The following is a 57,671-nucleotide window of genomic DNA, read 5'->3' on the forward strand; positions in this document are numbered from 1 at the left end:
TGGGATAGAGCAAAACGAGCGGTGCAACATACCGCCTCCGCTGAGGCGGTGTCAACGCGCACCCCCGGAGTTCACTGGAGCTTGGGGAAGAGGAGGGCGTAGAGGATGCGGATGGAATGGGAGGAGTGGGAGGAGCATCGAGGACTCGCCGTAGGCAAATCCACGCTAGCGGGCGCGCCATGGCTACCGGGGAGACGCGCTGCCCGCCAAACGCGCACGCTGGGTTCGCTATTTTCTGCCCACCGTCTCACCGTCTTCTGTCTCACCGTCCTCCGACCGTGTCCCACCTCCTCGCCCTGGACCAGGGCACGACCAGCTCCCGCGCTCTCGTCTTCGACGCCTCGGGCCGCGTCGTCGCCCGCGCCCAGCAGGAGTTTGCCCAGCACTTCCCCCGGCCGGGCTGGGTGGAGCACGACGCCGTCGACATCTGGGAGAGCCAACTCGCGACGGCGCAGCAGGCCCTCCGCGAAGCGGGCCTCGGGGCGGGCGACATCGCGGCCATCGGGATCACGAACCAGCGCGAGACGACCGTCCTGTGGGACCGGGCCACGGGCGAGCCGGTCCACCGCGCCATCGTGTGGCAGGACCGCCGGACGGTGGACTACTGCGAGCGCCTCCGCGCCGCCCACGGCGACCACCTCCGCCGCACGACCGGCCTCCGCGCCGACCCCTACTTCTCCGGCACCAAGCTCGCCTGGCTCCTCGACCACGTCGACGGGGCCCGCGCACGCGCCGAGCGCGGCGACCTCGCCTTCGGCACGGTCGACGCGTGGCTCGCCTGGAAGCTCACCGGCGGGCGCACCCACGCGACGGATGTCACGAACGCCTCACGCACGCTCCTCTTCGATATCCACCGGCTGAGTTGGGACGACACGCTTCTCGATGCGCTCGACATCCCTCGCGCTGTCTTGCCGGAAATCGTCCCGAGCAGCGGATTCATCGGCGAGACCGAGGGTGCCCTCTTCGGCGAGCCGGTCAAGATCGGCGGGGTCGCGGGGGACCAGCACGCGGCGCTCTTCGGCCAGGCGTGCCTGGAGCCGGGGACGGCGAAGAACACCTACGGCACCGGCTGCTTCATGCTGATGAACACGGGCTCCGAGCCGGTCCCCTCCGAGCACGGCCTGCTGACGACGGTTGCCTGGGACCTCGGCGACGGGCCAGGCGGCCACAATCCTGTCTACGCGCTCGAAGGGTCCGTCTTCGTCGCCGGGGCGGCCGTGCAGTGGCTCCGCGACGAGCTCGGCCTCGTCGAGACCGCCGCCGACTCGGAGGCGCTCGCGGCGAGCGTGCCGGACGCGGACGGGGTCGTGGTGGTCCCGGCGTTCACCGGGCTCGGGGCGCCGCACTGGGACCCGCACGCGCGCGGCGCCGTCTTCGGCCTCACGCGGGGGACGACGCGGGCGCACCTCGTCCGGGCTACGCTGGAGAGCCTCGCCTTCCAGACCCGCGACGTGCTCGCCGCGATGGAGGCCGACGCCGGGCAGGCGCTCGCTGCCCTCCGCGTCGACGGCGGCGCGGCGGCCAACGGCTTCCTCATGCAGTTCCAGGCCGACATGCTCGGCGTCGCGGTCGAGCGCCCGGCGAACGTCGAGACGACGGCGTGGGGCGCGGCCCGCCTCGCCGGCCTCGCCGCCGGGGTGTACGCGCCCGACGCGCCGTGGACGGCCGAGGCCCGGTTCGAGCCGCAGATGCCGGAGGCCGCGCGCGCGCCGCTCCTCCGCGCCTGGCAGCGTGCCGTCGAGCGGGCGCGCGGCTGGGCCGGGTGAGCGCCGCCGGGCCGTCCCCGCGGGCTACGACTCGACGGAGAACACGAGGGTCGGGAGGTTGAGGCGGGAGCGGCTGCCGGTGAGGTCGAGCAGCGTCCCGAAGTCGGACGGCGGCGCCTCAGACTGCCGCAGCGTGAGCGCGTAGTCGGCCTCCATCCGGCCGTCGCCGACCGTGTACCGGCTGGCGAGCGTGCCGAACTGGTTCTCCACGGCGACCTCGTCCAGTTCGGTGGCGAGGCTCCAGTGGGCCGGATAGCGAAGCTCGATGCGCTTGTTCTGGACCTCGTCGTAGTAGATGCGGATCGGGCTCTCGCGCTCCTCGGTGTCCACCTTGAGGCTGACGCTGGAGGCCGGCGAGAACAGCCCGCCGGTCTGGAAGAGCACCTCCTCCGGCGTCACCGTGACGAGGTTGTCGATGCCGTACGTCAGCCGGATCACGAGCGGCTGCTTCGGAGCCCCCTCGTTGTCGATGGTGTATTCCAGGTCCTGCACCTCGCCGTCGGTGTAGGTCAGCAGCTCCTCGACCACCTCGTCGCGCTCGTCGTCCTCCAGGTCGCGGAGCGCCGTGCGGAGCGCGTAGGCCGCCGACCCCCGGAAGACGCGCTCCTCCTCGACCTCCACGACGCCGTCCTCGTCGAGCGCGACGGTGAAGTTCTCCTCCGTGGCGTTGTCGGCCGCGTTCCCGGTCGGGACCACCATGAACCCCGCGAAGCCGTCGGCGTCGATCTGCATCGCCGCCTGGCCCTGGAAGTGCTCGGGGACGTGCGTGACCGGAAGTCCCTCCACCCAGGGAAACGCCACGCGGTCCCGGCCCTCGATCTCGACGGCCACGGCGGGGATGTAGAGCTGGCTCCCCGTGATGTAGCTCCGGTCGAAGTAGCCGTCGCGGGCGGAGTGGATCAGCACGTAGGTCGCCGGGACGCCGGCCTCTTCCAGCATCGCCTGGGCCAGGCCCGTGATGAGGTAGACGCTCCCGCGCTGCTCCTTGAGGACGGTGTTGAAATCGTCTTTGCTGCTGCTCCCCGGCTCGATCGTCGTCTGGACGTAGGTGACGATGAGGTCGAGCTTCTCCTCGTCGCTCAGCCCCTGGAGGTCGAGGTCATCGAGGGCCCGGCGGACGGGGTTCGAGAAGAAGCCGCCGCGCCGGAAGGCGTACTTCTTGAAGCCGTCGGCCATCTCCTCCCAGCTCGCCCGCGCGGTGTAGTCCAGCGAGCCGAGCTTCAACTCCGTGATCTGGAAGGCGAGGTACTCGGCCCGCTCCTTGAAGTACGGCGCGTAGACCTCGTCGGCGACCGCCGGCACGTCGAGCGCCTTGTGGACGAGGAAGGTCTTCTTCTGCTCCTCGTCGTACTCGGTGTCGAAGGCCGGGGTGCGCCCCGTCTCGACCTGCTTGAGCTTGAGCGCCCACCACGACGGGTAGCCGAAGCGGTAGGACAGGCGCTCGATCGGGATCGAGGACTGGAGCGGGATGTCGTACTCGAGCGGCGGCGTGAACTGCATCCCTGCCTTGTACCGGACGCGGACGTTCTCCTCGACGACCGTCCCGGCCTCGACGTTCGGGTAGGCCATCTTGTAGACGGTCTTGCCCGAGCTTTCCTCCTTGGCCAGGTTGCCCTCGGAGAACACGCTGACCGAGCCGTCCGGCGACGTGACCCGGATCGCCACGCCCTCGAACTGCCCGCCGGGCTCGACCTCGGTGCGGAACGTGGCCAGCCACTCCGCCTCCGGGTCGAGGATGACGTAGCGGATGCGGGTGTCCCGGTAGTAGTGCCAGTTCGGCACCGCGCTCATGCTGGTGGTCACGACGTGCTCTGCCGTCTGCTCCCAGTGCGTAAAGACGCCCTCGTGCCCTTCGTACTCGGCCTGGTACGCCTCGACGTCCACGGAGTCCGCGGGCGCGAAGGCGGCAACGTCGCGCTGGATGAAGGCCGAGCGGCCAGAGGTTACGCAGCCGGTCAGGAGCAGCAGGGCGGCGAGCGGGAAGAAAAGCAGACGGCGAGCAGGCATAGAGACCAAGTCAGGAAGCGTGAGCGGAGGGTGCGTTGAGCCGTGAACTAGGGGCGGCCCGAGTCCAGGTCGGCGTCTTCGGCGGGTGCGTCTTCGGCGGGTGCGTCTTCGAGCGGCCGGAGGATGAACATCCCGCGCCGGGCGTCGAGGTACTGGCCGGCCGCGGCGAGGTACTGCGCCTTGCTGTCACCGCTGAGCCTCTTGGCCCGGTGGTGGAAGGCGTACTCGATGCGCGTGCGGCCCGCCTCGGGCGCGGACAGCGCCGCCTCGAAGTGCAGCGGGCCGCTGCCGCCGACCTCGACGCGCTCCTCGGCCGCCGCGAAGTCCGGCGTCTCCAGGTCGAGCGTGAGGCGGAGGTGCGGGCGGCCCGAGAAGTAGAGCGCGTAGTCGTCCTCGGCCCGCTCCATCACGTCGGGATCGACGGTGCGGAAGGGCGTGTGCGGCACGTAGCGCCGCGTCGGCGACGCCACGACGAAGTCGGAGAGGTCGGCCACGGCGGAGAACGTCGCCGCGTCGGGGCCGACGTCGAGCGGGATGAAGTGGTCGAGCGACAGCTTGCGGAGCGGCTCCGTCGCCGCGACCGAGAGGAAGTTCTCCATCTCGAGGTCGGTCCCCTCGGCCTGGAGCCGGTGCAGCTCGGCCGCGAAGCCGCCCCGGACCGTGACCTCGGCCCGGGCCTCGGCCGGTGCCGCGAGGCTGCCGGTCACGGCGATCTCGACCAGGGCCCCGGACGGCGGCGCGGGCACCCGGCCTTTCCAGCTGCCGCTCGCCCCGATGGCGAGCGCTGAGGCGTCGACGTCGGACTCGGGGAGGGCACCGAACGGGACGTAGCGGTGGGTGGGATCGAAGAACACCGTGCCCTCCCCGTCCTCGAACCGGGAGATGACGTGGTCGTAGAGCCCGACGTGGGTGCCCTCGAACTCCGGCACCGGGCCGGTGGAGACGAGCACCACGTCCACGTCCAGGCCCAGCTCGCGGGCGAGGGCCGCGACGAGGAACGCGCGGTCCTTGCAGTCGCCGTAGCCGTTGGCGAGCACGGTGCCGGGCGGGCGCGGGACGATCGCGTTCTCGGCCCGCTCGTCGGCCACGTAGCGGATCGAGGAGCGGACGTGGTCGTGGATGGCGGCGACGGTCTGGCGCGGCGTCTCGCGCTCCAGCTCCGCCGCGACCGCCGCGAGGCCGTCGCCGCCCAGGTCACCGACCAGGTCGCGGTACCACGCGCCGAAGGCGTCGGTGGCGTTCGGCGTCACAGGCACCCCGCCCTGGGTGATCTGCACGAGGACGGCGGCCTGGAAGTGGTCGAACGGGAAGTACGGCAGCCCGTCGCTCCTGCCGAGCCCGTGGAACCGGAGCTCCGTGCGCTTCTTGTTCGACCGGTCGATGTCCGGCGCGAGGGTCTCGCGCGGGTAGAAGAACGAGAAGTCCACCTCCACGTCGTCCGGGTGCTCGATCGTGACGTGGTAGCTGCTGAGGTGGTCGGCGTTGGGGACCTTGAGGACCGGCAGGTAGGCCACGTCGTCGTACGACTCGCGGTACGAGTAGCGCGCCACGTCGCCGGGCTCCAGGTCGTCGGGGAACTCGAGGTAGTGCACGCGCCCGCTCGTCATGAACACGTCCTGGTACTCCGGCACCTGCACCCCGATGCGGTAGCCGGGCAGGCGCTCGCCGCCGAGCTCGCCGCGCAGCTTCGAGACCTCGGCGTAGAACGGTTCGGGGACGAAGAAAACGCGGTCCCGCGTCGACCGCTCCGAGTGAAAGGTGTAGGCCACCTCCACGTCGCACGTCAGCGAGAACCCGCCGTCGCGGGTCGGCTTCAGCCGGAACGTCCGGCTCTCCGCGTAGGACCCGTCTTCTCCCCCGCGAGGCTCAGCCTCAGCCAAGTCCCCTGCGCCGGCCCACAGGACGGCGACCACCAACAGATACCGCACACGCATACGTCCCCCTCTAGCTCTTTGATCACTCGAACGAGACCGGTTTTCCGCGAGCCCCCGGTCTCGACTAGAGCCGGGAATATATCCCAAACATGCCAACTCTGCCAGCGGCCGGTCCGGGTGGGCGTGGAAGGGTGGAAGGAAGAGCGGGAGAGCGCTCTCCTCCGGTCGGCCCTGCCCGTCTTCCCTGCCTCCGCTCTTCCGAACCTCCGCGCCTACCCCGTCACCTCGACGCCGCGCCAGAAGGCGACGTGGTCTTTGATCTCGGCGGCGGCGTCCTTCGGGTCGGGGTAGAACCACGCGGCGTTCTCGTTGGTCTCGCCGCCGGCCTCGACGGTGTAGTAGCTCGCGGTGCCCTTCCAGGGGCAGGTGGTGTGGTGGCTGGTCTCGCGGAAATGCTCGCGCTTCAGCGCGCTGGGCGGGAAGTAGTGGTTGCCTTCGATGACGACCGTGGCGTCGCTCTCGGCGAGGATGGTGCCGTTCCAGGTGGCTTTCATGGGTACACGGTTGGGAGTGAGAGGGTGAGTGTAGGGGGTACGCATGGTTTGCGCTCTCATCCTCGATTAGACCCGCACGCCGCGGACGCCGTCGGCGAGGTCGCCGGGAGCGGGGAGCACGCAGACGGTGTCGGCGCGGAACGGGTCGAGGACGATCGTGAGGTACTGGTACGTCTCGAAGCGGCCCGGCGTTCGGTTGAACTGCCGGGCGATGGCGTCGCAGAGCATCCCGTACGCGGCCGGCCCGACGAGGACCGTGCGCGGCTCCAGGCCCTCGTGCTGCAGGGCGCGGAGGCCCTCGTCGATGGAGGCGAGCACGGTGTCCGGCGTGGCGGTGGTTTCGGTGACGGTCATGGGAATGTCGAGCGGCGAGTGATGAATGTCGAGTGGTGGGTGGCGAAGAGCGAGTGGGCAGCGGGATATTAACCACTCGACCCTCGCCCTTCGACCCTCGCCAATCGCAAGATGCAGCACGACGCTGGCACGTTCCGCACGGACGACGGCCTCACCCTCGCCACGCGCCGCTGGGTGCCCCACGACCACCCGAAGGCGGCCGTCGTGATCGTCCACGGCATCGCCGACCACAGCGGGCGCTTCGCCCACGTCGCGGCGCACCTGATGCTGAGCGACTACGAGGTCTACGCCTTCGACCTGCGCGGGCACGGGCGCTCCGAGGGCGAGCCGCGCGCCTACGTCGAGTCGTTCGACGCCTACGTCGCCGACCTCGGGCTCTTTCTGGAGCACGTCCACGAGGCGGCCGCGAAGCCGGTCTTCCTGCTCGGCCACTCGCTCGGGGGCCTGATCGCGGCGCGCTACGTCGCCCTGTACGGCACCGGCGGCCTGGCTGGCCTCCTCCTGTCGTCGGCCGCGCTGCGCATCCCGGCCGACCTCTCCCCGGTCCTCCAGAAGCTGGCCGGCACCGTCAGCCGCTTCACGCCGACGCTGGCCACCACCAAGCTCAACACGGAGCACCTCTCGCGGGACCCTGGCGTCGTGCGCGGCTACGAGCAGGACCCGCTGACCTACACCGGCGGCGTGCGCGCCCGCACCGGGGCCGAGACCCTGCGCGTCACGAAGGAGATGCCGAGCCACATCGGGGCCTTCACGCTGCCGCTCTACCTCTTCCACGGGGCCGCCGACCGCATCACCGACCCCGCCGGCAGCCAGTGGCTCTACGAGCACGCCCCGTCCGAGGACAAGACCTTCAACCTCTACGACGACCTCTACCACGAGACGATGAACGAGCCCGAGCGACACGTCGTGCTCGGCGACCTCGTGGCCTGGCTCGACGCCCACACCGGGGACGCCGGCCCCTGACCGCACGGTTCGCCGGATCGCACGGTTCGCCGGATCGCACGGTTCGCCGGATCGCACGGTTCGCCGGATCGCACGAGCGCCCCGGTAGCCCATCGGCCGCCGGGGCGCTCGTGTGTCGAGCGGCCTGCGAGGCTGCTTACTTCACCACCACCACCTTGCGGCTGGCGGTGAACGACTCGCCGGTGAGGCGGACGACGTACGTCCCGCCCGCGAGCGCGGTGCCGTCCAGGCGAAGCGTGTGCGTGACGCCTGCCGGCACGGGCGCGTCGAGGAGCGTCTGGACGCGCCGCCCGAGGAGGTCGAGGACCTCGGCGCGGACGGTCTGCGCCTCGCGCACGGCGAAGCGGACCTCCGCCGAGCCGGAGAACGGGTTCGGATAGGCCGCGTCGAGGCGGTACGCGCCTGCCAGCGTTGCCTCGTCTTCGAGGTCCGTCGGGTTGTCGGTGAAGAAGAAGAGCGCCCACTGGTCGAGCGCGCCGGTGTCCTGCCCGGCCCCGTCGCAGACGCTGAGCGTCCACGTCCCCTGCGGGTCCTCGCCCGCGAAGTCCGAGAGGGGGTCCACGCCGTTCGTGCCGGGCTCGCCCTGCTCGGTCTGGCCTTCGATTTCGAAGAACGGAGCGCCAGGATCGTGAGAGCCACCCGACCCGAAGATGCCCGCCGCGCCCGTGTCGCTGAAGAGCGCGTCAAGGTTCGGTGCGTCCGACCCGAAACTGCCTGTCCCGGCCCGGTCGAGGAGGCTGACGACGGTCCCCTCGGGGCTTTCGAGCAGCAGCCGGAGGTCGCCCCGGTACGTGTGCTCGATCACCGCCCCGACTTTCAGCGAGCCCAGGGCGAAGCTGTCCGCCACGTCGATGCTGCTGGTCTGGAAGTTGGGGCAGCCGTCGTCGCTGATGGCGAGGCCCGTGTCGTTGGTGTAGAAGAAGTCCGGCGCGATGAAGATGTTGAGGGTCACGCTGGGGCGGAGCGTGAACGCCAGGCTCGGGTGCTCCACCTGAGCCTCGTTCTCGAGCGCACCGCCCGGAGCGTTTTCGTCCACCGTCACGTCGAACGAGAGCGTCTCCGAGCCGCCGTCGGCCACGTCGACCGTCCAGGTGACGGTGCCGCCTTCTTCGCCGGCCTCGCCGAGCGAGGCGCTCAGGTTGCCGGCGTAGGCCAGGCCCTCGGGAAGTACGTTCTCGAACATCACCGTTTCGCCGGTCTCGGTGCCGGCGTTGCGAAGCTGCACCGTGATGGTCGTCGTCTCGCCGGGCGCGACGGAGACGGGGTCGGCCGTCATCGAGGCGGCGAGTTGGATCGGCCCGGGCGGGTTGCCGGCCTCCATGCCGTCGATGAACAGGGCGCCGGTGTTGCCGGGATCGAGGAAGGCCTCGGCCCCGGTCGTCATGTTGCGCGCCATGCGGCCGTACCAGTCGGCGGTCTGGCTCGTGCACGACGCGAAGCCGCCCGAGAGCTGGCCGACGACGCGCTTCTCGGGGCTGAACAGCGGCGAGCCCGAGGAGCCACCCTCGGTCGTGCCGAGGTCCCAGTCGTCGACCTTGAGGTGGGTGCCGGCGGGGTTGCCCGAGCTGCCCAGGTAGGAGTCAATGGAGGTGGGCTGGTTCTCGAACGAGATGCGCTTCTCCTCGACGCCGGGGTGGTGGATGGCGATCGCGCTGGCCGTGGCCTGGTCGCGGCGGTCCCAGCCGTTGAGGTAGACGCTGTACTCCGGCGGGATCGGGTCATCGGTCTCGACAATCGTCCAGTCGGGGCCGCCGGAGGTGCCGCCGCCGGAGGTGTCCATGAACATCACGCCGGAGGAGAACTGGTCGCGCGGGCCGTCGCCGGGGCCGCCGCTGGCCGGGGAGCCGGGTGTGCGGCACGTCGAGTTCTCGTAGTTCCAGTAGATCACCGTGCTGGCGGCGTTCGAGGCGCGGACGCCGCAGTGGTCGGCGGTGAGGAAGAGCGGGCGGCCGTCCATGGCGGTGTTGTTCATCGCCGAGCCGCTGCAGAAGTCGATGCCGCCCACCGAGTAGGCCCCGACCGAGCGGATGATGTCGCGGAAGCCGTCGCCCTCGGGGCAGACCACGTCGACGTTGCACGAGCCGGAGCGGGCGAAGTCGGTCTCGTCCCACGTCGCCCGGCTGATGCCGACCGGCCGGTAGGCGTGGTTGACGCGGGCGATCTCAAGCTCGAAGTCGTCGGCAGCGTACGATTTGGTCCGAGGGAGGTTCAGCTCGACCACGATCTCGTCGCCCCGGATGATGGGCGACCACAGCTCGCCGTGCGCCTCGTTGTCGGCGGCGGTGAAGGCGCGGATGTGCGGGGCCTCGCCCGCCGGGTAGAGCCAGAGCGCGGCCCCGCCGGGCAGGCGGAACCGGCTGAAGCCGAGGTTGAGCGAGTAGGCCCCAGCCGAGGCGATGCGGAGCCGCCACAGGCGCGTGCCGTCGGCGAGCGTCTCCCACGTCCCGGTGCCGCGCGTCGAGGCCTCGACCTCGAACGGCTCGGCGAAACGGAGCGGGGCCGCCTTGCCGTCGGCGCGGGCCGCGTCGCGGGCGACGAGCGCGTCGTTGTTGACGGCAGGCATGGTGAGGACAGGGACGCTGCCGAGGGCCTGCGCCTCGGCGGCCTCGAACGAAGCGGGGCGGTCAGCGGCGTGCTGGGCCTGGACAGGGAGGGCGAGCGCGAACGTGCACGCTAGAGCGAACAAGAAGCGGTAACGGGGGGACATGCCGGTGCAGGGTTGGGTGAAGGAAAACGCCGGAATATCACGCATTTCCCCCCGATCTCCAAACCTGCCCTCTGCCGTCGCCCTACTCGAACCAGACGGCCACCTCGTCCAGCGTCTTGCGCCCGAAGTCGGGCACCGTCGCGTCCTCGGCCGGGTAGCCGACGGGGAAGAGGATGTAAGGCCGCTCGCGGCTCGGGCGGCCGAGGAGGTCGCTCAGGAAGCGCATCGGGCTGGGCGTGTGGGTGAGCGTGGCGAGGCCCATCCGGTGGAGCGCCGCGATGAACAGCCCGGCGGCGATGCCGCAGCTCTCCTGCACGTAGTAGTGCTTCTCCTTCTCGCCCGCCGCGTCGAGGCCGGTGCTCTGCGCGAAGAGGACGACGATCCACGGCACAGTCTCCAGAAACGGCTTCTCCCAGTCGGTCCCGATCGGTGCGAGGGCGTCGAGCCACTCGGGCGAGGCCCGCTCGGCGTAGAACGAGCGCTCCTCCTCCTCGGCGGCCTCGCGGATGCGGCGCTTCATCCCGGGGTCGCTCACGGCGACGAAGGTCCACGGCTGCTTGTGCGCCCCGCTCGGGGCGGTCCCCGCCGTCTGGATCGCCAGCTCGATGAGGCGGCGCGGGACGGGCCGGTCAGTGAAGTCGCGGACGGAGCGGCGGCGGTCCATCTCCTGGAAGAACGCCTCGGCGCGCGAGGCGGTCTCCTCGTCGGAGTAGGGCGAGAAGCCGAGCGGGGTGCGGGGAAACTCAGGCATCAGTATAGTTTGTCCTGGCTGACGGTGGCGAAGAGGTCGAACGCCGCCTGCGCTTCGTCGCGGAGCACGCCGCCCTCGACGGCGAGGGTAGCTCCGCCGAGCGACTTCATCTGCTCGTTCGAGATGCCGAGTTCGCGGAACCCCGCCCGGTCGGCGTCGCCGATGAAAGTGCCGAAGACGATGCGGTCGCAGTTCGCCCAGTGGATGGCCGAGAAGCACATCGGGCAGGGCTCGGTGGACGAGTAGATCGTGCAGCCCGAGAGGTCGATCGTAGCCAGCGCCTCGCAGGCGACGCGGAGGGCGTGGACCTCGGCGTGGGCCGTGATGTCGGTCGTCTCCCAGACGACGTTGTGAACGGCGCAGACGACGCGGCCGTCCTTGACGATGACCGCGCCGAACGGGCTCTGGCCCTTTCCGACGGCGAGTTTCGCCTGCTCGATGGCGAGGCGCATGAAGTCGAGGTCGGCGGTGTCAGGCATGGGAGTGTGATGCGTAAGACGTGATGCGCGAGGTTGGCTTCTTCGGTGGCGCGCGACCTCACGTACCACGCGTCACGAAGTCACTCTAGCTCGAAGGTAACGGTGACGGTGGCGCGAACGGTGATCTCGCCGGCCGCGAAGGCTCCAGGGTTGCCCTCGTCGGCGGTGTCCATCGCCATCTCGGCGCGGGCGAAGACGCCGGGGCGCGGCGTGGGCACGCTGACGTTGCCTTCGGCGATGCGAACGACGCGCCCGAGCCGGGCGCCGAGCACCTCGGCCATGTTTTGCGCCTTCTGGCGGGCGCGGGCGACCGCGTCGCGGAGCGCTTGGTCTTCTACGCTCTCCCGGTCCTGCAAGCCGTACTGAATCCCGTTCAGCTCGTTGGCCCCCCGCTGCACGACCTCGGCGACGACGCGCGGGACGAGGTCGAGGGCCTGCCCCGGACTCGATCCGGGGTCTCCGATCGTCACCTTCACGTCGCGGCGGGCGATAAAGCCTTTGCGGAAGCGCTGCCCGTTTCGGAACTCCACGTCCTCATCGAGCCGGAGGCTGAGGAGCTGCATGTTGCGGTCGGCGACGCCCATGCTGCGGACGGCGTCCATCGCGGCCTCGGCGGCCTCGGCGTTCTCGCGCCGGGCGTCCTCCGCCGTCTCGGCCCGCGTTACGACCGCGAACTGCACCGTCGCCTCGTCCGGCTCCACATCGATAGTCCCGACGCCGCTGACCGTGACGGTGCGCGGGTCGGGGGTGTCGGCAGACTGGGCGGTCACGGTGGAGATGGAGAGGAGAACGAGAAGAAGAGAGAGGAGAGAGCGATTCATGGCTTCGGCCTCGATGAGAAACGTGGGGGCGTAGCGGTGCTACGCCCTTCAACGGTCCGGCACCTCAGAAAATACGCCCCTTCAACCGCACGGCTCGTAGCGAATCGTCGCGCTGGATTCCTGGTCGATCCGAAACCGCCCGATGCCCCGACTGCGCATGCGCGTCCTCGTCTTCACAGGCAGCGGCACCCCGTTCACGTAGCCGAACAGCACCTCGTTCGAGATGTGCTCGACCATGAACCCGACGATGCCGGAGAAGGCCGGAGGATGCAGGATGGCCTGGACGAGCTGGGCTGGCTCGCGGGTGAACATCAGGTCAGCCCCCTCAATCTCTCCCCCGTCGTCCGGCACGCTCGCCCAGCTCGTAACCCGGATGCTCAGTTCGTTGGCGTGCGAGGCGGGGAGCTCCTCACGCTCGTACGACGAGCCGGCGATGAGAGGCAGCATGTCGTTCTGTATCTGCGCCTCGGGCGTGTCGATCCGCTCCTCGATTTGCTCTGGCCCCTCGTCAGGGAGCGTCCTGAACGTGCCGTGGTTGGTGTGTCGCACGGTGCTCGTGGCGCAGAGCCCCCGCACGGCCTCGTCGTAGCACGCTAGCTGTGCGGTCACCTCGCCGAGGACGCGGCGGGCTTCGCTGCTGAGCGAGGCGTCGGCACCGGGTTGCGTCATACTCATGTTCGCAGGCAGGTCCGCCCGCCGAGGCGCAGGCTGCAACGCGTAGGGCGGACGGGCGGCAACCGAGAGGGGACCCGTGCACCGAGGCGCTGGCTTCTCCTCCCGGCCGCTGCTTCCGCTGTCCTCATCAGCGCACGACGCTCAGGCGCTGCACTACCGCACCTGCTGCTGTTTCGGCCCGGACGATGTAGAGACCGGACGGCAACGTACGCGACGCAAAGGCGAAGCTGTGCTCACCGACCGCGAGCGGTCCGTCGTGGAGCACGGCCACGCGGCGGCCGAGGGCGTCGTGGACCGACACGGTCGCCTCGCCCGCCTCAGGCACCGAGACGAGGACGCGGGCCTCCGACGCCGTCGGGTTCGGGTAGAGCGCGAGCCCGGCCGCCCCCGCCGTCGGCGACGGGGCTACCGAGACCGGGTTGTCGCCGTAGCGCGCGACGAAGGCGTCCTCGAACCCGAGCGCCGACACGTCCGGCGTGCCGTCCTCGGTGAAGTCGGCGTCGGCGACGAAGCGGCCGGTGACGAAGGCGTTGCCCGCGGCGTCGACGGCGACGCTGTAGGCCCGGTCGTCCTCGGGGCCGCCGGCCTGGCTGACCTTCACGAGCGTGCCTGCGGCGTCGTACTCGGCCACGAAGATGTCGTTGACCCCGAGGCTCGTCACGTCGGCCGTGCCGTCCTCGTCGAAGTCGGCTCCGGCCTGGAAGCGGCCGACGAGGAAGATGTTGCCCGCGACATTGGCGTCGATGCCCTCGCCCCGGTCGCTGGCGGCGCTACCGGCGCGGCGGAGCCAAACGAGCTCGCCCGCGGCGTCGTAGTAGGCGAGGAAGATGTCGCGGTCGCCGGCGCTCGACACGTCGGGCGCGCCGTCGCCGTCGAAGTCGGCGTTGATCTGGAAGTAGCCGGTGACGTAGGCCCCGCCGGCACCGTCTGAGGCCACATCGTAGCCGTAGTCGGTGCTGATGCCGCCCGCGCTGCGGACCCACACGAGGTTGCCCTCGCCGTCGTAGCGGGCGGCGAAGATGTCCTGCTCGCCGGCACTCACCACGTCAGCCGCACCGTCGCCGTCGAAGTCGACGCTCTCGCGGATCTGGCCGGCGACGACCACGCCGCCGAGGCCGTCCACGGCGATGTCGTTGCTCACGTCGTCGCGGCTGCTGCCGGCGCTGCGGACCCAGAGGAGCTCGCCGTCACCGTCGTACCGGGCCACGAAGACGTCGAAGCTGCCGGCCCCGGAGACGTCTGCGACGCCGTCGCCGTCGAAGTCGGCGTCGTCGATGAAGGTGCCGGTGACGAAGGCCCCGCCCTCGCCGTCGGGGACGACGCCGTAGGCGCGGTCGAAGATCTCTCCGCCGGCGTCGCGGACCCAGAGGAGCTCGCCCTCGCTGTCGTAGCGGGCCAGGAAGATGTCGTTCGCGCCGGCGCTGAATACGTCGGGCGTGCCGTCGCCGTCGAAGTCGGCCCCCTCGCGGAACTGGCCGGCGAGGTAGGCCCCGCCCTCCCCGTCCGAGGAGACGGCGTAGGCAATGTCGAAGCCGGCGCCGCCGGCGCGGCGGCCCCAGAGGAAGTTGCCGTCGCCGTCGTAGCGGGCGATGAGGATGTCGCCGCTGCCGGCGCTCGTCAGCTCGCCCGTGCCGTCGCCGTCGAAGTCCATGCTGGCGAAGAAGTAGCCCGCGATGAAGGACCCGCCGGCCCCGTCGGTGGCGATGCCGTAGGCTATCTCCTGGCTGGTGCCGCCTGCCCGCTCGACCCACTCTGCCTGCGCGAGCGCCTCGGCCGAGACGAGCAGCAGGGCGAGGGTGAGCAGCCACACCGGTGCCGGGCGGCGCGAGGAGCGGGCGGAAGGTGTGTATCGGTCGATCATGGACTCAGGAGGATTTGGTGAAGGAGGTCAAGGGATCGCAACATAAGCGATTACCGCACCTGCTGCCAATACCGAACCGAGCGTTGCAGCCCGCTGTCTACGAACGGCAGGGCCGGAGAGACCGCCTGGGCAGGGGGTCGATCCTCGAAGCCGAGGCCGAGGTAGGCGGCACGCCTCACGGGTTCAGCCGCCCGAGGAGGCGCGGGAACGGAATCGTCTCGCGGACATGCGGGAGCCCGCACACCCACGCGACGGTCCGCTCCAGGCCGAGCCCGAAGCCCGCGTGCGGGACCGACCCGTAGCGCCGCAGGTCGAGGTACCACGCGAAGACCTCCTGGGGCAGCCCGTGCGCGTCGATCTGGCTTTTCAGGAAGTCGAGGTCCGTCGCCCGCTCACCGCCGCCGACGATCTCGCCGTAGCCCTCGGGCGCGAGCACGTCCATCCCGAGCGCGAGCCGGTCGTCCTCGGGGTCGCGCTTCATGTAGAACGCCTTGACGGCCGCTGGGAAGCGGTGGACGATGATGGGCCGGTCGAAGTGCTTGGTGAGGACGGTCTCGTCGGAGCCGCCGAAGTCGCCGCCCCACTCGAAGCTCGCCGCCGACGCCTTCCACTTCGGGAGGTTGCGGAGCGCCTCCTCGATCTCGCCCAGCCGCCCGCCGATGGCGATCTCGCGGGCGTCGATCCGGCGCTTCTCGCCCTTCTTAGCCTGCCCGTAGCGTGCGCGGTTGCCGTCGCGCTCGGAGGTCAGCGCCGCTTGCTCTGCCTCGAGGTCGGCGATCTCGGCATCGAGGAGGGCCTGCGTCTTGTCGCTTCTGAGGAGGTCGACGGCCTCGGAGTAGTGGACGCGCGGGAAGCCGCCCTCGGCAGCGGTTTCGAGTGCCGACGTGTCGCGCTCTAGCAGGGCGAGTTCGTCGGCGCAGTGAGCCAGCACGTCCGAGGCGATCCGGCGGAGGAGGCCTTCGGCGAGGGCCATGTCCATCTCCAGATCGAAGAACGCCATCTCGGGCTCGATCATCCAGAACTCGGTCAGGTGCCGCCGGGTCTTCGACTTCTCGGCGCGGAAGGTCGGGCCGAAGGTGTAGATCTTGCCGTGGGCGAGCGCCATCGCCTCGCCGTAGAGCTGCCCGCTCTGGGTGAGGTAGGCGGGCTCGTCGAAGTAGTCGAGCTCGAAGAGCGTGCTCGTCCCTTCGACCGCGTTGCCAGTCAGCACTGGCGGGTCCATCTGGATGAAGCCGTCCTCCTGGAAGAAGGCGTGGATCGACTGGATGATGCGGTTGCGGACGCGCATGATCGCCCACTGCCGCTGGCTGCGCAGCCACAGGTGGCGGTGGTTCATCAGGAACTCGACCCCGTGCGCCTTCGGGCTGATTGGGTACTCCTCGGCGAGATGCAGCAGGTCGACCGCCGTCGCCTGGACCTCGTAGCCCCCGACCTGGCGCTCGTCGGCGACGACGCGGCCGGTGACGCGGAGAGCGCTCTCCTGGGTCGCCGCGGCGGCAGCCTCGAAGCCGGCAGCGTCCACCTGCTCCTCGTTCACGACGCACTGCGCCAGCCCGGTGCCGTCGCGGAGGATGAGGAAGTAGAGGCTCTTGGAGCCGCGCTTGTTGTAGAGCCAGCCCTGGAGCGTGACGGTCTCGCCCTCGTGCTGGGCGAGGTCGCGGACGGCGGTGGAGGAGTCAATCATGGAACAGCGGGAAGGGGGTGAACAGAGGCGCGAAGATACCGAGCCGGGGGACAGAGGACGGTGGACAAAGGACAGTCAGACGACCACCGGTAGGGGCGGACCTCTGCGCCTGCCCTCGCCCTGACCTGGCACCGTTCCTCAACAGGGCGAACGCCGTTCGCTCCTACGGGTCGATGATCGCCCGCAGCGTCGCCGCGTCCACCGCGCCCTCGCGCAGCACGGCGAGCCGCCCGCCCTCGACCCGTACGACCGTCGAAGGTGTCCCGCCGAGTGCCTGCCCGGCGTCCACGGCGAGATCGGCGGCGGCGGTGACGGCCGGGTCGAGGTCGGCGAAGCGGCGGGCGGGGGGCTCCCCGGCGCGGTTGGCGCTCGTCGAGAGCACCGGCCCGGCAGCCGCGACGAGGGCGAGGCAGAAGGGGTCGGTCGTCCGGCGGATGCCGATGCCGCCGGCTGTGCTCACGAGGCCGGGGGGCGCATCGGGTGCCGCGTCGAAGACGACCGTCACGGGCAGCGGCGGGTCGTGCTCCATCAGGCGGCGGTGCACGTCGGTCAGCCCGACCAGCCAGCCCTCGACCCGAGACCAGGCGTCCGTGAGGGCGAGCATCGGGCGGGCGGCGTCGCGGCCCTTAACCCGGCGGATGCGGGCGACGGCCTCGGCGTCGGCCGGGTCGCAGCCCAGTCCGTAGACCGTCTCCGTCGGGTAGACGATCACCCCGCCCGAGCGGACGGCAGCGGCGGCCTGGTCGGCCAAGCCTTCCTCCGCTCTTTCGCTCCTCCGCTCTTCCCCGCTTTCCCGCCCGCTCACCGCCGGAGCTGCTGCTGCCAGTCCGGCATGCTGACCTCGCCGTTGACGGTCGAGTGGATCAGCTCGAAGTCGCCGAAGCCGAGGCGGTCGACGAAGACGAAGAGCGAGCGGCCCGCGCCGGGGATGTTATCGTACTCCCACGTCTCGTGCGGGACCGTCTCGCTGTCGTAGAGGTTCGGGTCCACCTGCGAGGGCTGCCCGTACTTCAGGACGACGTTGCCCCGGTCGGTATTCCAGCCCTCGGTGAAGGAGGTCGAGTAGCGCCCGTTGGTGTACTGGACCAGTTCGTAGAACCGGCGGCGCGTCTCGTTGATCGGCGTGAGCGGGTTCTCGTCCCGGCCCGCCCAGAAGCGGGCGAGGAAGTCGCGCTTGGCGTCGAGCGTGGCGAGGCGGCGCATCTGGCCCTGCTCGCGGTCGTTGGCCAGCACGCCCGCGTGGGCCAGGTTCTGCTCGACCTCCTCCTCCGGCATCACCGCGTAGAGGTTGGCCTCGTAGGACGAGCCGTCGGCCTCGGCGACGGGCTGGGCCACGCCGGGGTTGAAGATGAAGAACTTCCGCCCCTGCTCGGCGAGGGCCTCGTTGTTCTCGTCGAGGAGCGCGAGGCGGAGGTAGTACGACCCGCTCGGGACTTCGCTCAGGTCGAACTGCCCGACGAGCACGTCGGTCGGGCGAGCGGCGCGCTCGGTGCGCTGCTGGAAGCCGGCCATCGGCTGAGCGAGGTCGGACGAGGCGAGGTAAGCAAAGAGCGTGTAGGTCCCGCCCCCGGCAGCCGCGTCGAGGCCGTAGGCTTCGGCGTAGTAGTAGAGCGTCGGGAGGCCCTGCCCGAAGAGCTTGTTGGGGTTCGGCAAGACGGCGAGGCCGTTCTTGTAGAACGGAATCTCGCGGTCCTCGGAGCGGCGGATGCTCGAGGCGAGGGTGAGGTCGGAGACCATCACCCGGTCGCCCGCACCCTCGAAGTCCGGCACCGAGACGTCGCTCCGGGCGGCGAAGGCCGCGCGCCCGAGGTCCTCGTTGCCCAGCACGTCGACCTCGAGCACGTACTCGCCCGACGGCACGGCGGCGCGGACCTGCTGCACGAAGTACTGCCCCTGGACGAGCCCGCTCGTGTCCGGCACCGCGAAGCGGTAGGCGAGCGTGTCGGCGAACGCGAGGGTCTCCGACGCCTGGGCGAGCCCGCCCGTCGACGAGCGCCGCAGCCCCACAATCACCGGTAGCACGACCTCGAACTGCTCGTCGGCCCGGACGTAGGGCAGCGACGACGCCTCGAAGGCGAGGTAGGCCTCGACGAGTGAGGTCTCGGCGTCGTACCGGAACGCGGCGTGGTCCACGTCGAGCTGGAGGGGCAGGATGGCGGCCGGCTGCTGGGCAAAGGCGGGGGCGGCCGCAGCGAAGGCGAAGCAGAAGGTTAAGGCGCGGAGTCGGAGCGAGGGCATGGGGCGGCGAGCGCGGTGAAACGAGGAGGTGGAATATAAAGTGAGAACGCGGCCGGGTCGGGGCACTCGCAGGTCCCTGGACAGAGGACAGAGGACAGAGGACAGAGGACAGAGGACAGAGGACAGAGGACAATTTTATGTCGTTAGCCCTAGAAGGCAAGGGCCTTCGTAGTTTTCGTGGCTTTTCTTGACTCGCCCACTCTCCCCACGCCTCGGGTGCTGCGGAAACTTTGACGCGTTCTTGGAACCGCTTCCATTGCGCATCCTGCCTGCGGTTCGTTTCTTGCGAGCTTTGCCCGGCATGCAACAGGACCCCGCGCTTTTTTACTGCGACGGCGGCGCGTGCCTGACGCCGGGCAGGGTCGCGCTCATCCCCCTTCATCGAGTACGGCAGCACCCATCCCCGAGGAGTCCATGGACCTGACAATCAGCCTGAACCAGTACGGCATCGACGTGGCGGAGGTACTGCGCAACGTGGCCCCGGCCAAGCTCTACGAGGAGGCCGTCCGCAACGACCCCACGGCTGCCATCATGAACAGCGGCGCGCTGCGCGTGGGCTCCGGGGAGAAGACCGGCCGCAGCCCCGCCGACAAGCGCGTGGTCCGCAGCCCCGAGAGCGAGGACGACGTGTGGTGGGGCACGATCAACATCGAGCTCGACGAGGACACCTTCCGGATCGTCCGCGAGCGTGCTTCGGACTACCTCAACACACGCGACTGCCTCTACGTCGTCGACGGCTACGCAGGCTGGGACCCGGCCTACCGGCTCAAGGTCCGCATCATCTGCACGCGGCCCTACCACGCCCTCTTCATGCACAACATGCTCATCCGCCCGACCGACGAGGAGCTGGCAGACTTCGGCGAGCCCGACTTCGTGATCTTCAACGCCGGCGCGTTCCCCGCCAACGCGCAAACCCCCCACATGACCTCGAAGACGAGCGTCGGCGTGCACTTCGAGCGCGGCGAGATGGTCATCCTCGGGACCGAGTACGCGGGCGAAATGAAGAAGGGCATCTTCACCGTCATGAACTACCTCATGCCTAGGCGGGGCGTCCTCTCGATGCACTGCTCGGCGAATGAGGGCGAGGACGGCAGCGTGACCCTCTTCTTCGGCCTCTCGGGGACCGGCAAGACCACACTCTCGGCCGACGCCCACCGCCACCTCATCGGCGACGACGAGCACTGCTGGTCGGGCGAGGGCGTCTTCAACATCGAGGGCGGCTGCTACGCCAAGGCCATCGACCTCTCGGCCGAGAAGGAGCCGGAGATCTTCGCCGCCATCACGTACGGCACGGTTCTCGAAAATCTGGTCTACGATGAGCGCACGCGCGAGGTGGACTACCACGACACGTCGCTGACCCAGAACACGCGGGCCTCCTACCCCATCGAGTACATTCCGAACGCGAAGATCCCCTGCGTGGGTGGGCATCCGACGAACGTCGTCTTCCTGACTTACGACGCCTTCGGCGTGCTCCCACCCGTCGCAAAGCTCTCGCCCGAGGAAACGATGTACCACTTCATCAGCGGCTACACCTCGAAGGTGGCCGGCACCGAGGTGGGCGTGACCGAGCCGGAGCCGGCGTTCTCGGCCTGCTTCGGCGCGCCGTTCATGGTGTGGCACCCGTCGAAGTACGCCGAGCTCCTCGCCGAGAAGATGCGCACCCACGGCGTCGACGCGTGGCTGATCAACACCGGCCTCACCGGCGGCCCCTACGGCACCGGCGAGCGGATGTCGCTCACGTACACCCGCGCCATCATCGACGCCATCCACGACGGTTCGCTCGCCGAGGCCCCAACCGAGACCGACCCGGTCTTCGGCTTCGCCGTCCCGACGGCCTGCCCGAACGTCCCGTCGGAGATCCTCCAGCCGCGCAACACCTGGGCTGACCCCGACGCCTACGACGCGGCGCGCAACAAGCTGGCACAGCGCTTCGCCGACAACTTCAAGAAGTTCGAGGACGGCGCGAGCCCAGCGATCAAGCAGGCCGGCCCGAAGGTCCCCACGGAGGTGTAGCCTCCTGTCCTTCTGTCCGTACGACCCTGTGGGGGCGGCCACCCGGTCGCCCCCGCGCTGCGTCACAGCGCCTGCACTACAGTGCCGCCGCGAGCACGAGGGACCCGATGAATCCCCAGAAGAGCAGGATCGTGTAGACCACCCCGAGGCCGAGTGCCTTCGCGCCAGTCTTGAGCCAGCCCTGCCCGTAGACCCGCTTCTGCGCAATAAAGAAATACCCCAACACTGCGACGCCGAGCGCCTGGCTGACCCGAAGCGCCCACGCCGCTGCCCCGCTCGCGGTCAGGAGCACCGCAACGACGGTGAAAACGAGGAACGCGAACGCGTGCCCGTGGAGCGCGAAGACGAGGTGCTCCGAGTAGTACCATCCGCGCCGGATGTAGACGAGCTTGAGCAGCAGCGCAAACAGAGGCAACAGCAAGAACATCACCGTCGGCACCCGGGCAATCATGCCCCGCGCCAGATCGGTCGCTGCCTCCGTGCGGCCGTCACTGGTGCGGGCGGCGTTGAGGCGTTCGATGGCTCGGCTGCGCGGCATCCAGTCGGGTAGGTTGACCGCCGACTCCCTCATGCTAGGAATCACGATTTCCGCTGCCGTTTGCCAGTCCGCCGGGCGGATGCTGCTGTCGGGGTCAGCGTCGGCCAGCGCGGCGCGCTGCCACTCCAGGCGCCGCACGGCGCGCTGCCGCCCCGTCGACCCGAGCCGCACCAACTCGCGCATCTGCGGTCGATGCTCTTCGGGGATCTCGTGGAGGTTGAGATCCGCCCTGAGCGTGTCGCCGGTCTCCGAATCGATCTCGGGCTCGACGAGGCCGGCCTGCAAGAGCGAGTCGGCGACCTGCCGGAGCTGGTCCACCCGTGCGTCAAAGGTCACCTGCCCCGAATCTATCGTGTCGATCCACGCGGCGGCGGTCATCGTCGAGTCGGCGGCGATTCGGTCCTCGTCTCCGCCTACGATGAGGCCCTCGATGTTCGCTACCGGATCGAGCACGGCGAGCAAGAAGAAGAATGTCAGCGTCGCCGTGAGGTAGAGCCGGAGCGGGCGGAGGTAGCGCGCGCGTCGCCCGTCGAGGTAGGCGCGGGTGAGGGTACCGGGCTGCGTGAGGAGGAGGCCCAGCGTGCGCCACAGCCGCCCGTCGAGGCCGAAGTACTCGCCGGCGGCGCTGGCGACGAAGCGGTGAACCGGCTGCCGGAGCGGGGCGCTCTTCTGCCCGCACGCCGCGCAGAAGTCGCCGACGACCTCGTGCCCGCAGTTGGCGCACGCGGGGCTCGCCGCCACGGGCAGATCAGCGGTTACCGTGTTAACGGTCGGCGCGTTGACGGGTGCGTCGGCAGGAGTCGTCTGGGTGTCGGCAGGCTGCACGGGATCGGGTGTGGCTTGGCCTAGCCTACGAACGAACAGCCGGTTCGGTTTGCACAGCCCGCCCGAAGCGCGTCGTCCGCTCGGGGTGGAACGCGCCTGCCTCGGGGTCGAAGCGCCGCTCCTGGACGGTGAAGCAGCCAGGCCACACCTCGACGTGGTTGTAGAAGTTGACGTTGCGGTTGCTGCCCCGGCCCCGGCTGCTCGTCGCGGTCCCGGCGCTTGCGACCACGAGCCGGTGCCCGCGCTCCAGGTCGATCTCGACGTGCTCGACGTGGCTGACGTGGAGGTGCCCGCACAGGACGAGGGCCACCTTTGCCTCGCCCGCCGCCTGCAGCGCCGTCTTCGCGCCGAGCGCTACGTCGTGCGACCCGAGCGCTCGCAGCCGGAGCAGGTGGTGGTGGAGGACGAACACCCGAAACGCCTCGGCCGGCTGTGCGGCGAAGAAGCGCTGCATCTCGCCCAGGTGGTGCGGCCGGATCTTGCCGCCCTTGATCGTCAGCCCGTGCGCCGAGTTCAGCCCGAAGACGGCGAGGCCGGGGCGCTCGAACGTCGGCGTGAGGTCGTCGCCGAGGAAACGGCTGAAGCGCGCGGCCGGGCGCACGACGCGCTCGACCGGGTTGTGCCACCACGCACGGACATCGTGGTTGCCGGGGACGACGAGCGTCGGCGCGCGGAACGCCTCGATCATCCGCCTTGCGTCTTCGTACTCGCTCGTCCGCGCCCGCTGCGTGAGGTCGCCCGAGAGCACGACGAGGTCGAACCGGTCGGCGTTGACCTCATCCACGAGCGCCGACACCACACGCTCGTCCGAGATCTTGCCGAAGTGAATGTCCGAGAGGTGCGCGAGGCGCAGCGGCGTAGCGGTAGCAGAGTCCACGGCAGCAGTCAGACCTCGCGGTTGGCGTAGGCCTCGTAGTCCGGGAGCCGACGCTCGTACGGGGCGGCCAGCAGCGGCGAGGCAACGATAAAGTCTGCCGAGGCGCGGTTGCAGGCAATCGGGATGTTCCACACGACGGCGATGCGGAGCAGCGCCTTCACGTCGGGGTCGTGCGGCTGCGGCTCTAGCGGGTCCCAGAAGAAAATGAGGACATCCACCGCCCCCTCGGCGATCCGGGCACCGAGCTGCTGATCCCCGCCGAGCGGCCCGCTCTGAAGCCGGCTCACCTCGACCCCGAGCACCTCTCCGACAAGCCGACCGGTCGTACCCGTCGCGATCAGTTCGTGCTGGACGAGCGTCTCGCGGTGGTAGCCTACCCAGTCGAGCAGGTCGTCTTTCTTGTGGTCGTGCGCGACGATGGCGACGCGCTTGCGGACGCCCATCGGCGGGCCCATGCGATGCGCCTCGGCCGACCGAGCGCTAGGAGTAGCCATGGGTGCCTCGGCTCAGAGCAGCAGGTTCATCGGCTCTTCGAGGACGCGCACCACGTCGTCCAGGAACTGTGCGCCGGTGGCCCCGTCGACGACGCGGTGGTCGCACGAGAGCGTCACCTTCATCCGCTTGCCGGGCACGACCGCGCCGTCCTCCACGACCGGCACGTCGCGGATCGTGCCAATGGCGAGGATACAGGCGTTGGGCGGGTTGATGATCGCCGTGAACGCCTCGATCCCGAACATGCCGAGGTTGGAGGTGGTGAAGGTCGAGCCTTCCCAGTCGGCGGGCTGGATCGTCTTGTCGCGGGCCTTGCCGGCGAGCGCCTTCGTCTCCTCGGCGATCTGGGCGAGGCCCTTGCGGTCGGCGTCGCGGATGACCGGCGTGAGGAGCCCCTCGTCGACCGCGACCGCGACGGCGACGTTGACGACGTGGTGCCGCCGGATCTCGCCCTCGGCTTCGAGGTAGCTCGCGTTGACGCCCGGGTGGCGGCGGAGCGCGACGGCGCACGCCTTCGTGACGAGGTCGTTGAACGAGACCTTGCCCAGCCCCTGCGCCTCGGCCGTCGCGTTGAGCTGGGTGCGCACCTCGACGGCGCGGGCCATGTCGATCTCGCGCGTGAGGTAGAAGTGCGGCGCGGTGAACTTGCTCTCGGCGAGGCGGCGCGCGATCGTCTTGCGCATCTGCGTGATCGGGACGGCCTCGTAGGTCCCCTCCTCCATCGGCGGGGCCGGCGCGGGAGCCGGGCGCGGCGCGCGGTCGGGCGCAAGGGCCGGAGCCGGCGCGGCGACGGGCGCGTTGCCTTCGAGCGCCGCCGCCACGTCGCGCTTGATGATGCGGCCTTCTGGGCCGGAGCCGCGCAGCGTGGCGATGTCGAGGCCGCCTTCCTGCGCCATCCGGCGGGCGAGCGGCGACGCTTTGATCCGGCCGCCGTCGCCTGCCGCCGGGGCCGTGCCGCCGTCCCCGGCGGGCGTCGGGATCGGCTCGGGCTGCTGCCCTTCATGCCCGTAGCCCTCGGGAATACTCTCGGTAGCCCCATCGCCCGAAGGCACCGCCGGCTGCTCAGAGTCTTCCGCCTTCTGTCCTGCGTCCTCCGACACAGCCGCTCCGTCGCCCCCGCCGCCGTACTGCGCGAGGATGTCCGTCACGTCCTCGCCCTCTTTCCCGAGGACCGCGATCAGCCCGCCGATGGGCACGCTCGCGCCGTCGGCGACGATCTTCTTGAGGAGCACGCCGTCGTCGTAGACCTCGAGGTCCATCGTCGCCTTGTCGGTCTCGACCTGGGCGATCACGTCGCCGGCGGCGACGGCGTCGCCCTCGTCGGCGAGCCACGCGACGAGGACGCCTTCCTCCATCGTGTCGCTCATCTTGGGCATTTCTACAGCAATCGCCATGTCGGGAATGTCGAGTTACAGGTGTCGAATTGCGGGTAGCGCGAACGCCGCCGTGCCGCTTCGTTCGGCACTCGGCGTTCGTCTATTCTACGTACAGCGCGCCCTTCGCTGCCGCGATGACCTCGTCGACCGTCGGCATCCAGGCTTCGATGAGGTTCTTGGCGTAGGGGGCCGGGGTGTCTTTGGCGGTCACGCGGGCGACCGGCGCGTCGAGGTAGTCGAAGCACTGGCTCTGGATGCGGAAGGCGACCTCGGAGGCGATCCCGCCGTAGGGGCTGCACTCGTCCACGATCACGAGCCGGTTGGTCTGCTTGACCGAGTCGACGACCGCGCCGGTGTCGAACGGGCGGAGCGTGCGGGGGTCGATGACGGTCGCCTCGTAGCCCTGCTTTGCCAGTTCCTCGGCCGCTTCCATCGCGAGCCAGTAGCTCTTCGAGTGGGCCACGAGCGTCACGTCGTCGCCCTCACGGGCGATGCGGGCTTTGCCGATGGGGAGGGTGTAGTCCTCTTCGTCGGAGACCTCACCTTTGAGGCCGAACATCAGCTCCGACTCCATGAAGAGCACGGGGTCGTCGTCGCGGATGGCGGACTTGAGAAGGCCCTTCGCATCGTCGGGGTTCGAGGGGGCGATGACCTTGAGGCCGGGGACGTTCGTGTAGAACGCCTCGGTCGAGTTGTTGTGCGTCGCCGCGAGCTGGCCGGCGGCGCCGTTGCCGCCGCGGAAGACGATCGGCACCTTGAGCTGGCCGCCCGACATGTAGCGGATCTTGGCCGCGTTCGAGACGATCTGGTCGAAGGCGACGAAGGTGAAGTTCCACGTCATGAACTCGACGACCGGCCGGAGCCCCATCATCGCCGCGCCGATGCCGAGGCCGGAGAAGCCGTTCTCGGCGATCGGCGTGTCGATCACGCGCTTCGGCCCGAACTGGTCGAGCATGCCCTGGGAGACCTTGTAGGCCCCGTCGTACTCGGCGACTTCCTCGCCCATGAGGAAGACGTTCTCGTCGCGGACCATCTCCTCCGTCATCGCGTCGCGGAGGGCTTCGCGGAATTGCAACTCTGCCATTGGGTGATTCGCTGATTCACTGATTGAGTGATTGACGGGACCGACCGGGAGACACAATCACCCAATCGCCCATTCACCCAATCACACAATGAAAGGGTAGTCGTCCTGCACGTACACGTCCTCGTACATCGTCTCGACGGGCGGGAACGGGCTGTTCTCGGCGAACTCGACGGAGGCGTGGACCTCGGCCTTGACCTCGTCGTCGAGCGCGTCGAGCTGCTCGTTCGTCGCGAGGTCGTGGTCGATCAGGTAGGACTTGAGGCGGATGATGGGGTCCTCGTTCTTCTTCGACTCCATCTCCTCCTTCGTGCGGTACTTCTGCGGGTCCGACATCGAGTGGCCCCGGTAGCGGTAGGTGCGGATCTCGACGAGGGCGGGCTTGCTCTGCTCGCGGGCCTGCTTGGCGAGCTCGCCCATCGCGTAGTAGACCTCGAAGACGTCCATCCCATTGACGAGCGCGCCCGTCATGTCGTAGGCGTAGGCCTGCTTGTAGAGGTCGGGCTCGGAGACGGCGCGGTCCACGGCGGTGCCCATCGCGTAGCCGTTGTTCTCGCAGACGAGGAGCACGGGGATCTCGTAGAGCGCCGCGAGGTTGGCCGCCTCGTGGAACGAGCCCTGGCTGATGGCCCCGTCGCCGAAGAAGCCGACCGCGACGGCCCCGGTCTCTTTGTACTTCGCGGCGAAGCCCATCCCGACCGCGAGCGGGATCTGCCCGCCGACGATCCCGTGCCCGCCGTAGAAGTGGTTCTCGACGTCGAAGAAGTGCATCGAGCCGCCCTTGCCGCGTGAGGAGCCGTCGATCTTACCGAAGAGTTCGGCCATGCATTCGTTGGCCGTCATGCCACGGGCGAGGCCGAGGCCGTGGTCGCGGTAGGCGGTGATGATGGGGTCGGTGTCCTGGAGCGCGTGGACGGTCCCCGCCGAGACGGCCTCCTGGCCGATGTAGAGGTGGAGGAAGCCGGAGATCTTCTGGCGGCCGTACATCTGCGCGGCGCGCTCCTCGAACCGGCGCTGGAGCATCATGCTCCGGTACATCGCCAGGAGTTCGTCCGGCTCCAGCCCGAGCGACTCGTGGGTGTGGCCGCCCCCGGTGTACATCCGGAAGTCGGCCCCGTCGGGGAGGTCCTGCGGGCCGGTGGCTGCGCCGCTAGCGGCTTTGCCGTTGGTCGTCTGCTTCTTCGGCGCGCGCTCGGCCTTGGCCGTGCGCTTCTTGGCCGGAGCCTTTTTGGTTTCGTTCGCCATCGTGGGGCCTGCTGGGAAAAGAGAGAAAGCGGCGGACCTTGAAGATACGCCCGTGCTGCGAGCTACGGCATCGTGCCGCACGGGCCGTGGTCGGCCTCTGGTAAGGGTACACGCCGCCTCGCGTTCCCTCGCCGCGCTTTCCATCCCGGAAGCGCCCGGCGTAGTTTCCAGGGCTCGCCCCAGCCCGCTCCTCGTGCCCGATCCCGCCGCCGTACCGCCCGCTCCCGACGCGCCCCGCGTGCTCGTCGTCGTGCCGACCTACGAGGAGGCGGTCAACATCCGGCCGATGCTGAAGGAGATCCTCGGGCTGGCCGGGCGCTACGACGCGCTCGTGGTCGACGACGGCTCGCCCGACGGCACGGCCGACGTGGTCCGCGCCGTGCAGGCCGAGCACCCCGGCCGGGTCCACCTCATCGAGCGCGCCGGCAAGCAGGGCCTCGGGACGGCCTACCTCACCGGCTTCCGCTTCGCCCGCGACGAGGACTACGCCTACGTCTGCGAGATGGACGCCGACTTCTCGCACAACCCCCAAGACCTCCCCCTCCTCGTCGAGGCTGTCCGCGCCGGGGCCGACATTGCGATGGGCAGCCGGTACGTCGGCGGGATCCGCGTGCTCAACTGGCCGCTCCGGCGGCTGGTGCTCTCCTACGGCGCGGGCGTCTACACACGCGCCATCACCGGGATGCCCGTGATGGACGTCACCGCCGGGTTCAAGTGCTTCCACCCCCGCGTCTTCGAAGCCCTCGACTTCAGCCGCATCAAGTCGAACGGCTACATGTTCCAGATCGAGATGACCTACCGCGCCTGGCGCAAGGGCTTCACGATCGTCGAGGTCCCGATCACGTTCACCGAGCGGACCGAGGGCCAGAGCAAGATGAGCAAAGCCATCGTCCGCGAGGCCGCCCTCAAGGTCTGGGAACTCCGCTTCCGCGACCTGTTTGGGAAACTGTAGCGATTGGGGATTTCGGAGTGACGATCTTGGATTTGCCGCTTCGTTCCCCACCCTCTTCCCAATCCGAACTCCAAAATCCCCAATCCAAAATGCAAACCCTCACCCCCCCAACCGACGGTACCGCCATCACGATGCAAGACGGTCGCCTCCACGTCCCCGACCGGCCCATCGTCCCGTTCATCGAAGGCGACGGCATCGGCCCCGACATCTGGGCGGCGGCCTCGCGCGTGCTCGACGCCGCTGTCGAGAAAGCCTACGGTGGCCAGAAGGAGATCGTCTGGTTCGAGGTCTATGCCGGCGAGAAGGCCCACGACGCCTTCGGCGAGTGGCTGCCCGAGGACACCCTCACGGCCATCGAGCAGTACCTCGTCGCCATCAAAGGCCCGCTCACGACGCCCGTAGGCGGCGGCTTCCGGAGCCTCAACGTCGCCCTCCGACAGAAGCTCGACCTCTACGCCTGCGTCCGCCCGGTGCAGTACTTCGACGGCGTACCCTCGCCGGTCAAGAGCCCCGAGGACGTGGACATGGTGATCTTCCGCGAGAACACCGAGGACATCTACGCCGGGATCGAGTTCGAGGCCGGGAGCGAGGGCATGCGGAAGCTGCGCGACTTTTTGCAGGACGAGATGGGCGTCACCTCGATCCGCTTCCCCGAGACGAGCGGCCTCGGCGTCAAGCCGGTCTCCGAGGAGGGCACCAAGCGCCTCGTCCGCGCCGCGATCCGCTACGCCATCGACAACCATCAGGACACCGTCACGCTCGTCCACAAGGGCAACATCATGAAGTTCACCGAGGGGGCCTTCCGCACCTGGGGCTACGAGGTGGCAAAAGAGGAGTTCGGCGCCACCGACCTCGACGGCGGCCCGTGGCAGACGATCACCACCGGCGACGGCCGCGAGGTCACGGTCAACGACGTGATCGCCGACGCGATGCTCCAGCAGATCCTCACGCGCCCGAAGAACTACAGCGTGATCGCGACCATGAACCTCAACGGCGACTACATCTCCGACGCCCTCGCCGCCCAGGTCGGGGGGATCGGGATCGCGCCCGGGGCCAACATCAACTACGACACCGGGCAGGCCATCTTCGAGGCCACGCACGGGACCGCGCCGAAGTACGCCGGGCAGGACAAGGTCAACCCGTCGAGCGTGATCCTCTCGGGCGAGATGATGTTCCGCTACCTCGGCTGGACCGAGGCCGCCGACCTGCTCGTCGCCGCGATGGGCAAGACGATCTCGCAAAAGCGCGTCACCTACGACTTCGAGCGCCTGATGGACGGCGCGACCCTCCTCCAGACCAGCACCTTCGGCGATGCTCTGATCGAGAACATGGGGTAAGTTGCCGGAGCTAGTGTAAGCGCATGCTGAACATCGAACTTGAGAAGCGAATTCAGAAGGAGATAGATCAGAGCGGATTTCCGCTAGAACTTGATGTCGTCGCTGATCTACGAGAGGCCAACTACATAGTCTCCCCAAACCTCTCTTTCAGCAATGGAGAGCGGCTTGCCCGTGAGATCGACGCCGTCGCATTCTCGAACGAAGAAACCCCGGATGGCTGGCCATTCGGAGTCATAGGGAACGTGCTCGCAGTAGAGTGCAAGCGGCAAAGAAAAAAACCATGGGTGTTCTTCGAAGAGGGTCTTGATCCTTTGGCTGTGCTCGGGCTCGGTACTGAGATCGATATACTAACAGAGCTCGAATACACGCTACCCTACAACGTGTTGGCAGCATGTATGAACTCCCCACTGCGTGGTCATCATTTCAACGGCTTTCTCCCTAGAGCACGCACCTACTTCGAGGCATTCTCCAAACCGAATCAAGAGAACTCTATTTACAAGGCCGTTCAAAGCGTTTGGCACGCGCTTACTTTTATCCGCTCATGGTTTGGAGAGCAGGGCTTTGATCGGACCCCTAAAGCAAGCGCTGTCAAGCGAAGAACGTTTTTGCTCCAAGGTGTTATCGTTCTGGACGGGCAACTCTTGTTGGCCAGTAAGGAAGGTGACGAATTCACCTTAGCCGAGTCAGATCACATAATTCTGAGAACGATTGATCGGTTGACACGAGAGGGAAAATCTGCATTCGGTATCGGTGAGGAAATCGTGATCGACGTAGTATCGTACAGGGGTCTTGCGAAATATCTCGATCAGAGCGTCAAGAATGTTGAACTGCTGAGCCAGCACCTATCAGCTCAGCTCAAGGCAGGTTGGATATTGGATTCTTCCAACTCATCGTCAGAGGGGCAAGGTGCTGGGGAGTAAAATTGTCATTGCGAGGAGCATAGCGACGAAGCAATCTCCTGACCTCGACTTCGTCCTTTGGAGATTGCTTCGCTTCGCTCGCAATGACAGCCTTGGGTTCTTCTACCTCTACTGCCGCGTCTGCTGGAGCGCCCGAATCTGCTCCGCGGCACGGCGGGCCCACTCGTCGTAGACGCGGGGGCCAGGGTGGAAGCCGTCGGCGGCCATGACTTCGGCGACGGTCACCTCGCCCTCGCGGAGCGCGCCGTCGGCGGCGAAGCCGAGGCCGATGTACGTCACGCCGCGTTCGCCCTCGGCCCAGGCTTCGAGGGCGGCGTCGTAGCGGCGGGCCTGGCGGCCGAGAACCCAGCGCATTGGCTGCGGCACCGCCGGGAATTGGCCGATGAGTGGCATCCCGGAGACGACGACATGCCCGACCCCGAACCGCTCCCGAAGCTCCGCCACAAGCTCGCGGTACGACGCGAGCCACGCCGGGAGCGGCTGCCCCGCAATCACGTCGTTCATCCCGATGGCGAGCAGCGCCACGTCGAACGGCTCGGGCTCCTGCTTGCGGAGGAACGCGAGCGTCCGCGGGACCGTCGAGCCGAACCGGGCGAAGAGGGTCCAGGTGACCCGGTGGGTCTCCGCGAGACGGCTCACGACGTGCCCGAGGAGCGCGTCGTCCTGCGTCTCGGCCCCGTAGCCCTCAGCCGAGGAGTCGCCGACGAGCAGGAAGCGGAGCGGATCGCCGGTGCCGCGCGTGCCTTCGCGTGCACCCGACGGCGCGGTCAGCTTGGGCATCGTTTTGAACATCCGCTTGCCCTGCACGAGCAGGACCGGGGCGAGGAGCGTGCGGGCGAGGTTGGGCATGGCGGCGGGTGCGGTGGGGCCGTGTGTAGCACACAGCCAGCGGTAGGTTTCGGCGGCGGCTGAAACTTTGTGTATGTTCGGCCTACGCCGCCCCACCCGGCGTGCCCTTCCCGTCTACCTCCACCACACACCTTCCTTCCTCATGCGCTACGTCCTCGCTTTCCTCTGCCTCGCGCTCGCCGGCCCCGCCTCGGCGCAGCCGCTGACGAACGCCTTCCCGAACCTCACCTTTGACGCGCCGGTCGACATCCAGTCGGCGGACGACGGCTCGAACCGACTCTTCGTCGTCGAGCAGCAGGGCACGATCCGCGTCTTCACGAACGACGCTGCGGTCGGGTCTGCCTCGGTCTTCCTCAACATCACGGGGCGCGTACTCTCCGGCGGCGAGCAGGGCCTCCTCGGCCTCGTCTTCGACCCGGACTACGCGCAGAACGGGTACTTCTACGTCAACTACACCGCGAGCGGCCCGCGCCGCACGGTGATCTCGCGCTTCGAGGTCACCAGCAACCCGAACGTCGCCGACGCAGGCAGCGAGGAGGTGCTCATCACGGTGGACCAGCCGTTCAGCAACCACAACGCCGGGCAGGTCCAGTTCGGGCCGGACGGCTACCTCTACGTCGCGCTCGGCGACGGCGGCTCGGGCGGCGACCCGCTCGACAGCGGGCAGAGCCTCGACACGCTCCTCGGGAGTCTGCTCCGCCTCGACGTGGACGGAGGCGGCAACCCGCTCGACTGCGGGGCCGGCACCGGCTCGGCGACGATCCCTGCCGACAACCCGTTCATCGACGGGCCGGGCGGCGACTGCGACGAGGCCTGGGCCTACGGCCTTCGCAACCCGTTCCGCTACAGCTTCGGGCCGGAGGGCCGGCTCTGGCTAGCCGACGTCGGGCAGAATCGCCGCGAGGAGGTCAACATCATGGAGGCGGGCGGGAACTACGGCTGGAACGACCTCGAAGGCACGCTCTGCTACCCGTCGGGCCAGGCCAACTGCCCGCTGGGCGGGACGATTCCGCCGATCTTTGAGCACCCGCACAACTTCTTCGGCAACCAGGGCGCGTTCTCGATCATCGGCGGCTACGTCTACACCGGCCCTTCGTGCGAGGCGCTGCGCGGCAAGTACGTCTACGGCGACTTCATCACGCGCAACCTCTGGACGCTCACCTTCGACGGCGTGACCGCCGACAACGACGAGCTCTCGGCCTCGGCCGGCCCGACGACGTTCGGGCTCGACGAGCAGGGCGACCTCTTCCTGACCGACGGAAACCTCATCGAGCGTTTCGACTGCGCGACCGACGTGGCTGTCGAGGCGTCGCTCGTCGGCGGCCCGGTCACGATCCCCTCGGGGGGCGGCTCGTTCTCCTTCGACGTGACGCTGGACAACACCACCGGCGCGGCGCAGACAGTCGACGTGTGGGTCTCGGCGGACCTCTCAAACGGGACGGAGCGCAACCGGGTCTTCGGTCCCCAGACGGTTACGCTCCCGGGCGGCGCGAGCGGTACCGGCCGAGTGACGCTAAGCGTGCCGGGGCAAGCCCCAGCGGGCGTCAGCACCGGCGTCGTCACCGTCGGCGACTTCCCGAACGGCCCGACTGACGCGGCGCGCTTCACGATCACCAAGCTCGGCGGAGCGCTCGGCGACCGCGTGGCGGCCGACGCCGCGTGGCAGGTCGAGGGTGCCAACTTTGGGGTCGACGAGGCCCGTGTCGCTACGGCCAGTGCCACCGCCGACGGCTTCGCGCTGGCGGCCTTCCCGACACCCTTCGCCGAGCAGACGACCGTGCAGTACACCCTCGACGCCTCCGGCCCCGTCCGCCTCGCCGTCTACGACGTGCTCGGGCGCGAGGTCGCGGTGCTGGCCGACGGGCAGGCCGAGGCGGGGACGCACGAGGCGGTGTTCGAGGCGGCGGGGCTGCCGAGCGGGGTGTACCTCTTGCAGCTCGACGCCGGCCGCCGCGCAGCCGTGCAGACCGTGACCCTCACGCGCTGATCGTCTAGACCTCCCGCGTCTTCTGCGCCCCGGTCGTCTCGCAGCGACCGGGGCGCAGCGCGTATGCGCCGGAGCGCTCTTGACAGGAGGGGGAACGGTGCGTATCTCGGCCTCCCACTGCTGCCTTCCCTCCAGCCCGCTTCCGACCCATGCGCTATCTCTACCTCGCCGCCTGCCTCCTCCTCGTCGCCCCCGCGTCGGCCCAGGAGTTCGAGAACGCGTTCCCGAGCCTCACCTTCGACGGCCCCATCGTGGACATCCAGGCCCCGGACGACGGTTCGAACCGGCTCTTCGTCGCCGAGCAGGTGGGCACCGTCCGCGTCTTCCAGAACGACGAGGCCAGCACCCAGACCGCGCTCTTCCTCGACATCACCGACCGCGTCTCGACGGCGCGGAGCAACGAGAAGGGCGTCTCGGGCCTCGCGTTCGACCCGGCCTACGCGCAGAACGGGTACTTCTACATCAGCTACACGGCCGAGGACCCGCTCCGCCTCGTCGTCGAGCGCTACACCGTGTCGGCTACGAACCCGAACCGGGCCGATCCGTCGAGTGCCGTGGCTATGGTCAGGGTGCCGCTGCCCGACGACGAGCACCACGCCGGGCAGCTTCAGTTCGGGCCGGACGGCTACCTCTACCTCTCGCTCGGCGACGGCACCTTCAACTTCTTCAACGGGGACCCCTTCGAGAACGGGCAGAACCCGGCGACGCTTCTCGGCTCGCTCCTCCGGCTCGACGTGCGCGGCGCCGGACAGCCGCTCGACTGCGCGGCCGGCACCGGCCTCGCCACCCTCCCGGCGGGCAACCCCCTCGCCGACGGGCCGGGCGGCGTCTGCGACGAGATCTACGCCTTCGGCTTCCGCAACCCGTGGCGCTTCAGCTTCGCCCCCGACGGCCGCCTCTGGCTCGGCGACGTCGGCCAGAGCGACCGCGAGGAGATTAACGTTGTCGAGCCGGGCGACAATTACGGCTGGAACACCTACGAGGGCACGCGCTGCTTCGACGCGCCCTGCGACCCGGCGGGCCTCACGTTTCCGATCTACGAGCACCCGCACAACTTCTTCTCTGGCCAGGGGGCGTTCTCCGTCATCGGCGGCTACGTCTACCGCGGCAACACCTGCGCCCCGCTCCTCGGGAAGTACGTCTACGGCGACTTTGTGACGACGAACACCTGGACGCTCGGCTTCGACGGGGTCGACGCTACCAACGAGGTGCTCGTGCGCTCGTCCGGGTTCGCCGTGACGACGTTCGGCGAGAGCGAGCAGGGCGAGCTCTACCTCGGCGACAGCGACGGCGACACGCTGCAACGGCTCGACTGCGCGCAGCCGGTGACGGTGGCGGTCGCACCCGTCGGCCCCGCGACGGTGCCTGCCTCGGGCGGCGCGCTCACCCTCGACGTGACCCTCACCAACACGACCGCCTCGGCGCAGACCACGCAGGCCTGGGCCACGGCCGACCTCTCGGACGGAAGCGAGCGCGTCGTGGCGGCACCGGTCGCGGTGCGGCTTCCGGCGGGGGCGAGCGTGACGCGGCGCGTGACGCTCGGCGTGCCGGGCCTCGCCCCGGCGGGCGTCAGCACGCTCGTGGTGAAAACCGGCAGCTTCCCCGATGCGGCGTCGAGCGCAGACCTCGTCGCCGTCACAAAGCTAGGCGGGTCGATTGGCGACCACGCGGCGAGCGGCGACGCGTGGCAGGCCGAGGGCTTCCGCTTCGACGGAGCGGAGGCGGGCGACCCCGCGGCGCAGGCTGTGGCCGAGCCCGCCGCCCTCTCGGCGTTTCCGACGCCGTTCGCCGGGCGCACGACGGTGCGCTACGTGCTCGGCGAGGCCGGCCCGGTGCGGGTGTCGGTCTTCGACGTGCTCGGGCGCGAGGTCGCGGTGCTGGCCGACGGGCAGGCCGAGGCGGGGACGCACGAGGCGGTGTTCGAGGCGGCGGGGCTGCCGAGCGGGGTGTACCTCGTGCAGCTCGACGCCGGCCGCCGCGTAGCCGTGCAGACCGTGACGCTCGCGCGCTGATCGTCCAGACCTCCCATGGCTTCTGCGCCCCGGCTGCCTCTCTGGCGGCCGGGGCGCTGTGCATAGGTGCCGGAGCCTCCTTGACATGGACCGATGCCGTGCGCTATCTACCTGCATTCCCCAACCATCCTCCCCGCACTGCCATGCGCTGTCTCACCCTGGCCGCCTGCCTCCTCCTCGCTGTTCCCGCTTCGGCCCAGGAGTTCCAGGCTGCATTCCCGGACCTCGCCTTCGACGTTCCCATCACGGACATCCAGGCCCCGGACGACGGCTCGAACCGGCTCTTCGTCGCCGAGCAGTCGGGACGGATCAAGGTCTTCACGAACGACCCGGCTACGCCGTCGGCGAGCGTCTTCCTCGACCTCCGCGACCGGATCAACCCCCGCGTCGGGATCATCGGCCTCGCCTTCGATCCGGCCTTCGCGCAGAACGGGCTCGTCTACGTCCACTACAACCGCGACATCAGCGGTCCGGCCGCCTCTCAGAACGTCATCGCCCGCTTCGAGACCACGGCGACGGGCGTAGCCGACCCCGACAGCGAGGAGATCCTGATCACCGTGGACCAACAGCGCGAGCAGCACTTCGGCGGCCAGCTTCAGTTCGGGCCGGACGGCGCACTCTACGCCTCGTTCGGCGATGCGGGTGGGCAGGGCGATCCCTTCGGGAACGGGCAGGACCTGACGACGCTCCCGGCTACCGTCCTCCGCCTCGACGTGCGCGGCACGGGCCTCCCGCTCGACTGCGCCGCCGGCACCGGCTCGGCGACGATCCCCGCCGACAACCCGCTGATCGACGGGCCGGGCGGTGGCTGCGACGAGACGTTCGCCTACGGCTTCCGCAACCCCTTCCGCTTCAGCTTCGCGCCCGACGGCCGGCTCTGGCTCGGCGATGTCGGACAGGACGAGCGGGAGGAGGTCAACATCGTCGAGCCCGGCGGCAACTACGGCTGGAACACGCTCGAAGGCACGCTTTGCTTCAACTCACCCAACGGCTGCGACGCGGCCGGTACGGTTCTGCCCATCCGCGAGTATCCCCACAACCTCTTCTCCCAGGATGGCGGCTTCTCCGTGACGGGAGGCTACGTCTACCGCGGCAATACCTGCTCGCCCCTCCTCGGCCGCTACGTCTACGGCGACTTTGTGACGACGAACCTCTGGTCGCTCACCTTCGACGGGCAGACCGCCGACAACCAGGTCCTCGATAGCTTCTCGGGGCTCGCCGTGACCACGTTCGGCGAGGACGAGCAGGGCGAGTTGTACCTCGGCGACCTCGTCACCGGTACCCTGCTCCGCCTGACGTGTACGCAGCCAGTGACGGTCAGCGCCGTACCCGTCGGCCCTGCGACGGTGCCTGCCTCGGGCGGCGCGCTCACCCTCGACGTGACCCTCACCAACACGACCGCCTCGGCGCAGACCACGCAGGCCTGGGCCACGGCCGACCTCTCGGACGGAAGCGAGCGCGTCGTGGCGGCACCGGTCGCAGTGCGGCTTCCGGCGGGGGCGAGCGTGACGCGGCGCGTGACGCTCGGCGTGCCGGGCCTCGCCCCGGCGGGCGTCAGCACGCTCGTGGTGAAAACCGGCAGCTTCCCCGACGCAGCGTCGAGCGCGGACCTGGTCACCGTCACGAAGCTGAGCGGGCCGAGCAGTGGCCGTACGGCCTCCTGGCAGGCCGAAGGCTTCGGCTTCGAGGTCGCTGGGGCGGCGCGCCTCACTGCGGCAGGAGCCGCCGCCGACGGTGCCGTGCTAGCCGCCTTCCCGACGCCCTTCGCCGAGCAGACGACGGTTCGGTACGCCCTCGACGCCCCCGGCCCCGTGCGCCTCGCCGTCTACGACGTGCTCGGGCGCGAGGTCGCCGTACTGGCCGAGGGGCGGGCCGGGGCCGGCAGGCACGAGGCGGTGTTCGAGGCGGCGCGGCTGCCGAGCGGGGTGTACCTCGTCCGGCTCGACGCGGCCGGCACGGTACGCACGGCGTCGGTGACGCTGCTTCGCTGACCCTTCGAGGGCTCAGGATTCAAGACTCGGTAGCGGTGCCCCGGTCGCTAGTGGAGCGGCCAGGGCGCCGTTGCATCGAGGGCGTGTATCGTGTCGCATCCTGAGACTCAGGATTGGGACGTAGCAGGCGCTAGAAGGCAGAAGCGGAGGGTCGGAACGGTTCTATTCCGGCCGCTCGGGCCATAGCCGGTGCTCGGCGTCGCGCATGGGCCTTGCGGTGGCGTTGGGCACTCAGCCGTGCCCACCACGCTCCCCCTGCGATGCGCCTCGCCCTCCTCCTCACCGGCCTCGTCCTCGCGGCCCCGGCCGCTCTGTCGCAGCCGGCGCGGACGGCCGACGCGCTCCGCTACCTCCAGCAGGAGGCCCCCGCGCTCGGGCTCGACGCCTCGGACCTCGATGGGCTCGCCGTGACCGACGCCTACGTCAGCCGACGCAGCGGGGCCTCGCACGTCTACCTCCGCCAGCAGCTCGACGGCCTCGACGTGATCGGCTCCGAGGTGACGGTGAACGTGGACGCGCAGGGCACCGTGTTTCACCGCGCCGGAGCGCCGATGTCCAGCCTCGCCAAGCGGGCCACGCTGCGGCAGGCCCGGTTGAGCGCTGCCGAGGCCGTCCTCCGAGTCGCCGACCCCGACCAAGTGGCGGCGCGCGACGGCATGCTCGTCGCAGGGCGGGAGCCCGGCCCGTCGCGGGCCACGACGTTCGCCGCGCCCGGCCTCGCCGCCGAGCCGGTCGAGGCCCGCCTCGTCTACCATCCCGACGCGCGCGGCGATCTCCGCCAGGCGTGGGAGGTAGGCCTCTACACCCCGGACCAGAAGCACTTCTGGCTGGTCTACCTGGACGCCGAGACCGGCGCTGAACTCGCCCGGCACGACCTCGTGATCCACGACCACTTCGGCGACGGGCACAGCCATCACGACGGGCACAGCCACCACGATGGGCACGCGGCTGAGCACCTCACCGAGCACCGCCCGGCCGCTTCGCAGGCACACGGGGCCGGTGGCGCGTACCGCGTCTTCCCTTCCCCCGTCGAGTCGCCGAACCACGGGGCGCGTGCGCTGATGCTGGACCCGTCGGACCCGCTCGCCTCGCCCGCCGGCTGGCACGACGACGGCACCGCGACCTACACCGTCACGCGCGGCAACAACGTCCACGCCTACCTCGACGCCGACGCCGACAGCCACCCCGACCCCGGCGAGGCGCCGGACGGCGGGCCGGGCCTCGTCTTCGACTTCGCGGCCGACCTCTCGCAGGCCCCGTCGTCCTACGCGGAAGCGGCCGTGACGAACCTCTTCTACTGGAATAACCTTCTCCACGACGTCCTCTACCAGTACGGGTTCGACGAGGCGGCGGGCAACTTCCAGATGGACAACTTCGGCCGTGGCGGCCTTGGCGGCGACTACGTCCGCGCCGAGGCGCAGGACGGCGGCGACACCAACAACGCCCGGTTCTTCACCCCGCCCGACGGCAGCCGCCCCCGCATGCAGATGCACCTCTGGGACCGCACGGCCCCCAGCCGCAGCAGCGACTTCGACAACGGCATCATCGCCCACGAGTACGTGCACGGCCTCTCGACGCGCCTGACCGGCGGGCCGAGCAGCGTCGCCTGCCTCGTCAACCGGGAGCAGATGGGCGAGGGCTGGAGCGACTACTACGCCCTCATGTTCACGATGGACGCCGGCGACGCGGGCGCGGACCGGCGCGGCATCGGGACCTACGCGCAGGGGCAGCCCACCAGCGGCAGCGGCCTCCGCCCCACGCCCTACTCCACCAGCTTCGCCGTCAACGGCGTGACCTACGGGGACCTCGGCGAGCAGGCCGTGCCGCACGGGGTCGGCTACGTGTGGGCGACGGCGCTCTGGGAGGCAACGTGGGAGCTGATCGGCCGCTACGGCTTCAGCCCCGACCTCCACGACGCCGAAGGCACCGCCGGCAACCAGGTCATGCTGAACCTCGTCACCGAGGCGATGAAGCTGCAGCCCTGCACGCCCGGCTTCGTCGACGCCCGCGACGCGATCCTCGCCGCCGACCAGGCGCTCTACGGTGGCGCGTACAGCGCCGACCTGTGGCGCGCTTTCGCCCGGCGTGGCCTCGGCCTCGAGGCGGACCAGGGGGCGTCGTCCGCGGTGGGCGACGAGACCGAGGACTTCACCGAGCCTGGCCCGCCGCCCGTCGCAGCCGTCAGCACCGCGCCGGTCTCGGTAGCGGTCCCGACAGGCGGACAGGCGACCGCGACGCTGGACCTCTCGAACGCCGCTGCGGCGGGGTCGCGCGCGCTCCGCTTCAGCGCTGCCGCGCTCGCTCCGGCTCCGGCCCGAGGGGTGGCCCTCAGCACCGCCGAGGCCAAAGCGCCGCCCCCTTTCAGCGGTCTGGACAGCTTCGGCTACGTCTGGACGGCGTCGGCCGACGGTGGGGTGCCCGTCGATTTCCAGGACATCGCAGGCACCGGGACCGCGCTGCGCTTCACCCCGGTCGCCAACCTCCCGGCCGGGGACGAAGGCTACGCCGACCTAGCACTTCCCTTCGCCTTCCCCTTCTACGGCACGGAGCGCACGAGCGTCCGCGTCCTCCCGAACGGCCTCCTCACCTTCTCCTCATTCGCCGAGAAGTCGTTCTCTAACCAAGATTTGCCGTCGAGTGAGGGGCCGAACGCGCTCATCGCACCGCTGTGGGACGACCTGGACCAGAGCAGCGGCGGCACCATCTACGCCGGGCCGCTCGCCGACGGGCGCTTCGTGGTCCAGTGGACCGAGGTGCCGCGCTACAACCGGATCAACAGCAGCCTCACGTTCCAGGTGATCCTCTCGCCCGACGGCACGGTCGAGTACCAGTACGCCGACCTCGTCGGCAGCCTCAGCGCCGACGCCGGCATCGAGGACGACGCGGGGCGCGTCGGGCTGAGCACGGCGCGCGCCGTCGAGAGCTACAGCGCCGTGCGGATCAGCCCGCCGCTGCCGTGGGTGACGGTGTCGCCCAACGCGGGCAGCGTCGCGGCCGCAACCGCCGCCGCACTCACGCTCTCGTTCGACGGCAGCGACATCCCCGGGGGTGTCTACACGGCCAACCTGCACATCGAGACGAACGACCCGCAGCGCCCGTCGCTGACGGTGCCGCTCTCGCTCACCGTCGGTGGCGGCACGACCACGGTGGCGGCGGTGCGCACGAGCGGCCCGACCGTTCCTGCGCGCGGCGGCACGGTCCGCTACGACCTCACCTTCGCCAACACGTCGGGGGAGGATTTCGCGGGCGTGTACTGGGTCGTCGCCACGCTGCCGAGCGGCGAGGCGTTCGGGCCAGTCTTCGGGCCGGCTCCGCTCGCGCTGGCAGCCGGCCAGGCGGTGACGGAGTCGCTCACGGGCCGCGTGCCGCGCCGGGCTCCGGCCGGCAGCTACGCGGTGACGGCCTACGTCGGCCCCACGTTCGAAGGCGAGCCAGGGGACGGCAGCAGCTTCGCCTTCGAGAAGCTCGGCGGGGGCCGGTCGGTGGCGGCAGCGTCCCGGTCCGGGCAGACGTGGACGACGGAGAACCTGACGCGCGGCACGGCCACCGATGTCGCCTTCGCGTCCTCCGCCGCGCCCGAGGGTACAGTCCTCGACGGGGCCTACCCGAGCCCGTTCAGCGGCCGCACGGCCCTGCGCTTCACGCTTGCCCAGCCCGCCGAAGTGCGGGTCGCTGTCTACGACGTGACTGGCCGCCGCGTGGCCCTGCTCGCCGACGGGCCGAGGGCGGCCGGCGAGCACGTGGTGGCCTGGGAGGCCGGAGGGCTCCCGAGCGGTGTCTACTTCGTCCGGCTCACCACGGCGGACACGGCGCAGACGGAACGGGTCACGCTCGTTCGCTAGTCTTTATGCCAAGCTGTTCTCGATGGGCTCTCCATTTTGTCATCTCGGCCCCTGATCCGGGATGGCAGCTTTCTTGAGTTTCCAAGCACGCTCTGGGCACACCCAGCACCGGAGCGGTCTCCAGACTCAGGGCTTCGGTAGCCGCTTCGCACCCAACATCCTGATGCCCAAGGTGATCCTCTCGCATGGTGACTCTGGGACGTGTGCATTTTGAGCGCGCGCCCTTTTGCGTTATCATCCTCACCGTTTGTTCAAACAGGCAAGGGTGCCCCCACGCCCCTTGCTCTGCCTCTCCCTTCTCCAAACCTCTGACTTCATGACGGTTGCAACCCTGCCCGGTTTCCAGCGCTTCGCTCTCCTGCTCGTGCCCTTCCTGCTCGCGGCAGGGGCGCAGGCGCAGGCCCCCTCGTTCCTCGCCTCCCCCATCAAGGCCCTCTCGCTGGACACATACTACTTCAACGCGGACGGCTCCGAGCAGGACGCCGGCCGCTGCGGCGTAGATGACCTGAGCGCAGCACAAGTCGAGGCCATCGAGGCCCAGATCGAAGCGGTGCGCGCCGTCCAGGGCGACGACTTCGGGGTGCGCAGCGTGACCACGATCCCCGTCGCCTTCCACGTCGTGCGCAGCGGCACCAGCATCAGCCAGGGCAACGTGCCGCAGTCGCGGATCGACAGCCAGATGAACGTGCTCAACGCGGCCTTCGCCAGCACCAACTTCCAGTTCGAGCTCGACGTGGTGACGCGGACCACCAACAGCGCGTGGTTCAACAACTGCCTCAGCAACGAGAACGCGATGAAGTCGGCGCTCAACGTGGACCCGGCCACCACGCTGAACTTCTACACCTGCACGCCCGGCGGCTTCCTGGGCTACGCCACGCTCCCCTTCTCCTACCCCGAGGGGGACTTTCGCCACGGCGCGGTGGTTCTCCACTCATCGGTCCCCGGCGGCAGCGCCTTCCCGTACAACCTCGGCGACACCGGCACGCACGAGGTAGGCCACTACCTCGGCCTGTTCCACACCTTCCAGGGTGGCTGCTTCGGCAGCGGCGATTCCGTCTCCGACACACCCGCCGAGGCCAGCCCGGCCTTCGGCTGCCCCGTTGGGCGCGACACCTGCTCCGGCGGCGGCCCCGACCCGATCCGCAACTTCATGGACTACGTCGACGACGCGTGCATGAACGAGTTCACGCCCGGCCAGGCGGCGCGGATGGACGCCCAGGTGGCGACCTTCAAGCCGACGCTGCTCCAGGGCGGCGGTGCCAACGGCGAGGGTAGCATCTCGGTCCAGATCACGAGCAGCCAGACCGTTCCTCCTTCCGGCGGCGTCATAAGCGCGGACTTCACGCTCTCCAACTCGTCCGGCAGTGACTTCGAGGGCGAGTGGTGGATCCAGGTCACGTTCCCGAACGGGAACAACGGCCCCCGCCTCGGCCCCTTCGACGTCAGCCTCAGCGACGGTCAGAGCATGGTCGAGTCCGTTGCGAAAAACGTTCCCAGGTCCGCTCCCAGCGGCGTCTACATCGTGACGGCCAACATCGGCCCGGACTTCCCGGGGGAGATCGACGACTCGGCCACGTTCACCTTCCTCAAGGAAGGCCAGCTGCGCCCGGTGGCAGGGGAGACGCTGGACCAGACGTGGACGCTGGAGAACGTGACGCGCGGCGAAGTGTCGGAGTTCGCGGTGAGCCCCGCCGCCTCGCGCGCCACCGCAACGCTCGGCGCCTACCCGACGCCGTTCTCCAGCCGCACGACAGTGGGCTACACCCTCGACGCAGCGGCTGACGTTCAGATCGACGTCTACGACGTGCTCGGACGCCGCGTGGCGGTCCTCGCCGAGGGCCTGGCCGAGGCGGGCGCGCACGAGGCCGTGTTCGAGGCGGGCGACCTGCCGAGCGGCACGTACCTCGTCCGGCTCGAACTGGGCGAGCAGGTCCAGACTCAGCAAATCACGCTGATGAAGTAGCGAGCGAACCGGCTCGGGCGAGCCGAGCCGGTTCGCCCTCTTTCCGGGCGGTCTGCTGCCAATTGCGCAGCGGACCGCCCTTTTTCGTTTCTTTCGGACGCCCCGGTCCAGGGCCACCTAATCACCAACCCTCCGCCTTATGCGCCGCTTCGCCCTCCCGCTTGCCCTGCTTGCTCTGCTGCCCCTCACCGCCTGCGACGATACGACCTCGCCGCCCGCCGCCGCCGACCCCGCCGCGGAGGCGGGCCCGGTGCCCGGCACGGCCCTCGCCACCATCGACACCACGGCGCTGCGCGAGCACATCGTCGTCCTCGCCTCGGACGCGTTCGAGGGGCGTGGGACCGGAACGCCCGGCGAGGAGAAGACGATCGGGTACGTCCGCGAGCAGATGGAGGCCGTCGGCCTCGTCGGGGCTGCGCCGGACGGCGGCTTCTTCCAGCCCGTCCCGCTCCTCGGCTCGACCCCGACCGACGTGGGCACGCTCACCCTGACCCCGGACGAGGGCGAGCCGGTCGCGCTCGACTTCGTCCGGGACTACATCGCCTCGACCGACCTCGACGGCACCGAGGCGTCCGTCGACGGGCGGCTCGTCTTCGTCGGCTACGGCATCTCGAACCCGGGCTACGACTGGGACGACTACAAGGACCTCGACGTGACCGGCAAGGTGCTCCTCTCGTTCGTCAACGACCCGCCCGCGACCGACGACGAGCCGAACCTCTTCCAGGCCGACACGCTCACCTACAACGGGCGCTGGACCTACAAGTACGAGGAGGCGCGGCGGCGCGGCGCGGCCGGCATCTTCCTCATCCACACCGGCCCGATGGCGGGCTACCCGTTCACCGTCCTCTCGGCCGGCGCGCGCGGCGAGCAGATCCAGCTCGCCACTCCGCCCGAGAACCCGCTCCAGCTCAAAGGCTGGGTCGCGCAGCCCGTCGCCGAGCAGCTCGCTGCGATGAGCGGGACGACGCTGGGCGCGTGGATGGAGGCCGCCGCGACCCGCGACTTCCAGCCGCAGGAACTCCCCGTCCGCGCCGATCTCGCGATGGGCTTCGAGACGCGGACGTTCGAGGGCACGAACGTCCTCGGCAAGATCGAGGGCGCGTCGCAGCCCGACGAGATCGTCCTCTACACCGCCCACCACGACCACCTCGGGATCAACGAGCGGCGCCAGGAGGCGGGCCAGGACGGTATCTACAACGGGGCCGTCGACAACGCGAGCGGCGTGGGGATGATGCTCGAACTCGCCGAGGCGTTCCGCGCCGCGGACCCCCCGGCGCGGACGGTGATGTTTGCGACGCTCTCGGCCGAGGAGAGCGGCCTGCTCGGCGCGGGCCACCTCGCCGCCAACTTCCCGGCTCCGCTCGCCGATGTGGTCGCCAACGTCAACGTCGACTCGGGCAACCTCTACGGCCCGACGGACGACATCGTCGGCATCGGGGCCGAGCGGAGCGAGATGCTCCGGCTGCTCCGCGCCGCCGCCGCCGGCGAAGGCATGACGGTGACGCCGGACAACCAGCCCAACCAGGGCCTCTTCTTCCGCTCGGACCAGCTCGCGTTCGCGCGCGGCGGCATTCCGGCCGTCTTCCTCAACACCGGTACGCAGTTTCGAGGCCAGCCCGACGACTACGCCGCCCAGGTCAAGGCCGCCTACCGCACCCAGCGCTACCACCAGCCCTCGGACGAGTTGACCGACGACATGCGCTTCGGCGGGATTCTCCAGCAGACCCGTGTCGCCTTCCGCCTCGGCTACGCGATTGCCAACTCGGCCGTCCGCCCGCAGTGGAAGCCGAGCGAGGCCTTCGCCGAGACGCGCCGGCAGTCGGAGGCGGCGGAGGGCTAGCAGGGGCCTTTCGGCGTGGAGGGCAGGGAGAGCGAGGAGGGAGCAGACGTTAGCGCAGAGTACGACGGCCTCGCTAACCCTCTCGGCTTTTGTCTCCATTCCCTCCATTCCCTCGCTGCTCTCCACGCCTATGGTATACTCTTCTCTCCTCTCTCCCTTCTAGTCTCCTCCTCTCATGGTCCAGTGGCGCGGCCGGCGCGGAAGCTCGAACGTCATCGACATCCGCGGCAACAAAGGCAAAGCCGCCCTCGGGTGCGGCCCCATCCTGATCGTCATCCTCGGCCTCATCTTCGGGGTCGACCTGACGCAGATCGCGGCGCTCCTCGGCGGCGGGCAGACGGCGCAGGTGGAGCAGGCGCCGGGCGCAGGCGTGCAGGACGAAGCCGGCGAGTTCGTCTCGGTCATCCTCGCGGACCTGGAGACGACGTGGGGCACGCTCTTCGCCGAGCGCGGCGAGCGCTACCCGGAGCCGGAGCTCGTGCTCTTCACCGACCGCGTGCAGTCGGCGTGCGGGATCGCGGGGGCGGCGGTCGGGCCATTCTACTGTCCGAGCGATCAGCGGGTCTACCTCGACCTGTCGTTCTTCCGGCAGCTCCAGCAGCTCGGCGCGACGGGCGATTTCGCGGTGGCGTACGTGATCGCGCACGAGGTCGGGCACCACGTCCAGAACGTGACCGGCGTCCTCGGGGCCGTCCGCCAGCAGCAGCGGCGCCTCGACCAGGCCAGCGCGAACGCGCTCTCGGTCCGCACCGAGCTCCAGGCCGACTGCTACGCGGGCATCTGGGCGCACTATGCCGAGACCGAGCGTGACCTCCTCGAAGCGGGCGACATCCAGGAGGGCATCGACGCCGCGGCGGCCGTCGGGGACGACTACCTCCAGCGGCGCTCCGGCGGGGCGGCCGTGCCCGAGTCGTTCACGCACGGCACCTCGGCGCAGCGCGCCGAGGCCTTCCAGACCGGCCTCCGCAGCGGCGACCTCGCCGCGTGCGACACCTTCGCCGACCTCCGCTGACGACCTGGCCCGGGCGGCACGGCGAAACCCCAAAGTGAAACCCGGCGGACCCGTTTCCCGAAAGTGGGGCGTTCGCCCTCTTTCGCCTAGCCCACGCCGCCATGCGCCGCCTCGCCCTCGCTGTCCTCCTCGTCGCCCTTGCGCCCCTCGCCTCTGCCCAGTCTGACTTCGAGCAACTCGACGATCTGCTGGGCCGCTACGCCGAAGCCGGGCAGCTTCACGGGACCGTCCTCGCCGCGCAGGGCGACGACGTGCTCTACGAGGCCGCCTTCGGCGAGGCCAACCGGGAGTGGGACATCCCGAACACGCCGGAGACGCGCTTCCGCATCGCCTCGGTCACGAAGCAGTTCACCGCCGCGCTCGTCCTTCAACTCGCCGAGGACGGCCTGCTCGACCTCGACGCGCCGATCTCGACCTACCTCCCGGACTACCCCGAGGCGCAGGCGGGCGTGACGACCCATCAACTGCTCAACCACACCTCCGGCATCCCGAGCTACACGTCGCTCCCCGGCTTCATGCAGAACGACACGCGCGACCCGTACACGCCGACCGAGTTCCTGTCGTTCTTCTCCGACCTCCCGCTGGAGTTTGAGCCGGGGACCGAGTTCAGCTACAACAACTCGGGCTATTTCCTCCTCGGCCTGCTCGTCGAGACGGTGATGGGGGTGCCGTACGACGAGGCGCTCCAGGCGCGCCTCTTCGATCCGCTCGGCCTCGGCGACTCGGGCTACGACCATACGACGGCGATCATCGAACGCCGGGCGCAGGGCTACGAGCGCACCGGGCGGAGCTACCGGCATGCGCCCTACCTCGACTCGTCGATTCCGTACGCGGCGGGGATGATGTACTCGACCGTAGGCGACCTCCACGCGTGGACGCAGGCGCTCCACGGCGGCGAGGTCTTCGAGAGCGCTGAGACCCTCGATGCGATGACGACGCCGGGCATGGGGAGCTACGGCTATGGCCTTTTCGTTTCCGACCGAGAGATGGGCGACGCCGAGGTGCGGATGATCGCTCACAGCGGCGGCATCCCCGGCTTCAACACGCAGCTCTGGTACCTCCCCGAAACCGACCACACAATCGCCGTGCTCGACAACGGCGGGGGCAACTCCGGCACCGTCGCCGAAGTCGTCGCTCGGGCACTCATCGGACAGCCCACGCCGGAGCCTGTCATCTCGATTGCCGAGCCCGTCGCCGAGGCCATTGACGCCGAAGGCATCGACGCGGGCATCGCTCTCTACCGGGAGCTGAAAGCCAGCCAGCCCGACGCCTACGACTTCGGCGAGAACGAACTGAACGGCCTCGGCTACCAGTACCTCGGCGACGGCGACCTCGACACCGCGATCCGCATCTTCCAACTCAACGTCGAGATGTTTCCCGAGGCGTCGAACCCGTACGACAGCCTGGGCGAAGCCTACCTCGAAGCAGGCAACCGCGACCTCGCCATCGTCAACTACCAGAAAGCGCTGGAGTTGAACCCCAACACGCAGACGGCTATCGACGCGCTCCGCGAGATGGGCGTCGAGGTCGAGGAGCCGGAGATCACGCTCAGTCCCGACGTGCTCGCCGGCTACGTCGGGACCTACGAAATCCAGCCGAGCTTCGTGATCGACGTGACGACCGAGGGCGGCCAGCTCTTCGCGCAAGCGACGGGCCAGCAGCGCTTCGAGGTCTTCCCCGCGTCCGAGGACCGGTTCTACCTGAAGGTCGTCGACGCCCAGATTACCTTCAACCGCGACGAGGCCGGGGCAGTCGAAAGCCTGACGCTCCACCAGGGCGGCCAGAACGTCCCCGCTCCGAAGGTGGAGTAGACTAGTTTCTAAAACTACCTGTCATTGCGAGGAGCCGAAGGCGACGCGGCAATCTCCTGACGCAGCCTCATCTTTCGGGAGATTGCTTCGCTGCGCTCGCAATGACAACTACTTTTGCGTCTGTCCCCGTTGCCCACTCAGCTTCGTGCAACTCCCGCTTGAACCGCTCGCCGACTTGTGGGGCACCCCGGGCAGCTTCGGCATCTCAGGCGGCGACCTCTACCTCGCGCAGTTCCGCCTCGTCGTGCTCGGCTAGCTCCTGGGCTACGGCGAGGTACTCGCTGATCGCCTCGCGGATGTTGGCGAGGGCCTCGTCTTCCGTCTGTCCCTCCGACCAGCAACCGGGGAGGCCGGGGCAGGAAACGGCGTAGCCTTCGTCGGTTTTGCGGAGCGCGACGCGGTAGGTCATGGCTTTCAGGTTCAGTCCGGCGATGAAAACGGCGCGCAGCGTCGCCGGTTTCCAGATCACACTCCGGCCTCCAGCAGCTCCCGCTTGAACCGCTCGGCGAGGGCTTCGGCTTCGTCGCGGGTGCGGGCCTCGGTGTAGATGCGGAGGATCGGCTCGGTGTTGGACGTGCGGAGGTGGACCCAGCCCTCGTCGAGGTCGATCTTGACGCCGTCGACGGTCGAGATGCGCCCGCCGGCATAGCGCTTGGCGAGGCCGGCGAGAAGCGCCTTCGCGTCGAGCGTGCCGCGCTCGGTTTCGAGGGGAAGCTTGTTTTTGGAGATGTGGTAGCTCGGGTACGTTGCGCCGAGTTCGGAGAGCGGCTGGCCGGTCTCAGCGAGGAACTGCAATACCATCGCAGCCCCGGCGAGGGCGTCGCGGCCGTAGTGGAGCGCGGGCAGGATCACCCCGCCGTTGCCCTCGCCGCCGAGCACCGCCCCGTGCGCCCGCATCGCCTCGACGACGTTGACCTCGCCGACGGCCGAGCGGTGGACGGGTTGATCGTAGCGCGCCATCACGTCCTCGATCAACCGGCTCGAAGACAGGTTGGTCGCGAACGGGCCGGGCTGCCGCCGCATCAGAAAATCGGCCGTGACGACCTGGGTGCGCTCCTCGCCGAAGAACGTCCCGCCGTCGGCGATGAGCGCGAGGCGGTCGGCGTCGGGGTCAACGACGAGGCCGAGGTCGGCTCCGCGTTCGGCGACGAGGCGCGTGGTCTCGGTGAGATGCTCGGGGAGCGGCTCGGCCGGGTGCGCGAAGTGGCCTGTCGGCTCGCCGTTGACGACGTGGACGTCCTCCACCCCGAGCGCGCTGAGCAAGGCCGGGAGCGCGATCCCGCCGACCGAGTTGATCCCGTCCACGACCACGCTGAAGCCCCGGGCGGCAATCACCTCGGGGTCGATGTACGGGAGGGCGAGAATTTGCTCGATGTGGTAGTCCAGAAAGTCGGCCGTCCGGTACGTCCCGATCCGGTCGTAGGCGACGGTGAAGTCGTCCCCGCTCTCGGCGCGGTCGATCACGGCCTGCCCGGCCTCGGCGGAGAGGAACTCGCCGCGCGCGTTGAGGAGCTTGAGCGCGTTCCACTCGGCCGGGTTGTGGCTCGCCGAGAGGATGATCCCCCCGTCGGCCTCGGCCTGGAGGACGCCCATCTCGACCGTCGGCGTCGTGGCGAGGCCCGCGTCGACGACGTGGCACCCGGCGGCCTGGAGCGTGGCGGTCACGAGCCGGCTGCAGATCTCGCCCGTCACCCGCCCGTCGCGCCCGACGACGACCGTCGGCGGATGGTCGGTCCGGCTGCGGAGCCACGCGCCGTAGGCCGAGGCGTAGGTGACGAGCGTGTCGGGACTGAGGCCGTCGCCGAAGACGCCGCGAATACCGGAGATGGAGACGATGAGAGGCATAGGAGCGGTTGAGTTGCGCGAGGTGTAGGTCGATTAAGAAACCCAAGTTGTGCCGTGCCTGCGACCTTGTGCCTGTTGACCGCAGACAGAGCCTGCCCCGGACACCGATCCGGGGGACGGCAGACCGCCGTGGGTGCTGGACTCTACGGTCCGCCGTCTGCGGTCGGCCGTCTCGGTCCTGCAGCGCTTCTCACACAACGTGAGTTGAGAAGCAAACTACGGGCGCGTACGTCGCCGTCCCGTCTTCACCGCGCATCCCCCCGACATCCCCCAACAATTAACGGAACGGACCGGTACAGCCGCTGTTTTTTATATCCTCGGTTGCCTGCCCTCCCGCCGCCTCTGCCCTCCTGCCGGATGCCTCCTCCCCCCGCTGCCGCTGCCACGCTCGACGCGCCCCCATCGCGGGCGGCAGACTTGGGAGAGTTGCTCAAGCCAGGGATCAGCCTGTTCGTCACCGTGACGGCCGCCGCCGGCTACCTGTTCGGCACCGCCGGGTCCATCGACCTCGCACGCCTGGTGGCGCTGCTGCTGGGGACCGCACTGACCGCGGGCGGCAGCGGCGCACTCAACCACTGGATGGAGCGCGCCCACGACGCGCGGATGAGGCGCACCGAGCAGCGCCCCCTTCCCGGCGGCCGGATCAGCCCTGGGGCCGTCGTGGCCTACGGTGTGGCGACAACGGCGCTCGGCCTAGCTCTCCTGCTCACCTTCGTCAACCCGCTGACGACCACGCTGGCAGCGCTGACGGTCGTGGCCTACCTCCTCGTCTACACCCCGATGAAGCGGTGGTCGAGCCTCAACACACTCGTCGGGGCGGTGCCGGGTGCGCTCCCTGCGCTCGGTGGGTACGCGGCGGCGACAGGCACGCTCGGCGCAGCGGGCTGGGCGATCTTCGCCATCCTCTTTCTCTGGCAGCTTCCGCACTTCATGGCGCTGGCGTGGATGCACCGCGACGACTACGCGCGCGGCGGGTTCGTGATGCTACCGTCGCAGGACCCGGACGGCCGCTCGACGGCGCTCGTGTCGCTCGCGGCGACGCTGCTGCTGCTGATCGCGGGCGTGGTCCCGGCGGCGCTCGGCGTGGCGGGCTGGCTCTACCTCGCCGGCATCGCGGGCCTGGGCACCTGGTTTACGCTCCCCGCTTTCTCGTTCTACAACGAGCCGACCGACGCCCGCGCCCGGCGCCTCCTGCTGGCCTCGATCGTCTACGTCCCGGCCTTCTTCGGCCTCGTCGTCCTCGACCACTTTCTGCTGTGAGGGCTGCCGGCTTTCGGCTGTCAGCCCCTACTGTTTCACCAAGCAAGCCAGGAGCCGAAAGCGGACAGCCAACAGCCGGTAGCCCATGTCCCCCGCCCTCGCCATCTGCGACCTCGCCCACGCCTACGGCGAGCACCGCGCCCTCGACGGACTCTCGTTCGAGGTGCAGCCGGGCGAGCTTTTTGGCCTCCTCGGCCCGAACGGCAGCGGCAAGACGACGCTCTTCCGCATCGTCACGACGCTTATGCCGCCCTCCGGCGGGTCGGCGACCGTGGACGGGTACGGAACGACCGAGGACCCGACGGCCGTCCGCCGCCGCCTCGGCGTGGTCTTCCAGCAGCCGGCCCTCGATGCCGAACTGACGGTCCGGGAGAACCTCCGCTTCCACGGCGTCCTCGTCGGCCTCGGCGGGGCGGCGCTGGACGACAGGATCGCCGCGCTTCTCGGCCACTTCGGGCTGAGCGACCGGACGGACGACCGGGTGAAGACGCTCTCCGGCGGCCTCGCCCGGCGCGCCGACCTCGCCCGGGGCCTCCTCCACCGGCCTCCACTGCTGCTGCTCGACGAGCCGACGACCGGCCTCGACCCGACCGCCCGGCGCGAGCTGTGGGCCGCCCTCGGCCGGCTGCGGCGCGACGAGGGCACGACCGTTGTCGTGGCGACGCACCTGATGGACGAGGCCGAGCGCTGCGACCGCGTGGCGATCCTCGACCGGGGCCGCCTCGTCGCCCTCGGCGCGCCGGGCGCGCTCGCGGCCGACCTCGGGGACGAGACGCTGTGGCTGGAGTCGGACCGGCCCGAGGCGCTCGCCGACGCCCTCGACACCCGGTTTGGCCTCGCCTCACGGCGCATCGGCGACGCCGTCCTGGTCGAGGCCGAGGACGCGCCCGAAGCCCTCGCCCGCGTCTACGCCGCGCTGCCCGACCTCGTCGAGTCCGCGACTGTCCGGCGGCCGACGCTCGACGACGTGTTCGCCGCCCGGACGGGGCGGGAGTTTCTGGTTTCTAGTTCCTCGTTCCTGGTTGAGGAGCCGGAACTAGAAACCGAGAACCAGAGACCAGAAACCCTATGACCGCCGTTCTCCGCGCGCTGTGGTGGCGCGAGATCACCAAGTTCCTCCGCGACCGGAGTCGGCTGGCCGGCGCGCTCGTGCAGCCGCTCGCGTTCTGGGTCCTGCTCGGGCTCGGGTTCTACGGGACGTTCGAGATGCCCGGCGGCGAGGGCGTCGGCTACCTCGAGTACCTCTACCCCGGCATCATCGCGCTCATCCTCCTCTTCACGGCGATCTTCTCGACGATCTCGATCGTGACCGAGCGGCAGGAGGGGTTCTTGCAGGCGGCGCTCGTCGCACCGGTGCCGCGCACGGTGGTCGTCTTCGGCCTCGTCTCCGGCGGCGCGACGCTCGCCGTAGTCGAGGCCGTGCTGTTCCTCTTCCTGGCTCCGCTCGTCGGGCTGGGGCCGGGCCTACTCGGCCTGGGCGTCGTCTTGACGGCGACGGTGGCGATGGCGCTCGCGTTCACGGCGCTCGGCTTCATCCTCGCGTGGCGGCTGGAGACGACGCGCGGCTTCCACGCCGTGATGAACCTCTTCCTGCTGCCGATGTGGTTCCTCTCGGGCGCGTTCTTCCCGGCGACGGGCGTCCCGGCCGCGCTGCAGTGGGTGATGTACCTGAACCCGGCGTTCTACGGCGTCGCCGCGATCCGGCAGGGGCTGTACCTGCCGGGTGTGGCTCCGGGCGTCGAGCTACCGCTGGCGCTCACGCTCGGCGTCAGCGTGGCCTTCGCCGCTGGCGTGCTCGCACTCGCCGTGTGGACCGTCCGCCGCCCGCTCTTCGCGTCCTGAGTACGTCTCGGTCTACTTGCTCCCTTTCGGGGCAAGGTGTACTTTCTGCCGGAGTCGGACACCCTCTCATGCTGCGCCTTTTACCTCTCGCTCTCCTCCTCGTCCTCGCAGGCTGCGACAGCGACGACGACACGTCTATCCTCCGCGCCCCCGGCGGCCAGACGCCCGTCGCCGGGGCTATCGATTTCCGCGGCGAGAACAACGAGGACCTCGGCTTACTCGGGTCGGGGCCAGTAGGGGGCTACATAGGCGATGAGCCCTCTTCCGGGAGAACGCGCATCTTCAGTCTGTTTCCCAACCCGACAGCAAGGCGCACTGCGCTCGGCTTCGCGTTTGAGCAGCAGACAGAAGCCGCAGTCTTCGTCGTCGCAGCGCTCCCGCCGGGCAGCATGTCCCCGCCACAGGCCTCTGACACGCAGGGCGCATGGGTCTACCGGCCCGGTGGCCTTCCCCTCGCCGTGCTGGCACGGCGGACGTTCGAGGCCGGAGCCCATTCGGTGGATTTCGAATTCACGGAGGTCGAAGGTCGGCCGCTTCCCGAGGGCTACTACCGGATCTACCTCCAGACACCCGACTTCATCGCGTGGCAGGACATGCTCTACGACCCCACCCTTCCTCTCTTCTAGTCTCCAACACCCACCCATGCGCGCGCTCGTTCTCGCTCTACTCCTCACCCCCCTCGCGTCTCTCGCCCAGACCACCCCAGACCCGGGCACCGGCCTCAGCGCCTCCGTCCAGGGCGGCCAGTTCGACATCCTCGTCCCGGTATGGTCCGGGGAGCGGCTCGCCATCGTCCCGAGCATCGGCCTCAACTTCGGGCAGGATGTGGGCACCGACGTGCGCGGCGGGCTGGCGGCGCGGTTCTACCAGCGGCGAAGCCAGATAGCCCCTTACTTCGGGCTGCGCACGGCCGTTCTGTTTTTCATTCCGGCCGACAGCGAGTTCGGTCCCGACCGAGATACGGCCGTAGACTTCCTCGTCGGAGCGGCCTACGGAGCCGAAGCGTTTCTGCTGCCCAAGCTCAGCCTCGGCGTTGAGGCCCAGCTCAACCTGACGGTGTCGGGTGAGGAGTCGGCGCGGTTCGGGAATCCGGGCAACCTGAACGTCAACACCGCCGCCGCCGTCTTCGCCACGGTGTATTTCTAGCGTGACCGAAGCGCTCGCGGAGTGGGCTCTGGCGGCTGGGCCACTCGGGCTGTTTCTGGTCTCGTTTCTCGCGGCGACGCTGCTGCGTTCTCGTCCGAGGTCGCGCTCGTCGCGGCGCTTGCGGCAGGTGTGCCGGTGGTCCCGGCGCTCGTCGCGGCCTCGCTCGGCAACAGCCTCGCGTGTGTCGTGAACTGGGGCCTCGGGTGGTTCCTCCGCGAGAAGACGCAATCTCGGATCGACGCCTCGCGCTCGGGCCGCGCCGCGCTCCGGGCGATGGAGCGGTGGGGGCCGTGGAGTCTAGGGCTCTCGTGGGCCCCGGTCGTCGGCGACCCGCTGACGGTCGTGGCGGGACTGGCACGGGTGTCGTTCGGGGCGTTCGTCGCCGTCGTGATTCCTCTCCGAATTGGGCGCTACCTCCTCATCGCTGGCCTCCTCTGAGCGAACCTATCGCCCGTGTTGCCGGTTCTGACGGGATGATCGCCGCGCCCGATATCGCCCTGACCGACCTCAAAGCCCTCGACCGGGCTGGGCTGGAAGCGTTCGCCGTGTCGCTCGGGCAGCCGGCGTTCCGGGGGCGGCAGCTCTTCGGGTGGCTCTACGGCAAGGGCGTGACCGACTTCGCGGCGATGACGAACCTGCCGAAGGCGTTCCGCGAACGGCTGGCCGAGGTCGCCACGGTCTCGGCGCTCGACGAGGTGCAGCGGCAGACGGCGACGGACCGGACGGTGAAGTCGCTCTTCCGGCTCGCCTCGGGCCGCGACATCGAGAGCGTGCTGATCCCGGACTTCGACGACGCCGGCAACGCGAAGCGCCTGACGGTGTGCGTGTCGAGCCAGGTCGGGTGCGCGATGGGGTGCCACTTCTGCGCGACCGGCCTGATGGGGTTTAGCCAGAACCTGACGGCGGGCGAGATCTACGAGCAGGTCTGGCGCATGAACGCGCTCGCCGAGGAGCACTTCGGGCGCGGCGTGACGAACGTGGTCTACATGGGCATGGGCGAGCCGCTCCAGAACTACGCCGCCGTCCTCCAGAGCGCGGAGCTCCTCACCGACCGCGACGCGCTCGGCCTCGCCCCGAAGCGGATCACCGTCTCGACCGTCGGCCTCGCCCGCCGCATCCGCCGCCTCGCCGACGACGGGGCCCCGTTCAACCTCGCCATCAGCCTCCACGCGCCGACGGACCCGCAGCGCAGCGCCATCATGCCGGTCAACCGCTCGGAGAAGACCGACCTCGGCGCGCTGAAGGACGCCGTGCAGCACTACCACCGGCAGACCGACAAGCGCGTCACCTACGAGTACTGCATGTTCGCCGGGGTCAACGACTCGGCCGAGGACGCGTGCAACCTCGCAACGGTCGCCCGGTGGGCTCCGAGCAAGGTCAACCTCATCATGTACAACCCCGTCGAGGGCACGGACTTCGCCTCCTCCAGCGAAGCGCGCCTCGACGCGTTTATCCGCACGCTCGTCGAGAAGGAGGTGCGCGTCACCGTCCGCCGCAGCCGAGGGCAGGACATCGACGCCGCCTGCGGCCAACTCGCGGCGAAGTAGGCGGGGCAGCAATCTTCCGCTCTTTCGTTCTTCCGCTCTTCCGATCTTAAAAGTGGAACCGCTCGCCCAACCTCGTCGGTATACCCCATCCCTTCTCACTAATTGCTCTTCTGCTCATGGCCGCCTCCAAGCCCGGCGTCGGTGTCTTCACCGTCGAAACTGTGTTCGCCTTCCTGGGCGCGCTCCTCGTCTTCCCGCTCCTGATCAAGATGCTGATCGGCGTCGTTAAAGGCGTCTTTCGTATCAGCCTTGTGCGGAAGCTCCTCCTCGAAGGGCTGATCGTCGGGGCGACGACGTTTCTGACGAAGCAGGGCGTGCTCGACAAGCTCTTCGGGCAGCCGGGCCGGCGCGGCGACGGCCTCCTCAAGCCCGACGTGAAGTAGCCCGCCGGTGCGGCTCCGTCGTAGCTTCGCGGCCCGACCAACCGCCGCGCCGCCCGTGGACTCTTCCTCTCGCTCCGACACCCGCCGCCGTCTCGGCGTCCTCACGCACGGCTCGCTGAGTGCGGGCGTCGAGATGAAGCACGCCCCCGGCGAGTCCGTCGAAGCCGTCCGCACGGGGCGCTTCTGCGTGGTCGAGGGTGCGCACTACGACTTCTTCGCCCTCGTCACGGACGTCAAGATCGAGGCCGCGAACGAGGGCATTCTGCTCCACCCGCCGGGCGAGGAGGACGAGCTGCTCCGCCAGGTGATGCAGGGCTCCGGTACCTACGCCACCGTCAGCCTCAAGCCGATGCTGATGCTGGAGCAGGGCCTCTCGGACGCCGACCCGCTCCCGGTCAAGACCGTGCCGGCGCACTTCTCGGTCGTCGGCGAGGCCAACGAAGACGACGTGGCGCGCGTCTTCGGGCACGAGTCGCGCGACGGTGGTGACCGCTTTTTCCACGTCGGGACCCCGCTCGAAATGGACACGCCGGTCTGCCTCGACCTCGCCCGCCTCGTCGAGCGCTCGAACGCGGTCTTCGGCAAGACCGGCACGGGCAAGAGCTTCCTCACCCGGCTCCTGCTCTGCGGGACCGTCAAGACAGGCCGCGCGGTCAACCTCGTCTTCGACATGCACAACGAGTACGGTTTCCAGGCGCGCAAGGAGAACGCCGACGGGCGCAGCACGACGGTCCCCGGCCTGCGCGACCTCTTCCCCGGCAAAGTCCAGGTCTACTCGCTCGACCCGGCCTCGGCCCGGCGGCGCGGCAAGAGCCCCGACGTGGAGGTCCACCTCTGGGCCGACCAGGTCGAGCCCGAGGACATTCTTCCGCTCCGCGAAACGCTCAACCTCAACCCGACCGCTGCCGAGAGCACCTACGGACTCAAGAAGGTCTACGGCGACGACTGGCTCGCCCGGCTCCTCCGCGCCGACGGCCCCGAGGTCGAGGAGATGGCCGAGCGCACCGGCACGCATCCGGGCTCGCTGAGCGCCCTCAAGCGCAAGCTCGACCGGCTCGACGGCCTTCCGTTCTTTCACCTCGACCGGACCGCCGAGCACCGCGACGTGGTCGAGTCGCTCCTGGAGAGCATCGCGGCGGGCAAGTCAGTCGTTCTCGAGTTCGGGCAGCACAACTCGCTGCTCGTCTACCTCCTCGTCGCCAACGTCATCACGCGGCGGCTGCGGCGGCGCTACGAGAAGCTCTACGAGGAGCACGAGGCCGACCCCGACCACGTCGCCCCCCCGCGCCAGCTCATGATTACGATCGAGGAGGCGCACAAATTCCTCGGCCCGGCCACGGCGAAGGAGACGCCGTTCGGCAAGATCGCCCGCGAGATGCGGAAGTTCTCGGTCAGCCTGCTCATCGTGGACCAGCGCCCGAGCGGGATCGACGAGGAGGTGCTGAGCCAGATCGGGACCAAGATCGTCGCCCAACTTAGCGACGAGAAGGACATCGCCGCTGCGCTCGTCGGGACGAGCGGTGCGTCGGCGCTCCGCCAGGTCCTCGCCTCGCTCGACTCGAAGCAGCAGGCGCTCGTCCTCGGTCACGCTGTCCCGATGCCCGTCGTCATCCAGAGCCGCCTTTACGACGACGCCTTCTTCGCCGATCTCAAAGGGGATGCCCCCTCCGGCACCGCGAGCGAGATGCAGGAGCAGATGAGCGGCCTGTTTTAGGACCCGTCCAGGAGCAGAAGGGAGGAAGAGCGAAAGACTCGGAGGAGGGTAGGTCTATCGCCGAGCCGCGCTTCCGTCGGCTCTCATGTCCACCTCCGTTTGCTTTATTGCACCGGTTCCGCTATCCTGTCCGCACCACGTCCTCACATCCGCGAAGGTTCTGTCATGCTCGTACGCTACCTCCCCCTGCTTCTGCTCGCCCTCATGCTCTGCGTCACCGGTTGCCGCGAGAGCCTC

At 69.3% G+C, this 57,671-nt stretch carries 47 protein-coding genes (2 of these 47 running past the window's edge); 24 read left to right on the plus strand and 23 right to left on the minus strand.

All coding sequences use genetic code 11. The features are described 5' to 3' along the window. Window position 1, minus strand: a 1-nt sliver of a protein-coding gene (locus AAGI91_02470; protein MEM1041470.1) for a hypothetical protein. Its footprint begins 512 nt before the window's first position; just 1 of its 513 coding nucleotides falls inside the window; its start codon straddles the left edge of the window (only 1 of its three bases is visible, at window position 1); its stop codon lies beyond the left edge, outside the window. A 277-nt stretch (window positions 2–278) separates the two neighbouring features. Here AAGI91_02470 and glpK point away from each other — a divergent pair, with 277 nt between their 5' ends. Further along, window positions 279–1,766, plus strand: coding sequence for a glycerol kinase GlpK (gene glpK, locus AAGI91_02475; GenBank protein MEM1041471.1), 1,488 nt, complete (start codon window positions 279–281; stop codon window positions 1,764–1,766). A 24-nt stretch (window positions 1,767–1,790) separates the two neighbouring features. Here the strand turns inward: glpK and AAGI91_02480 are convergent, their stop codons facing one another. The 4 genes from AAGI91_02480 to AAGI91_02495 all read right to left on the minus strand — a co-directional run bounded on the left by AAGI91_02480 (window position 1,791) and on the right by AAGI91_02495 (window position 6,555). Then, window positions 1,791–3,773, minus strand: coding sequence for a hypothetical protein (locus AAGI91_02480; GenBank protein ID MEM1041472.1), 1,983 nt, complete (start codon window positions 3,771–3,773; stop codon window positions 1,791–1,793). A 47-nt stretch (window positions 3,774–3,820) separates the two neighbouring features. Then, entirely contained in the window at window positions 3,821–5,707 is a 1,887-nt protein-coding gene (locus AAGI91_02485) for a transglutaminase domain-containing protein (protein ID MEM1041473.1), read from the minus strand. A 212-nt stretch (window positions 5,708–5,919) separates the two neighbouring features. Next, a complete protein-coding gene (locus AAGI91_02490; GenBank protein MEM1041474.1) occupies window positions 5,920–6,201 on the minus strand; it encodes a DUF427 domain-containing protein in 282 nt (93 codons plus the stop codon). Window positions 6,202–6,267: 66 nt separating this feature from the next. Beyond that, complete coding sequence (locus tag AAGI91_02495) at window positions 6,268–6,555, minus strand: family 4C encapsulin nanocompartment shell protein (protein ID MEM1041475.1); 288 nt, start codon at window positions 6,553–6,555, stop codon at window positions 6,268–6,270. 111 nt (window positions 6,556–6,666) lie between these two features. Between AAGI91_02495 and AAGI91_02500 the strand changes: the two genes are divergently transcribed. Next, window positions 6,667–7,518, plus strand: a complete 852-nt coding sequence (locus AAGI91_02500) for a lysophospholipase (GenBank protein ID MEM1041476.1) — start codon at window positions 6,667–6,669, stop codon at window positions 7,516–7,518. A 136-nt stretch (window positions 7,519–7,654) separates the two neighbouring features. Here AAGI91_02500 and AAGI91_02505 read toward each other — a convergent pair whose 3' ends face one another. The 9 genes from AAGI91_02505 to AAGI91_02545 all read right to left on the minus strand — a co-directional run bounded on the left by AAGI91_02505 (window position 7,655) and on the right by AAGI91_02545 (window position 18,734). Then, a complete protein-coding gene (locus AAGI91_02505; GenBank protein MEM1041477.1) occupies window positions 7,655–10,225 on the minus strand; it encodes a proprotein convertase P-domain-containing protein in 2,571 nt (856 codons plus the stop codon). 82 nt (window positions 10,226–10,307) lie between these two features. Continuing rightward, window positions 10,308–10,976, minus strand: a complete 669-nt coding sequence (locus AAGI91_02510; protein ID MEM1041478.1) for a nitroreductase family protein — start codon at window positions 10,974–10,976, stop codon at window positions 10,308–10,310. Further along, complete coding sequence (locus tag AAGI91_02515; protein ID MEM1041479.1) at window positions 10,976–11,455, minus strand: nucleoside deaminase; 480 nt, start codon at window positions 11,453–11,455, stop codon at window positions 10,976–10,978. Before AAGI91_02515 ends, AAGI91_02510 begins: the two co-directional genes overlap by 1 nt. Window positions 11,456–11,535: 80 nt before the next feature. Further along, complete coding sequence (locus tag AAGI91_02520; protein ID MEM1041480.1) at window positions 11,536–12,276, minus strand: SIMPL domain-containing protein; 741 nt, start codon at window positions 12,274–12,276, stop codon at window positions 11,536–11,538. An 81-nt stretch (window positions 12,277–12,357) separates the two neighbouring features. Further along, window positions 12,358–12,951 carry a hypothetical protein gene (locus AAGI91_02525; protein MEM1041481.1) on the minus strand — a complete coding sequence of 198 codons (594 nt, stop codon included), beginning with the start codon at window positions 12,949–12,951 and terminating at the stop codon, window positions 12,358–12,360. Between the two features lie 127 nt (window positions 12,952–13,078). After that, entirely contained in the window at window positions 13,079–14,812 is a 1,734-nt protein-coding gene (locus tag AAGI91_02530) for a T9SS type A sorting domain-containing protein (protein MEM1041482.1), read from the minus strand. A 175-nt stretch (window positions 14,813–14,987) separates the two neighbouring features. Further along, on the minus strand, window positions 14,988–16,496 hold the full coding sequence (locus tag AAGI91_02535; protein ID MEM1041483.1) for an asparagine--tRNA ligase: 1,509 nt from the start codon (window positions 16,494–16,496) through the stop codon (window positions 14,988–14,990). 163 nt (window positions 16,497–16,659) lie between these two features. Beyond that, entirely contained in the window at window positions 16,660–17,247 is a 588-nt protein-coding gene (locus AAGI91_02540) for an L-threonylcarbamoyladenylate synthase (GenBank protein ID MEM1041484.1), read from the minus strand. Window positions 17,248–17,297: 50 nt separating this feature from the next. After that, the gene (locus AAGI91_02545) at window positions 17,298–18,734 is read right to left on the minus strand and encodes a GWxTD domain-containing protein (GenBank protein MEM1041485.1); all 1,437 of its coding nucleotides are present in this window, start codon (window positions 18,732–18,734) and stop codon (window positions 17,298–17,300) included. 414 nt (window positions 18,735–19,148) lie between these two features. On the opposite strand from AAGI91_02545, the gene pckA reads away from it, so the two are divergent. Beyond that, window positions 19,149–20,747, plus strand: a complete 1,599-nt coding sequence (gene pckA, locus AAGI91_02550; GenBank protein MEM1041486.1) for a phosphoenolpyruvate carboxykinase (ATP) — start codon at window positions 19,149–19,151, stop codon at window positions 20,745–20,747. A gap of 76 nt (window positions 20,748–20,823) precedes the next feature. On the opposite strand, the gene AAGI91_02555 is transcribed toward pckA, so the two are convergent. From AAGI91_02555 to pdhA, 6 genes are all read right to left on the minus strand, one after another. Continuing rightward, window positions 20,824–22,110, minus strand: coding sequence for a DUF3667 domain-containing protein (locus AAGI91_02555; protein ID MEM1041487.1), 1,287 nt, complete (start codon window positions 22,108–22,110; stop codon window positions 20,824–20,826). Between the two features lie 25 nt (window positions 22,111–22,135). Continuing rightward, complete coding sequence (locus AAGI91_02560) at window positions 22,136–22,987, minus strand: metallophosphoesterase (GenBank protein ID MEM1041488.1); 852 nt, start codon at window positions 22,985–22,987, stop codon at window positions 22,136–22,138. Window positions 22,988–22,995: 8 nt separating this feature from the next. Then, window positions 22,996–23,481, minus strand: a complete 486-nt coding sequence (locus tag AAGI91_02565) for a methylglyoxal synthase (GenBank protein MEM1041489.1) — start codon at window positions 23,479–23,481, stop codon at window positions 22,996–22,998. 12 nt (window positions 23,482–23,493) lie between these two features. Continuing rightward, on the minus strand, window positions 23,494–24,873 hold the full coding sequence (locus AAGI91_02570) for a pyruvate dehydrogenase complex dihydrolipoamide acetyltransferase (protein ID MEM1041490.1): 1,380 nt from the start codon (window positions 24,871–24,873) through the stop codon (window positions 23,494–23,496). Window positions 24,874–24,955: 82 nt separating this feature from the next. After that, window positions 24,956–25,963, minus strand: coding sequence for a pyruvate dehydrogenase complex E1 component subunit beta (locus AAGI91_02575; GenBank protein MEM1041491.1), 1,008 nt, complete (start codon window positions 25,961–25,963; stop codon window positions 24,956–24,958). Window positions 25,964–26,020: 57 nt separating this feature from the next. Further along, window positions 26,021–27,181 carry a pyruvate dehydrogenase (acetyl-transferring) E1 component subunit alpha gene (pdhA, locus tag AAGI91_02580; protein ID MEM1041492.1) on the minus strand — a complete coding sequence of 387 codons (1,161 nt, stop codon included), beginning with the start codon at window positions 27,179–27,181 and terminating at the stop codon, window positions 26,021–26,023. A gap of 193 nt (window positions 27,182–27,374) precedes the next feature. Here pdhA and AAGI91_02585 point away from each other — a divergent pair, with 193 nt between their 5' ends. The 3 genes from AAGI91_02585 (at window position 27,375) to AAGI91_02595 (ending at window position 30,390) form a co-directional block, all read left to right on the plus strand. Continuing rightward, window positions 27,375–28,133 (plus strand): polyprenol monophosphomannose synthase, encoded by a 759-nt coding sequence (locus AAGI91_02585; GenBank protein ID MEM1041493.1) that lies wholly within the window; start codon window positions 27,375–27,377, stop codon window positions 28,131–28,133. A gap of 89 nt (window positions 28,134–28,222) precedes the next feature. Further along, window positions 28,223–29,470, plus strand: coding sequence for an NADP-dependent isocitrate dehydrogenase (gene icd, locus AAGI91_02590; GenBank protein ID MEM1041494.1), 1,248 nt, complete (start codon window positions 28,223–28,225; stop codon window positions 29,468–29,470). A gap of 23 nt (window positions 29,471–29,493) precedes the next feature. Next, the gene (locus AAGI91_02595) at window positions 29,494–30,390 is read left to right on the plus strand and encodes a hypothetical protein (GenBank protein ID MEM1041495.1); all 897 of its coding nucleotides are present in this window, start codon (window positions 29,494–29,496) and stop codon (window positions 30,388–30,390) included. Window positions 30,391–30,498: 108 nt separating this feature from the next. Here AAGI91_02595 and AAGI91_02600 read toward each other — a convergent pair whose 3' ends face one another. After that, window positions 30,499–31,239, minus strand: coding sequence for an SGNH/GDSL hydrolase family protein (locus tag AAGI91_02600; protein MEM1041496.1), 741 nt, complete (start codon window positions 31,237–31,239; stop codon window positions 30,499–30,501). Between the two features lie 142 nt (window positions 31,240–31,381). Here AAGI91_02600 and AAGI91_02605 point away from each other — a divergent pair, with 142 nt between their 5' ends. The 8 genes from AAGI91_02605 to AAGI91_02640 all read left to right on the plus strand — a co-directional run bounded on the left by AAGI91_02605 (window position 31,382) and on the right by AAGI91_02640 (window position 47,697). After that, window positions 31,382–33,226 carry a PQQ-dependent sugar dehydrogenase gene (locus tag AAGI91_02605; GenBank protein MEM1041497.1) on the plus strand — a complete coding sequence of 615 codons (1,845 nt, stop codon included), beginning with the start codon at window positions 31,382–31,384 and terminating at the stop codon, window positions 33,224–33,226. 149 nt (window positions 33,227–33,375) lie between these two features. Then, window positions 33,376–35,238 carry a PQQ-dependent sugar dehydrogenase gene (locus AAGI91_02610; protein ID MEM1041498.1) on the plus strand — a complete coding sequence of 621 codons (1,863 nt, stop codon included), beginning with the start codon at window positions 33,376–33,378 and terminating at the stop codon, window positions 35,236–35,238. A gap of 143 nt (window positions 35,239–35,381) precedes the next feature. After that, window positions 35,382–37,229 carry a PQQ-dependent sugar dehydrogenase gene (locus AAGI91_02615; GenBank protein MEM1041499.1) on the plus strand — a complete coding sequence of 616 codons (1,848 nt, stop codon included), beginning with the start codon at window positions 35,382–35,384 and terminating at the stop codon, window positions 37,227–37,229. Window positions 37,230–37,489: 260 nt separating this feature from the next. Then, window positions 37,490–41,071 (plus strand): M36 family metallopeptidase, encoded by a 3,582-nt coding sequence (locus AAGI91_02620; protein MEM1041500.1) that lies wholly within the window; start codon window positions 37,490–37,492, stop codon window positions 41,069–41,071. A 316-nt stretch (window positions 41,072–41,387) separates the two neighbouring features. After that, window positions 41,388–43,034 carry a M43 family zinc metalloprotease gene (locus tag AAGI91_02625; protein ID MEM1041501.1) on the plus strand — a complete coding sequence of 549 codons (1,647 nt, stop codon included), beginning with the start codon at window positions 41,388–41,390 and terminating at the stop codon, window positions 43,032–43,034. Between the two features lie 139 nt (window positions 43,035–43,173). After that, window positions 43,174–44,874 carry a M28 family peptidase gene (locus AAGI91_02630; GenBank protein MEM1041502.1) on the plus strand — a complete coding sequence of 567 codons (1,701 nt, stop codon included), beginning with the start codon at window positions 43,174–43,176 and terminating at the stop codon, window positions 44,872–44,874. Window positions 44,875–45,049: 175 nt separating this feature from the next. Continuing rightward, window positions 45,050–45,886: a neutral zinc metallopeptidase gene (locus tag AAGI91_02635; protein MEM1041503.1), complete on the plus strand. Its 837-nt coding sequence runs from the start codon at window positions 45,050–45,052 to the stop codon at window positions 45,884–45,886. 101 nt (window positions 45,887–45,987) lie between these two features. Beyond that, window positions 45,988–47,697 (plus strand): serine hydrolase, encoded by a 1,710-nt coding sequence (locus AAGI91_02640; GenBank protein ID MEM1041504.1) that lies wholly within the window; start codon window positions 45,988–45,990, stop codon window positions 47,695–47,697. Window positions 47,698–47,902: 205 nt separating this feature from the next. Here AAGI91_02640 and AAGI91_02645 read toward each other — a convergent pair whose 3' ends face one another. Both AAGI91_02645 and glmM read right to left on the minus strand, forming a co-directional pair. Further along, window positions 47,903–48,166 carry a type II toxin-antitoxin system HicB family antitoxin gene (locus AAGI91_02645; GenBank protein ID MEM1041505.1) on the minus strand — a complete coding sequence of 88 codons (264 nt, stop codon included), beginning with the start codon at window positions 48,164–48,166 and terminating at the stop codon, window positions 47,903–47,905. Further along, window positions 48,163–49,542, minus strand: coding sequence for a phosphoglucosamine mutase (gene glmM, locus AAGI91_02650; GenBank protein MEM1041506.1), 1,380 nt, complete (start codon window positions 49,540–49,542; stop codon window positions 48,163–48,165). Before glmM ends, AAGI91_02645 begins: the two co-directional genes overlap by 4 nt. 357 nt (window positions 49,543–49,899) lie before the next feature. Here glmM and cyoE point away from each other — a divergent pair, with 357 nt between their 5' ends. The 10 genes from cyoE to AAGI91_02700 form a co-directional block, all read left to right on the plus strand. Next, a complete protein-coding gene (gene cyoE / locus AAGI91_02655; GenBank protein ID MEM1041507.1) occupies window positions 49,900–50,802 on the plus strand; it encodes a heme o synthase in 903 nt (300 codons plus the stop codon). A gap of 85 nt (window positions 50,803–50,887) precedes the next feature. Then, on the plus strand, window positions 50,888–51,874 hold the full coding sequence (locus AAGI91_02660; GenBank protein ID MEM1041508.1) for an ABC transporter ATP-binding protein: 987 nt from the start codon (window positions 50,888–50,890) through the stop codon (window positions 51,872–51,874). Further along, entirely contained in the window at window positions 51,871–52,644 is a 774-nt protein-coding gene (locus tag AAGI91_02665) for an ABC transporter permease (GenBank protein ID MEM1041509.1), read from the plus strand. The genes AAGI91_02660 and AAGI91_02665 overlap by 4 nt, the downstream gene beginning before the upstream one ends. Window positions 52,645–52,712: 68 nt before the next feature. After that, window positions 52,713–53,270, plus strand: a complete 558-nt coding sequence (locus AAGI91_02670; protein MEM1041510.1) for a hypothetical protein — start codon at window positions 52,713–52,715, stop codon at window positions 53,268–53,270. A gap of 16 nt (window positions 53,271–53,286) precedes the next feature. Further along, complete coding sequence (locus AAGI91_02675) at window positions 53,287–53,790, plus strand: hypothetical protein (protein ID MEM1041511.1); 504 nt, start codon at window positions 53,287–53,289, stop codon at window positions 53,788–53,790. 21 nt (window positions 53,791–53,811) lie between these two features. Further along, the gene (locus tag AAGI91_02680) at window positions 53,812–54,228 is read left to right on the plus strand and encodes a VTT domain-containing protein (GenBank protein MEM1041512.1); all 417 of its coding nucleotides are present in this window, start codon (window positions 53,812–53,814) and stop codon (window positions 54,226–54,228) included. Between the two features lie 35 nt (window positions 54,229–54,263). Continuing rightward, window positions 54,264–55,337: a 23S rRNA (adenine(2503)-C(2))-methyltransferase RlmN gene (gene rlmN, locus AAGI91_02685; protein MEM1041513.1), complete on the plus strand. Its 1,074-nt coding sequence runs from the start codon at window positions 54,264–54,266 to the stop codon at window positions 55,335–55,337. Window positions 55,338–55,453: 116 nt separating this feature from the next. Further along, window positions 55,454–55,720 carry a hypothetical protein gene (locus AAGI91_02690; protein MEM1041514.1) on the plus strand — a complete coding sequence of 89 codons (267 nt, stop codon included), beginning with the start codon at window positions 55,454–55,456 and terminating at the stop codon, window positions 55,718–55,720. Window positions 55,721–55,775: 55 nt separating this feature from the next. Continuing rightward, entirely contained in the window at window positions 55,776–57,434 is a 1,659-nt protein-coding gene (locus AAGI91_02695; GenBank protein MEM1041515.1) for an ATP-binding protein, read from the plus strand. Window positions 57,435–57,599: 165 nt separating this feature from the next. Continuing rightward, window positions 57,600–57,671, plus strand: the start of a protein-coding gene (locus AAGI91_02700) for a hypothetical protein (GenBank protein MEM1041516.1). The gene runs 339 nt beyond the window's last position; only the first 72 of its 411 coding nucleotides appear in the window; the start codon lies at window positions 57,600–57,602; the stop codon falls past the right edge of the window.

The sequence above is a fragment of the Bacteroidota bacterium genome (assembly GCA_038746285.1).
Lineage (GTDB): Bacteria > Bacteroidota > Rhodothermia > Rhodothermales > JANQRZ01 > JANQRZ01.

Bases quoted from the DNA above. Each gene is read 5' to 3' on its own strand.
- AAGI91_02630 (MEM1041502.1), top strand. From the start codon at position 43,174: ATGCGCCGCTTCGCCCTCCCGCTTGCCCTGCTTGCTCTGCTGCCCCTC.
- AAGI91_02605 (MEM1041497.1), top strand. From the start codon at position 31,382: ATGCGCTACGTCCTCGCTTTCCTCTGCCTCGCGCTCGCCGGCCCCGCC.
- glmM (MEM1041506.1), bottom strand. From the start codon at position 49,542: ATGCCTCTCATCGTCTCCATCTCCGGTATTCGCGGCGTCTTCGGCGAC.
- AAGI91_02660 (MEM1041508.1), top strand. From the start codon at position 50,888: ATGTCCCCCGCCCTCGCCATCTGCGACCTCGCCCACGCCTACGGCGAG.
- AAGI91_02665 (MEM1041509.1), top strand. From the start codon at position 51,871: ATGACCGCCGTTCTCCGCGCGCTGTGGTGGCGCGAGATCACCAAGTTC.
- AAGI91_02625 (MEM1041501.1), top strand. From the start codon at position 41,388: ATGACGGTTGCAACCCTGCCCGGTTTCCAGCGCTTCGCTCTCCTGCTC.
- AAGI91_02515 (MEM1041479.1), bottom strand. From the start codon at position 11,455: ATGCCTGACACCGCCGACCTCGACTTCATGCGCCTCGCCATCGAGCAG.
- cyoE (MEM1041507.1), top strand. From the start codon at position 49,900: ATGCCTCCTCCCCCCGCTGCCGCTGCCACGCTCGACGCGCCCCCATCG.
- AAGI91_02485 (MEM1041473.1), bottom strand. From the start codon at position 5,707: ATGCGTGTGCGGTATCTGTTGGTGGTCGCCGTCCTGTGGGCCGGCGCA.
- AAGI91_02565 (MEM1041489.1), bottom strand. From the start codon at position 23,481: ATGGCTACTCCTAGCGCTCGGTCGGCCGAGGCGCATCGCATGGGCCCG.
- AAGI91_02545 (MEM1041485.1), bottom strand. From the start codon at position 18,734: ATGCCCTCGCTCCGACTCCGCGCCTTAACCTTCTGCTTCGCCTTCGCT.
- AAGI91_02610 (MEM1041498.1), top strand. From the start codon at position 33,376: ATGCGCTATCTCTACCTCGCCGCCTGCCTCCTCCTCGTCGCCCCCGCG.
- AAGI91_02530 (MEM1041482.1), bottom strand. From the start codon at position 14,812: ATGATCGACCGATACACACCTTCCGCCCGCTCCTCGCGCCGCCCGGCA.
- AAGI91_02640 (MEM1041504.1), top strand. From the start codon at position 45,988: ATGCGCCGCCTCGCCCTCGCTGTCCTCCTCGTCGCCCTTGCGCCCCTC.
- AAGI91_02635 (MEM1041503.1), top strand. From the start codon at position 45,050: ATGGTCCAGTGGCGCGGCCGGCGCGGAAGCTCGAACGTCATCGACATC.
- AAGI91_02570 (MEM1041490.1), bottom strand. From the start codon at position 24,873: ATGGCGATTGCTGTAGAAATGCCCAAGATGAGCGACACGATGGAGGAA.
- AAGI91_02520 (MEM1041480.1), bottom strand. From the start codon at position 12,276: ATGAATCGCTCTCTCCTCTCTCTTCTTCTCGTTCTCCTCTCCATCTCC.
- icd (MEM1041494.1), top strand. From the start codon at position 28,223: ATGCAAACCCTCACCCCCCCAACCGACGGTACCGCCATCACGATGCAA.
- AAGI91_02525 (MEM1041481.1), bottom strand. From the start codon at position 12,951: ATGAGTATGACGCAACCCGGTGCCGACGCCTCGCTCAGCAGCGAAGCC.
- AAGI91_02670 (MEM1041510.1), top strand. From the start codon at position 52,713: ATGCTGCGCCTTTTACCTCTCGCTCTCCTCCTCGTCCTCGCAGGCTGC.
- AAGI91_02510 (MEM1041478.1), bottom strand. From the start codon at position 10,976: ATGCCTGAGTTTCCCCGCACCCCGCTCGGCTTCTCGCCCTACTCCGAC.
- AAGI91_02480 (MEM1041472.1), bottom strand. From the start codon at position 3,773: ATGCCTGCTCGCCGTCTGCTTTTCTTCCCGCTCGCCGCCCTGCTGCTC.
- AAGI91_02505 (MEM1041477.1), bottom strand. From the start codon at position 10,225: ATGTCCCCCCGTTACCGCTTCTTGTTCGCTCTAGCGTGCACGTTCGCG.
- AAGI91_02500 (MEM1041476.1), top strand. From the start codon at position 6,667: ATGCAGCACGACGCTGGCACGTTCCGCACGGACGACGGCCTCACCCTC.
- AAGI91_02620 (MEM1041500.1), top strand. From the start codon at position 37,490: ATGCGCCTCGCCCTCCTCCTCACCGGCCTCGTCCTCGCGGCCCCGGCC.
- pdhA (MEM1041492.1), bottom strand. From the start codon at position 27,181: ATGGCGAACGAAACCAAAAAGGCTCCGGCCAAGAAGCGCACGGCCAAG.
- AAGI91_02490 (MEM1041474.1), bottom strand. From the start codon at position 6,201: ATGAAAGCCACCTGGAACGGCACCATCCTCGCCGAGAGCGACGCCACG.
- AAGI91_02675 (MEM1041511.1), top strand. From the start codon at position 53,287: ATGCGCGCGCTCGTTCTCGCTCTACTCCTCACCCCCCTCGCGTCTCTC.
- rlmN (MEM1041513.1), top strand. From the start codon at position 54,264: ATGATCGCCGCGCCCGATATCGCCCTGACCGACCTCAAAGCCCTCGAC.
- AAGI91_02600 (MEM1041496.1), bottom strand. From the start codon at position 31,239: ATGCCCAACCTCGCCCGCACGCTCCTCGCCCCGGTCCTGCTCGTGCAG.
- pckA (MEM1041486.1), top strand. From the start codon at position 19,149: ATGGACCTGACAATCAGCCTGAACCAGTACGGCATCGACGTGGCGGAG.
- AAGI91_02615 (MEM1041499.1), top strand. From the start codon at position 35,382: ATGCGCTGTCTCACCCTGGCCGCCTGCCTCCTCCTCGCTGTTCCCGCT.
- AAGI91_02690 (MEM1041514.1), top strand. From the start codon at position 55,454: ATGGCCGCCTCCAAGCCCGGCGTCGGTGTCTTCACCGTCGAAACTGTG.
- AAGI91_02495 (MEM1041475.1), bottom strand. From the start codon at position 6,555: ATGACCGTCACCGAAACCACCGCCACGCCGGACACCGTGCTCGCCTCC.
- AAGI91_02535 (MEM1041483.1), bottom strand. From the start codon at position 16,496: ATGATTGACTCCTCCACCGCCGTCCGCGACCTCGCCCAGCACGAGGGC.
- AAGI91_02595 (MEM1041495.1), top strand. From the start codon at position 29,494: ATGCTGAACATCGAACTTGAGAAGCGAATTCAGAAGGAGATAGATCAG.